General features: G+C 66.3%; 50 protein-coding genes and 1 tRNA gene (1 of these 51 running past the window's edge). 26 read left to right on the forward strand and 25 right to left on the reverse strand.

Annotated features, from left to right (window positions below):
• Positions 1-114: 114 nt before the first annotated feature.
• Genes ROR02_RS01745 through amrB form a run of 3 tightly spaced genes read right to left on the reverse strand, consistent with a single transcriptional unit; the run spans position 115 to position 2,034 of the window.
• Positions 115-528, reverse strand: coding sequence for a hypothetical protein (locus ROR02_RS01745; protein ID WP_147162286.1), 414 nt, complete (start codon positions 526-528; stop codon positions 115-117).
• A gap of 31 nt (positions 529-559) precedes the next feature.
• Positions 560-1,219 carry an AmmeMemoRadiSam system protein A gene (amrA, locus tag ROR02_RS01750; protein ID WP_147162287.1) on the reverse strand — a complete coding sequence of 220 codons (660 nt, stop codon included), beginning with the start codon at positions 1,217-1,219 and terminating at the stop codon, positions 560-562.
• Positions 1,216-2,034 (reverse strand): AmmeMemoRadiSam system protein B, encoded by an 819-nt coding sequence (gene amrB, locus ROR02_RS01755; RefSeq protein WP_147162288.1) that lies wholly within the window; start codon positions 2,032-2,034, stop codon positions 1,216-1,218. The genes amrA and amrB overlap by 4 nt, the downstream gene beginning before the upstream one ends.
• A gap of 272 nt (positions 2,035-2,306) precedes the next feature.
• On the opposite strand from amrB, the gene amrS reads away from it, so the two are divergent.
• From amrS to ROR02_RS01845, 18 genes are all read left to right on the forward strand, one after another.
• Complete coding sequence (gene amrS / locus ROR02_RS01760; RefSeq protein ID WP_147162289.1) at positions 2,307-3,404, forward strand: AmmeMemoRadiSam system radical SAM enzyme; 1,098 nt, start codon at positions 2,307-2,309, stop codon at positions 3,402-3,404.
• 147 nt (positions 3,405-3,551) lie between these two features.
• Positions 3,552-5,048 carry a leucyl aminopeptidase gene (locus ROR02_RS01765; RefSeq protein ID WP_147162290.1) on the forward strand — a complete coding sequence of 499 codons (1,497 nt, stop codon included), beginning with the start codon at positions 3,552-3,554 and terminating at the stop codon, positions 5,046-5,048.
• A 270-nt stretch (positions 5,049-5,318) separates the two neighbouring features.
• Positions 5,319-5,813, forward strand: a complete 495-nt coding sequence (locus tag ROR02_RS01770; RefSeq protein WP_147162291.1) for a MarR family winged helix-turn-helix transcriptional regulator — start codon at positions 5,319-5,321, stop codon at positions 5,811-5,813.
• Positions 5,814-5,968: 155 nt separating this feature from the next.
• Positions 5,969-7,069: a C4-dicarboxylate TRAP transporter substrate-binding protein gene (locus ROR02_RS01775; RefSeq protein ID WP_147162292.1), complete on the forward strand. Its 1,101-nt coding sequence runs from the start codon at positions 5,969-5,971 to the stop codon at positions 7,067-7,069.
• A 44-nt stretch (positions 7,070-7,113) separates the two neighbouring features.
• The gene (locus tag ROR02_RS01780) at positions 7,114-7,653 is read left to right on the forward strand and encodes a TRAP transporter small permease (protein WP_147162293.1); all 540 of its coding nucleotides are present in this window, start codon (positions 7,114-7,116) and stop codon (positions 7,651-7,653) included.
• A complete protein-coding gene (locus ROR02_RS01785) occupies positions 7,653-8,933 on the forward strand; it encodes a TRAP transporter large permease (RefSeq protein WP_147162294.1) in 1,281 nt (426 codons plus the stop codon). Before ROR02_RS01780 ends, ROR02_RS01785 begins: the two co-directional genes overlap by 1 nt.
• Before the next feature lie 106 nt (positions 8,934-9,039).
• Entirely contained in the window at positions 9,040-9,807 is a 768-nt protein-coding gene (locus tag ROR02_RS01790) for an SDR family NAD(P)-dependent oxidoreductase (RefSeq protein WP_147162295.1), read from the forward strand.
• A 13-nt stretch (positions 9,808-9,820) separates the two neighbouring features.
• Positions 9,821-10,591 carry a crotonase/enoyl-CoA hydratase family protein gene (locus ROR02_RS01795; RefSeq protein ID WP_147162296.1) on the forward strand — a complete coding sequence of 257 codons (771 nt, stop codon included), beginning with the start codon at positions 9,821-9,823 and terminating at the stop codon, positions 10,589-10,591.
• A 60-nt stretch (positions 10,592-10,651) separates the two neighbouring features.
• On the forward strand, positions 10,652-12,490 hold the full coding sequence (locus ROR02_RS01800) for a feruloyl-CoA synthase (RefSeq protein ID WP_218032745.1): 1,839 nt from the start codon (positions 10,652-10,654) through the stop codon (positions 12,488-12,490).
• 11 nt (positions 12,491-12,501) lie between these two features.
• Entirely contained in the window at positions 12,502-13,374 is an 873-nt protein-coding gene (locus ROR02_RS01805; protein WP_147162298.1) for an amidohydrolase family protein, read from the forward strand.
• Entirely contained in the window at positions 13,371-14,936 is a 1,566-nt protein-coding gene (locus tag ROR02_RS01810) for an acyl-CoA dehydrogenase family protein (protein WP_147162299.1), read from the forward strand. The genes ROR02_RS01805 and ROR02_RS01810 overlap by 4 nt, the downstream gene beginning before the upstream one ends.
• Before the next feature lie 312 nt (positions 14,937-15,248).
• The gene (rpmH, locus tag ROR02_RS01815) at positions 15,249-15,383 is read left to right on the forward strand and encodes a 50S ribosomal protein L34 (RefSeq protein WP_147162300.1); all 135 of its coding nucleotides are present in this window, start codon (positions 15,249-15,251) and stop codon (positions 15,381-15,383) included.
• 181 nt (positions 15,384-15,564) lie between these two features.
• Positions 15,565-15,918 carry a ribonuclease P protein component gene (locus ROR02_RS17035; RefSeq protein ID WP_246135355.1) on the forward strand — a complete coding sequence of 118 codons (354 nt, stop codon included), beginning with the start codon at positions 15,565-15,567 and terminating at the stop codon, positions 15,916-15,918.
• Complete coding sequence (yidD, locus tag ROR02_RS01825; protein ID WP_147162302.1) at positions 15,915-16,295, forward strand: membrane protein insertion efficiency factor YidD; 381 nt, start codon at positions 15,915-15,917, stop codon at positions 16,293-16,295. Before ROR02_RS17035 ends, yidD begins: the two co-directional genes overlap by 4 nt.
• 87 nt (positions 16,296-16,382) lie before the next feature.
• Positions 16,383-18,194: a membrane protein insertase YidC gene (yidC, locus tag ROR02_RS01830; protein ID WP_147162303.1), complete on the forward strand. Its 1,812-nt coding sequence runs from the start codon at positions 16,383-16,385 to the stop codon at positions 18,192-18,194.
• Between the two features lie 24 nt (positions 18,195-18,218).
• Positions 18,219-18,944 carry a ribosome biogenesis GTP-binding protein YihA/YsxC gene (yihA, locus tag ROR02_RS01835; RefSeq protein WP_147162304.1) on the forward strand — a complete coding sequence of 242 codons (726 nt, stop codon included), beginning with the start codon at positions 18,219-18,221 and terminating at the stop codon, positions 18,942-18,944.
• 102 nt (positions 18,945-19,046) lie between these two features.
• A complete protein-coding gene (gene argB / locus ROR02_RS01840) occupies positions 19,047-19,997 on the forward strand; it encodes an acetylglutamate kinase (RefSeq protein ID WP_147162305.1) in 951 nt (316 codons plus the stop codon).
• Positions 19,998-20,199: 202 nt separating this feature from the next.
• Positions 20,200-20,889: a pyrimidine 5'-nucleotidase gene (locus tag ROR02_RS01845; protein ID WP_147162306.1), complete on the forward strand. Its 690-nt coding sequence runs from the start codon at positions 20,200-20,202 to the stop codon at positions 20,887-20,889.
• 174 nt (positions 20,890-21,063) lie between these two features.
• Here ROR02_RS01845 and ROR02_RS01850 read toward each other — a convergent pair whose 3' ends face one another.
• The 7 genes from ROR02_RS01850 to secA all read right to left on the reverse strand — a co-directional run bounded on the left by ROR02_RS01850 (position 21,064) and on the right by secA (position 30,349).
• The gene (locus ROR02_RS01850) at positions 21,064-22,359 is read right to left on the reverse strand and encodes an ammonium transporter (protein WP_147162307.1); all 1,296 of its coding nucleotides are present in this window, start codon (positions 22,357-22,359) and stop codon (positions 21,064-21,066) included.
• Between the two features lie 150 nt (positions 22,360-22,509).
• Positions 22,510-22,848 (reverse strand): P-II family nitrogen regulator, encoded by a 339-nt coding sequence (locus tag ROR02_RS01855; protein WP_147162308.1) that lies wholly within the window; start codon positions 22,846-22,848, stop codon positions 22,510-22,512.
• 334 nt (positions 22,849-23,182) lie between these two features.
• Positions 23,183-23,971: a MetQ/NlpA family ABC transporter substrate-binding protein gene (locus tag ROR02_RS01860; protein ID WP_147162309.1), complete on the reverse strand. Its 789-nt coding sequence runs from the start codon at positions 23,969-23,971 to the stop codon at positions 23,183-23,185.
• A 44-nt stretch (positions 23,972-24,015) separates the two neighbouring features.
• The gene (locus ROR02_RS01865) at positions 24,016-25,398 is read right to left on the reverse strand and encodes a phenylacetate--CoA ligase family protein (RefSeq protein ID WP_147162310.1); all 1,383 of its coding nucleotides are present in this window, start codon (positions 25,396-25,398) and stop codon (positions 24,016-24,018) included.
• Positions 25,399-25,503: 105 nt separating this feature from the next.
• Complete coding sequence (locus ROR02_RS01870; protein WP_147162311.1) at positions 25,504-26,172, reverse strand: methionine ABC transporter permease; 669 nt, start codon at positions 26,170-26,172, stop codon at positions 25,504-25,506.
• Positions 26,141-27,202: a methionine ABC transporter ATP-binding protein gene (locus tag ROR02_RS01875; RefSeq protein ID WP_147162312.1), complete on the reverse strand. Its 1,062-nt coding sequence runs from the start codon at positions 27,200-27,202 to the stop codon at positions 26,141-26,143. Before ROR02_RS01875 ends, ROR02_RS01870 begins: the two co-directional genes overlap by 32 nt.
• Positions 27,203-27,700: 498 nt before the next feature.
• Positions 27,701-30,349: a preprotein translocase subunit SecA gene (gene secA, locus ROR02_RS01880; RefSeq protein ID WP_147162313.1), complete on the reverse strand. Its 2,649-nt coding sequence runs from the start codon at positions 30,347-30,349 to the stop codon at positions 27,701-27,703.
• A gap of 274 nt (positions 30,350-30,623) precedes the next feature.
• On the opposite strand from secA, the gene ROR02_RS01885 reads away from it, so the two are divergent.
• A complete protein-coding gene (locus tag ROR02_RS01885) occupies positions 30,624-33,284 on the forward strand; it encodes a DUF4175 domain-containing protein (RefSeq protein ID WP_147162314.1) in 2,661 nt (886 codons plus the stop codon).
• A gap of 224 nt (positions 33,285-33,508) precedes the next feature.
• Here ROR02_RS01885 and ROR02_RS01890 read toward each other — a convergent pair whose 3' ends face one another.
• The 6 genes from ROR02_RS01890 to carA all read right to left on the reverse strand — a co-directional run bounded on the left by ROR02_RS01890 (position 33,509) and on the right by carA (position 40,725).
• Positions 33,509-33,994 carry a hypothetical protein gene (locus ROR02_RS01890; protein WP_147162315.1) on the reverse strand — a complete coding sequence of 162 codons (486 nt, stop codon included), beginning with the start codon at positions 33,992-33,994 and terminating at the stop codon, positions 33,509-33,511.
• Positions 33,994-35,112 (reverse strand): AAA family ATPase, encoded by a 1,119-nt coding sequence (locus ROR02_RS01895; protein WP_147162316.1) that lies wholly within the window; start codon positions 35,110-35,112, stop codon positions 33,994-33,996. The genes ROR02_RS01890 and ROR02_RS01895 overlap by 1 nt, the downstream gene beginning before the upstream one ends.
• A 253-nt stretch (positions 35,113-35,365) precedes the next feature.
• Positions 35,366-35,441 (reverse strand) — tRNA-Glu (locus tag ROR02_RS01900).
• Positions 35,442-35,523: 82 nt separating this feature from the next.
• Positions 35,524-35,997, reverse strand: coding sequence for a transcription elongation factor GreA (gene greA, locus ROR02_RS01905; RefSeq protein ID WP_147162317.1), 474 nt, complete (start codon positions 35,995-35,997; stop codon positions 35,524-35,526).
• A 170-nt stretch (positions 35,998-36,167) separates the two neighbouring features.
• Positions 36,168-39,416, reverse strand: coding sequence for a carbamoyl-phosphate synthase large subunit (gene carB / locus ROR02_RS01910; RefSeq protein ID WP_147162318.1), 3,249 nt, complete (start codon positions 39,414-39,416; stop codon positions 36,168-36,170).
• 139 nt (positions 39,417-39,555) lie between these two features.
• Complete coding sequence (carA, locus tag ROR02_RS01915; RefSeq protein ID WP_147162344.1) at positions 39,556-40,725, reverse strand: glutamine-hydrolyzing carbamoyl-phosphate synthase small subunit; 1,170 nt, start codon at positions 40,723-40,725, stop codon at positions 39,556-39,558.
• 315 nt (positions 40,726-41,040) lie between these two features.
• Here carA and ROR02_RS01920 point away from each other — a divergent pair, with 315 nt between their 5' ends.
• The 3 genes from ROR02_RS01920 to rpoD all read left to right on the forward strand — a co-directional run bounded on the left by ROR02_RS01920 (position 41,041) and on the right by rpoD (position 45,760).
• The gene (locus tag ROR02_RS01920; RefSeq protein WP_147162319.1) at positions 41,041-41,496 is read left to right on the forward strand and encodes a GatB/YqeY domain-containing protein; all 456 of its coding nucleotides are present in this window, start codon (positions 41,041-41,043) and stop codon (positions 41,494-41,496) included.
• A 159-nt stretch (positions 41,497-41,655) separates the two neighbouring features.
• On the forward strand, positions 41,656-43,596 hold the full coding sequence (gene dnaG / locus ROR02_RS01925; protein ID WP_147162320.1) for a DNA primase: 1,941 nt from the start codon (positions 41,656-41,658) through the stop codon (positions 43,594-43,596).
• 55 nt (positions 43,597-43,651) lie between these two features.
• Entirely contained in the window at positions 43,652-45,760 is a 2,109-nt protein-coding gene (gene rpoD, locus ROR02_RS01930) for an RNA polymerase sigma factor RpoD (protein ID WP_147162321.1), read from the forward strand.
• Between the two features lie 167 nt (positions 45,761-45,927).
• On the opposite strand, the gene ROR02_RS01935 is transcribed toward rpoD, so the two are convergent.
• The 6 genes from ROR02_RS01935 to metC all read right to left on the reverse strand — a co-directional run bounded on the left by ROR02_RS01935 (position 45,928) and on the right by metC (position 52,210).
• Positions 45,928-47,367 carry a hypothetical protein gene (locus ROR02_RS01935; protein WP_147162322.1) on the reverse strand — a complete coding sequence of 480 codons (1,440 nt, stop codon included), beginning with the start codon at positions 47,365-47,367 and terminating at the stop codon, positions 45,928-45,930.
• Entirely contained in the window at positions 47,364-48,704 is a 1,341-nt protein-coding gene (locus ROR02_RS01940; RefSeq protein WP_147162323.1) for a KGGVGR-motif variant AAA ATPase, read from the reverse strand. The genes ROR02_RS01935 and ROR02_RS01940 overlap by 4 nt, the downstream gene beginning before the upstream one ends.
• Positions 48,704-48,985: a hypothetical protein gene (locus tag ROR02_RS01945; RefSeq protein ID WP_147162324.1), complete on the reverse strand. Its 282-nt coding sequence runs from the start codon at positions 48,983-48,985 to the stop codon at positions 48,704-48,706. The genes ROR02_RS01940 and ROR02_RS01945 overlap by 1 nt, the downstream gene beginning before the upstream one ends.
• Positions 48,986-49,413: 428 nt before the next feature.
• Positions 49,414-50,583 (reverse strand): CobW family GTP-binding protein, encoded by a 1,170-nt coding sequence (locus ROR02_RS01950; RefSeq protein ID WP_147162325.1) that lies wholly within the window; start codon positions 50,581-50,583, stop codon positions 49,414-49,416.
• Positions 50,580-51,017: a phosphoribosyl-AMP cyclohydrolase gene (gene hisI / locus ROR02_RS01955; protein ID WP_246135357.1), complete on the reverse strand. Its 438-nt coding sequence runs from the start codon at positions 51,015-51,017 to the stop codon at positions 50,580-50,582. Before hisI ends, ROR02_RS01950 begins: the two co-directional genes overlap by 4 nt.
• Positions 51,018-51,025: 8 nt before the next feature.
• Positions 51,026-52,210 carry a cystathionine beta-lyase gene (gene metC / locus ROR02_RS01960; protein ID WP_147162326.1) on the reverse strand — a complete coding sequence of 395 codons (1,185 nt, stop codon included), beginning with the start codon at positions 52,208-52,210 and terminating at the stop codon, positions 51,026-51,028.
• Positions 52,211-52,461: 251 nt separating this feature from the next.
• Here metC and ROR02_RS01965 point away from each other — a divergent pair, with 251 nt between their 5' ends.
• Together ROR02_RS01965 and ROR02_RS01970 are read left to right on the forward strand one after the other, a co-directional pair.
• Complete coding sequence (locus ROR02_RS01965; RefSeq protein ID WP_147162327.1) at positions 52,462-52,752, forward strand: hypothetical protein; 291 nt, start codon at positions 52,462-52,464, stop codon at positions 52,750-52,752.
• 284 nt (positions 52,753-53,036) lie between these two features.
• The gene (locus tag ROR02_RS01970; RefSeq protein ID WP_147162328.1) at positions 53,037-53,951 is read left to right on the forward strand and encodes a LysR family transcriptional regulator ArgP; all 915 of its coding nucleotides are present in this window, start codon (positions 53,037-53,039) and stop codon (positions 53,949-53,951) included.
• A gap of 21 nt (positions 53,952-53,972) precedes the next feature.
• Here the strand turns inward: ROR02_RS01970 and ROR02_RS01975 are convergent, their stop codons facing one another.
• The 3 genes from ROR02_RS01975 to ROR02_RS01985 all read right to left on the reverse strand — a co-directional run bounded on the left by ROR02_RS01975 (position 53,973) and on the right by ROR02_RS01985 (position 55,750).
• The gene (locus ROR02_RS01975) at positions 53,973-54,602 is read right to left on the reverse strand and encodes a LysE/ArgO family amino acid transporter (RefSeq protein WP_170244915.1); all 630 of its coding nucleotides are present in this window, start codon (positions 54,600-54,602) and stop codon (positions 53,973-53,975) included.
• Positions 54,603-54,907: 305 nt separating this feature from the next.
• Positions 54,908-55,273, reverse strand: a complete 366-nt coding sequence (locus ROR02_RS01980) for a DUF4870 family protein (RefSeq protein WP_147162330.1) — start codon at positions 55,271-55,273, stop codon at positions 54,908-54,910.
• A gap of 276 nt (positions 55,274-55,549) precedes the next feature.
• A complete protein-coding gene (locus ROR02_RS01985; RefSeq protein WP_147162331.1) occupies positions 55,550-55,750 on the reverse strand; it encodes a hypothetical protein in 201 nt (66 codons plus the stop codon).
• 362 nt (positions 55,751-56,112) lie between these two features.
• Between ROR02_RS01985 and otsB the strand changes: the two genes are divergently transcribed.
• Together otsB and ROR02_RS01995 are read left to right on the forward strand one after the other, a co-directional pair.
• Positions 56,113-56,910 (forward strand): trehalose-phosphatase, encoded by a 798-nt coding sequence (gene otsB, locus ROR02_RS01990; RefSeq protein WP_147162332.1) that lies wholly within the window; start codon positions 56,113-56,115, stop codon positions 56,908-56,910.
• Positions 56,907-56,966: the 5' end (the start) of a glycoside hydrolase family 15 protein gene (locus tag ROR02_RS01995; RefSeq protein ID WP_147162333.1), read on the forward strand. The gene runs 1,749 nt beyond the window's last position; 60 of the gene's 1,809 nt are visible here — the first part of the coding sequence; it begins with the start codon at positions 56,907-56,909; its stop codon lies beyond the right edge, outside the window. Before otsB ends, ROR02_RS01995 begins: the two co-directional genes overlap by 4 nt.

Here is a 56,966-nt window from a genome sequence, read left to right on the forward strand (position 1 = left end):
TTCAGTTTCAGTCTAGAACATCGTGCGTCAAGCCTGATGCAGGCACGATGCTTTACCTCTTTGTTTTTAAGTTCGACTTATCCAAAAAGCGCTATCCCCTTTTCGGGTCTCACCCTACCCCTGATCCTCGCAGCGGCGGTACAGGCGGTTTGAGTTGGTCATGATGTTGGTTTTGCGCAAGGTGTTGCCCGAGACATTGAGCACGGCGTCGTAGCCCTCGGTGGAAAACAGGCGGCGGACCTTGAACAGCACGCGGTAGGCCTGGCCGGGGCCATAGCTGAACTGGCCGCGCGCGAAGCCCCAACTGCCATCTTCCTTGCGCCAACGATAGCCACCCGAGGAAAAAATCAGCATTTCCGCCGTTTCCACGTCGCAGCGGCCATTGATCGCCCAGGAGCCGTTCAGGGACTCCGGCGGATCGTCGTACCAGGCATAGCCTTCCTGGTTCGACGCCTGGGCCCAGGCGGCCGGGACCTGGGGAAACGCCAGGGCCAGCAGGCTGGTCAGGATCAGGCCGGATACACGCATGACTCGGAGTCTCCTTGTCGTGGGGGCAGGGTCAGGGCCAGGGGTGGGGGTCCTTGACCGCGCAGGCCTCGAAGCGCTCGATGGTCAGGGTTCCCGACCAGTGATCGGCCGGCAGGCCCGCCTTGCGCTTGAGGTGGGTGATGAAATCGGCCGGCCGGGGCAGGCTTTCCCACACCTGGGGCAAGAACAGGCCGCGCTGGCCGCGATCGCTCAGGATCAGGCCGTCGATCCCGGGGCGCACCCGGGCCACCAGGTCGGCCTCGTCGGCCACGGGGAAGGACTCGGGCGTGGTCAGCACCGAGACCGACAAGGAAAGATCCGCCAGTTCGTCGGGGCCGACCGGGGAAAAGCGGGGGTCGCGCCGGGCCGCCGCCCAGGCGTTGGCCACCACGTCCAGGGCCAGGGGCCGGTGCGCGACCACCGATCCGATGCAGCCGCGCAAGGCACCCGCCCGCCGGGTCAAGGTGACGAAGGCCGCGCCCGGCTCGGCCAGGGCCGCCGGTTCGCTGGCCAGCGCGGGCACGGCGGGCGCGCCTCCGTCCAGGCCCTGGACAATGGCATTGGCGGCGAGGGCCAGCAGGCGCGGCCCGTGGTCGCGGGTGGCGCGCCGGGCCAGATCCTCGGGGGCGGGGGCGGGGGCGGGGGAGGTGGCCACCGGCGAGGGCGGCGGGGCATCGGGCCGGGCGGTCATGAAACAGGTCCTCGCACGGGTTCGTCCACGCGCCAGGCGCCATAGCCCACCACCCGGTCGCGGGCGCCGGCCGTGTCGCCCGACGACCGCAGGTCGAGGCGTTGCACCGAAAGGTCGAAGTCCTGGGCCAGGGTCAACAGGCCGTTCAACGGAACATGGCCGCAGGCCTCGCGCGGGCCGATGGCGGTGGGATCGCGCCGCTCGACGGCCTGGGCGGTGGTGGCATCGATCGCGCGGCCGTCGTCGTAGGGCAGGTAGTGGCTGAGGTCGGTGGAAATCACGATCAGGGTTTCCGGCCCGCCCCACAGGGCCGAGAGCGCGTCGGCCATCTGGCGCGCCGACACCGCCCCGCAGACCAGGGGCACCAGGGTGATGTCCCCCAGCACCCGGGCCAGGAAGGGCAGGTGGACTTCCAGGGCATGCTCGGGGGCGTGGGCGTCCTCCAGGCGGCCGCACCAGCGCAATCCCGCGAGCCGCTGGCTCCAGGCGTGATCAAGGGGAACGGGGCCCAGCGGCGAGGCGTAGGCCTCGGCCTCGGTGAGCGCGATCCCGCGAAACGGCACCCGGTGCGACGGCCCGGCCAGCACCACCCGGGAAATCCGCCCGGCGAAGGGGCGCAGGCAGGCATGGCCGGCGGCGGCGATCGCGCCCGAATAGACATAGCCGGCGTGGGGCACGATCAACGCCTTGGGGCAGGGCGCGCCCGGCTCGGGCCGGGGGGCGGCGTCCAGCAGTGCCTCGACGGTGGCGGCCAGCTGGGTCGGCTGGTCGGGATAGAAAATGCCGGCGACGGCAGTGGGCCGAAGGGGAGTCATGGGCGGATCTCTCGCGGCGACCCCGGGGGAAAACGCTCCGGGGAAGGGGGCCCGCCTGGGATCACGCCCGTGGTCGCAAGGCGCGTTCTTGTCGTGGCCCTGGGGTGTTTCATGGGAGTTTAGCACGATCCCAGACGACTGGGCCATGACAGTCGACGCGCACGGCGCTACCATGCCGCCCGCGCGCGCTCGGCGCTACCATGCCCCCCGCGCGCGCTCGGCGCACGACCGGCGCACGACCGGCGCAAGGCAGGAAGAAAGGCACGGGCGTCATGTCCCAGGCATCCGGGAATCCGGGAGGGGATCGGCCGGTTGTGGCCCGCCACTGGCACGCCACCGAGGACGGCCGGCATGTGGTGTGCGATGCCTGCCCGCGCGCGTGTCGCCTGGGTCCCGAGCGGCGCGGGCTGTGCTTCGTGCGCATGAACCAAGGCGGCGCCCTGGTTCTGACCACCTGGGGGCGCTCGTCGGGGTTTTGCATTGATCCGATCGAGAAGAAGCCCCTTTATCATTTCCTGCCCGGCACCCCGGTGCTGTCGTTTGGCTCGGCGGGCTGCAACCTGACCTGCGCCTTCTGCCAGAACTGGGACCTGTCGCGCGCGCGGGAAATCGAACGCCTGAACAGCCCGGCCACGCCCGGGCGCATCGCGACCTTGGCGCGAGAGCAGGGGTGCCGGTCGGTGGCGTTCACCTACAACGATCCCATTCCCATGCTGGAATACGCCGTGGACGTGGCCCACGCCTGCCACGATCAGGCGGTGCGCACCGTCGCGGTCACGGCCGGGTATGTGTCGCCCGGCGCGCGCGAGGATTTCTTCGCGCCGATGGACGCGGCGAACGTGGATCTCAAGGCATTCAACGATGGCTTCTATCGCAAGATGGCCTCGGCGCGGCTGGCCCCGGTGCTGGACACCCTCACTTGGCTTGCGCGCGAAAGCACGGTGTGGGTGGAAATCACCACCTTGTTGATCCCGGGGGTGAACGACGCCGACGACGAGATCAAGGCCCTGGCCGCGTGGATCGCCGCGACCATGGGCCCGCATGTGCCCTTGCACCTGTCGGCCTTCCACCCGGCGCACCGGATGAACGCCGTGCCGCCCACCCCGCACGCCACCTTGCGCCGCGCCCGCGCCCTGGCCCGGGCCGAGGGCCTGGAGCACGTGTACCTGGGCAATGTCCACGACCCCGAGGCGGACAGCACCTGGTGCCCCGGGTGCGGCGCCCGGCTGATCGAACGCGACTGGTACACCCTGGGGGCGTGGGGGCTCGACGATGCTGGGGCATGCGGGTCCTGCGGGCGGGCGCTGGCGGGCGTGTTCGACGGGCCGCCGGGGACCTGGGGGCGCCAGCGCCGGCCGGTGCGTCCTTGACGCGAAAAGGGGGTTTTAAAAAGGGGGGAAGCCTTCCCAAATAGGATTCACCCGGTATCATCCGGGCCTGCCGCGCCGGCCGTTTGGGGGCCGGTGCATTTTCTGCCCTGCCGTTGGGGCGTGCCGACAGCCGGAGGTTGTTGCCTGATGGAACTCTCGTTTGTCCGATCCGAATTGCCCGTGTCCGGTGCCTTGGTGCTGGGCGTGTTCAAGGGAGGGACCCTGACCCCGCTGGGGGAGCAGGTTGATCAGGCGAGCGGTGGTCTGGTGCGCCGCGCGCTCGCGGCCAACGACCGCTTTACGGGCAAGGCGGGTCAGACCCTTTCCCTGCCGGTGCCGGCCGGGCTGTCGCTGAGCGCCGTCATCCTGCTGGGCCTGGGCAAGGCCGAGGGCATGAGCGCCAGCACCCTGGAGACGTTTGGGGGCCAGGCCCAGGCGGCGCTGGTGGCCTCGGGTGCCACCGAGGGCGCGGTGGGCGCCGAGCCTGCCCTGGCGCCCGCGCTGGAGGGTGCCGAGGTGGCGGCCCGCGTGGCCCTGGGGGCGCGCCTGCGCGCCTACCGTTTTGACCGCTACCGCACCCGCGAAAAGGCCGAGGACAAGCCGCGCCTGGCCCGGGTGGCGGTGCTGAGCGCCGATCCGGCCGCCGCCGAGGCCGCGTTCGCGCCCCTGGACGGCGTCGCGCAAGGGGTGCTGTTCGCCCGCGACCTGCAAAGCGAACCCGCCAACGTGATTTATCCCGAATCCTTCGCCCAGGCCTGCCAGGATCTGGCCGCGCTCGGGGTGGGGGTCGAGGTCCTGGGCGAACCCGAAATGCGCGCTCTCGGCATGGGGGCGCTGCTGGGCGTGGCCCAGGGCAGCGCCCGCGAGCCCAAGCTGGTGATCTTGTCTTGGAACGGTGGTCCCGCCGAGCAGGCGCCCAGCGCCATCGTTGGCAAGGGCGTGTGCTTTGACTCGGGCGGTATTTCGATCAAGCCCGCCGGCGGCATGGAAGACATGAAGTGGGACATGGCCGGCGCGGCCGTGGTGGCCGGCCTGATGAAGGCCCTGGCCCTGCGCAAGGCCCCGGTCAACGTGGTGGGCCTGTGTGGCCTGGTCGAGAACATGCCAAGCGGCACGGCCCAGCGTCCGGGCGACGTGGTGACCTCGATGAGCGGCCAGACGATCGAGGTCATCAACACCGACGCCGAGGGCCGCCTGGTCCTGGCCGACGTGCTGCACTACGCCAACGATCGCTTCAAGCCCGCGCGCATGATCGATCTCGCCACCCTGACCGGGGCCATCATCATTGCCCTGGGCAACGAATACGCGGGCCTGTTCAGCAACGACGACGCCCTGGCCGACTCCCTGACCGCCGCCGGCAAGACGGTGGGCGAAGCCCTGTGGCGGATGCCCCTGGGCGAGGCCTACGACAAGCAGATTGATTCGGATATCGCCGACATCAAGAACACCGGCGGCCGCGAAGGCGGCGCGATCACCGCCGCCCAGTTCCTTCAGCGCTTTGTCGACAAGACCCCCTGGGCCCACCTGGACATCGCCGCCGTGACCTGGGCCAAGAAGGATGGCGCCGTGACCCCCAAGGGCTGCACGGGGTACGGGGTGCGCCTGCTGGACGCCTATCTGCGCACGCTGGAAGGCGCGGCCTGACCCGGATCCCGCGGGGCTTCGCAAGAGGCCCCGCCCGTCCCCTCCCGGGGGCCGGACCATCCCGCGCGGGGATGGGGCGGCCCCCTTTTTTTATGCGAATTTTTAACGCAAAACCCTCCAGGCGGCCCAGGCCCGGGGATCGCGCGGGACCCGCGCGGGGGAGGCGTTTTGTCGGGGGGCTTTTCTGCATTGCACACATAATGATTTTCCATAATAGTTATTGCGGATAACAAAAGCCGGTGTATGATCTGTTCGTAAGGGAGAACCGCGATGCCGTCCGTGAAGCCGACCCAGCCCAAAAAAGTCCTTGAGGCCCTTTCCGCCCCCGACACCGCCTTCGAAGGCGCCATCCGGGGGATGGTGGGGTACAACCTCAAGCGAGCGTACATGGTCTTGCACACGGCGGTTCAAGCGGCGGCGGCTCCGTTCGATTTGCGTGTTTCAACGATCAGCTGCCTCTCGGTGATCGTGCGCAATCCAGGGATCACGCCTTCCGTCCTGGCCGAGCGCCTGAAGATCGAGCGCTCGAACCTTGTCGTGATCCTTGATGACCTCGAAACCCGCGATCTGATCTGTCGCAAGCAGATGAAAACGGACCGGCGGCGCTACGAGCTGACGGTCACGGTGCGCGGCCGGCGGCTGCACGACCTGGCGGCGGCGGCCATTCGCGAGGCGGAGGCGGAGCGCTTGCGGGGGCTGAGTGCCGAGGAACAAACGCTGCTGATCGATCTCCTCAACAAGATCGAAACCTCGGCGGTGGAGTAGCCACCAGGACCATCGACCCGCGGCGTGGAGGGGTGTCGCCTTAAAAAAGAGATCCATCAAAAACAAAGAGGGCACGCGGGCGGATGATGTCTGGCGCGTGACCTGAAAAAAGCAGCCGCCGGATAAAAAACAAGGCGGCACAATGGGAGGGACACATGATTGGAAAGTTGGCGGCGCTGGCGATGGCCGGCACGATGGGGCTTGCCGTGCCCGTGGCCCACGCGGACACCATTCGGGCCACGAGCGGCTTTGGCCCGTCTCATGTCCTGGCCACGGACATTTATCCCGAGATCAACGCCCGCTTGCGCGCGTTCACCAAGGGGGCGTGGGGCCTGCACGACACCCCCTCGGGGCTCGTGGCGCCCAACGAGATCAGCGCGGCCCTGCGCAACGGCGTGACCGAAATGGGCACCCTTCTGATGCCCTATTTCCCCGCCGAATTTCCCGATGCGGCGCTGCCGTCCGAGCTGTCGATCCTCGGATCAACCAACCTCGCGGTTTCGTGCGCCGTGACCGAGTACGTGGCCACCTGTCCCGAATGCCAGGCTGAATTCACCCAAAATGGGCAAATCTACCTGGGCACCGACGCCACCCCGCCCTACAACCTGTTGACCACCAGGCCGGTCCGCTCGGTCGGCGACGTGCAGGGCATGCGCATTCGCACCGGGGCGCCGCTTTACGCGGGGCTTGTCGCCGACATGGGCGGGGAACCCACGCAAATCCCGTCGTCCGAGCTGTTCGAGGCGCTCAGCCAGGGCGTGGTCGCCGGAACCTTCAGCGGCAACCACGAGATCGTCGCCAATCGCCTGGGCGACGTGATCACGTCCGTGACCGAGATGGAGGAGGGCGTGTTCAACGGGGCGGCGGTGGCGGCCAGTCACCTGCTTTGGATCCGCCTGTCGCCCGACGAGCGCGCCGCCCTGATCCGCGCCGCCCAACATGGCATCGTCAAGGGGCTTTTCGGGTACCTCGACGACGCCAACGCCGCGCGCGAGATCAAGGGCATTACCTTCCTCAAGATGGACGAGACCCTGGCCGCCGCCCGGGCTGCCTACAACGAAAAGCGCCTTGCGTCCGTGGCATCCATTCTCGCGGGGCGCGGCGTCAAGGATCCGCAAGCCAAGATCGACCGCTACAAGGCCCTGGTCGCCAAGTGGGAAGGTCTGATCACCCCGGCCATGACCCCCGAGGCGCTGGCCGAGCTTCGCTACACCGAGATCTTCGCCAGGCTCGACATGAACGCCTACGGCCAGTGATCGCCCCGCCCCCGCGTGGGGGCTGCCTGGGGACGGGAGGGGGAATGGAACATCTTGAGAAATGGATCGGCCGGATCAGCGCGGTTTTCGCCTCGCTCGTCCTCCTGGCCATGATGGGACAGATCGTTGTCGATGTCGTCCTTCGTGGCACCTGGGGCGCGGGCTTCCCGGCCACCGCCGAGCTTGTCAGCCGGTATTACATGGTCGCGATCAGCTTCCTGCCGCTGGCGCTGACCGAAATCAAACGCCGCCATATCGAGGCAACGATTTTCACCGACCGCCTGCAAGGCCGGGCCCGCCAGACGATCACGTTCCTGGGCTTCGCGGTTGCCTTGGTGGTTTTCGCCCTCATGGCCTGGGGGTCGGTGGGCGAGGCGATGCGCCAGACCGCGCGCCGCGCTTACGTCGAGGTGGGGACCGGCGTTTTTCCCACCTGGCCCAGTTACTGGATCGTGTCCGTGTCGTTCGGACTGATGGGGCTGGTCGTGGTCTTGCGGCTGATCGAGCTGCTCTTGGGCCGCTTTCACGACAGCGCGCACGATCCCCTGGAGGAAATCGACTCCACAAGCGGGGAGGGACACTGATGGAACCCGTGACCTTTGGCGTTCTTGCCCTGGGCGGCCTGCTGGGCCTCATCGCCCTGCGCGTGCCGATCGGTGTCAGCCTGATTTTCGTGTCCTTCCTGGGTATCTGGGGCATCGCCGGGCCGCGTGCCGCCATGAGCATGCTGTCAACCATCCCGTATTCCTCTTCGGCGAGTTGGACGCTCAGCTCGATCCCGATGTTCCTGCTCATGGGGTACGTGGCCTATCACGCCGGCCTGACGCGCGGGTTGTTCGAGTCCGCGCGGGTGTGGCTGGGGTGGCTGCCGGGGGGGCTGGCGATTGCGTCGTTGACCGGGGCGAGCGCCTTCGCGGCGGTTTCGGGATCCTCGGTCGCCTGTTCGGCGGCGATCGGGCGCATCGCCATCCCCGAGATGCAGCGCCATGCCTACGACCTGCGCGTCGCCACCGGATCGGTCGCGGCCGGGGGCACGATCGGGGCGCTCATTCCCCCCTCGATCATCCTGATCTTGTTCGGGATCCAGTCGAACACCTCGATCAACGCGCTGTTCGCCGGCGGTCTGGTCATCGGGCTTGCGTCCTTGGTCTTCTATATCGGCGCCGTCCTGGTGGTCTGGCGGGTCGATCCCAAGAGCCTGCCCAGCACCGAGAGCTACACCATGGGCGAGCGCTGGGCCAAGACGCTGGAGATCTGGCCGGTCTTGCTGCTGATCATCGCGGTTTTGGGCGGGTTGTTCGCCGGATTGTTCACCGCGACCGAAGCCGGCGCCTTCGGGGCCTTCATGGCGATTGCCCTTGGCCTTGCCCGGCGCTCGCTGAGCTGGGCCGGACTGCGCGAAAGCCTGGTCGATACCGTGCTGTCCTCGGGGGCCTTGTTCATCATCGCCACCGGGGCCGGGCTTTTCACGCGGCTGGTCGCGATGTCCGGGCTTTCCCAGGAAATCGGCCAGCTGGTCGAGGGCATCGGCCTGGGCACCACCGGTCTGCTGCTGGCGATCAGCCTGATTTACCTTGCGCTCGGCATGTTCCTGGAACCCATCGGCGCCCTTTTGCTGACCTTGCCGCTGTTCTTGCCCCTGGTCCATGCCCATGGCGTGGATACGATCTGGTTTGGTCTGCTGGTCGCGAAGCTCCTGGAAATCGGCATGATCACGCCGCCGGTCGGGCTGAACGTCTTCGTCATCCATTCGGTGGCGAGGGACTACGCAAGGCTGGAACAGATCTTCGCCGGCATTGTTCCGTTCCTGGTCGCCGATCTTGTTCTTGTCGTCGGAATGCTTCTTGCCCGGGGTTGGTTCTAGATTTTCTCCGGCTCCGACCGGCGGATGTGCCCGCTTCTTGCAGGGAACCGCGTTTTCCACCCCGACAGGGTTTTGCGCGACCCAAAATACGCTAAGGAGATCCTGAATGGATATTACCAACCAGATTGCCCTGGTGACGGGCGGAGGAAGCGGCCTGGGCGCGGCGACGGCGCGTCGGCTGGCCCGGCACGGGGCGCGCGTCGCGGTCTTGGATCTGAGCGAGGCGGCGGCCGCCGGCGTGGCGGCCGGGATGGACGGGCTGGCCGTGGCCGCCGATGTCAGTCAGGCGGCGGAGGTCGAGGCGGCCTTTGCCCGCGTCGCCCAGGCGTGGGGCGGCCCTCCGCGAATCGTCGTGAACTGCGCGGGCATCGGCACCGCCGCGCGCATCCTGCCGCGCGACGGCAGTCTGACGACCGACCTCTTCGACCGCACGATCCGCGTGAACCTGATCGGCACCTACACGGTTCTGAGCGTGGCCGCGCGGGCCATGAGCGGGCTTGATCCGGTCGATTCCGATGGCGCCCGGGGGGTGATCGTCAACACCGCCTCGATCGCCTTCCAGGACGGACAGATCGGACAGGCGGCCTACGCGGCCTCGAAGGGGGGCGTTGCCTCCCTGACCTTGCCGGCCGCGCGCGAGCTGGCGCGGTTCGGGATCCGTGTCATGGCCATCGCCCCCGGTCTTTTTGAAACAGCCATGAGCGCCGGCCTGGGCCCGGAGGTGCGCGCGGCCCTTGAAGCCGGGTTGCCCTTTCCCTCGCGCATGGGCCAGCCCGAGGAATTCGCCATGCTGGTTCAGCATATCGTCGAAAACCCCTTGTTGAACGGAGAAGTCATTCGCATCGACAGCGCCGTTCGTCTGGCACCGAAATAAGGAAATCCATCGCATGCCGAAAGGAATTTACACCGACTCTTCCTACGATGGAAAGTGCGCGGAACTCGCCTTGATCCGCGAGGACAAGCGTAATGCCATGTCCGACGGTCTCCTGGCTGAAATAGAAAGGTTTTACACGACCTTGCCCTCCGAGGTCCGCGTTGTGGTCTTGCATGGGCGGGGCGGGCATTACTGCTCGGGTCTTGATCTGGCCGAGCACGTTTCGCGGAGCGCCGAGGAGGGAGTCCACCACTCCCGCAACTGGCACCGGGTCATGGACCTGATTCAGTTCGGTGGCGTGGTGACGGTCAGCGCCATGACCGGGGCTGTCATCGGCGGCGGCCTGGAACTGGCGACGGCCACCCATGTCCGCATCGCCGAACCCTCGGTCATGTTCCAGCTTCCCGAAGGGCGGCGCGGCATTTTCGTGGGGGGCGGCGCGACGGTCCGCGTGAGCCGGATTCTCGGCGCCGATCGCATGGTCGAAATGATGCTGACCGGGCGCAAGTACACCGCCGAGGAAGGAGTGCGGCTTGGCCTCGCCCATTACGCCGTCGGCGAGGGCGAGGCGCTGCCCCTGGCCCGGGATCTGGCTCTGAGAATCGCGTCAAACGCGCCGATGTCGAACTACTTCATGATCAACGCGCTGACGCGGATCAACGACATGTCGCGCGCCGACGGGCTGTTCACCGAAAGCCTGGCCGCCGCGCTCGTTCAAACCACGCCCGATGCCGAAGAAGGACTCAAGGCTTTCCTGGAGAAACGGTCTCCCACGTTCCGCTGACACAAAAACACAGGGAGGTAAAAAATGACGGCACAACCAAAAGAAAAAGCGCCGGCTGGAGTGACTGAACGCGCCGAATGGGCGCGTCAGCATACCTTGACGCGCTACGTGCCCCACAAGGTCAACCGCGAGGTCCGCCCCGATGGCACGATCTTGTTGCGCTCCGGCTACGACCTGCCCCCTCACGCCCCCAATACCGGGGCCTGGCTGCACGAATGGGCGGAAAAGGCGCCTTATCGGGTGGCGGTTTCCGAACGCCCCGTCGAGGGGGTGGGCTGGCGGAACGTCACCTACGCCGAGTTGCTTGATCAGGTGCGCGCGATCGCCTCATCCCTTCTGGCGCGAGGGCTGGGGCCAAACGATCCCATCGTCATCATGTCGGGCAACGGGCTTGATCACCTGTTGCTGTCCCTGGCCGCGCAATACATCGGCGTGCCGGTGGTGCCGCTGGCCGAACAGTATTCGCTGATCACCGAAGCCCACGGGCGGCTGGTCTTCGTCCTGGACCTGGTGCATCCCAAGATGGCCTTCGTGGACGACGCCACCCGCTATGCCGAGGCCCTGGCCCTGCCGCAGCTTGACGGGGTGGAGATCGTCGCCTCCCGGGGCTGGACCTCGCGTCCCGTCACCTTGATGGCCGAGCTGTTGAAGGGGGATGCCCGCGTCGACCTGGAAGCCGCCCATGCCGCCGTCGGGCCGGACACGCTGGCGAAGATCCTGTTCACCTCCGGCTCCAGCGCCATGCCCAAGGGGGTTTTGACCACGCACCGCATGATGTGCGTGAACCAGGCGCAGATTGCGGTGGTCTTGCCGTTCCTCGACGACCATGCGCCGCGCATCACCGACTGGCTGCCCTGGAACCATGTCTTTGGCGGCAGTCACAACGTCAACATGATGCTGGCCCACGGCGGCACGCTGACCATCGACAGCGGCAAGCCGACCGGAAAGGACTTCGCCACCACCTTGAAAAACCGCACGGACCGGCCGGGGACCCTGGCCTTCAACGTGCCGGTGGGCTGGGTGATGATGACCGAGGCCCTGAAGGACAATCCGGCCTTGCAGCGTCACATCTTCAAGGACCAGCAGCTTTTGTTCTACGCCGGCGCGTCCTTGCCGCAAAACGTGTGGGACGCCCTTGAGAGTTTTTGCTTCGAAGCCCGGGGCGGGTTGCCGCTGATGATTTCAAGCTGGGGTCTGACCGAAACGGCGCCCGCCTGCCTGATGGTGCATGAACCGATCGGGCGTTCGGGCGTGATCGGCGTGCCGTTGCCCGGGGTCACGGTGAAGCTCATCCCCGACGCCGACATGCGCTGCGAAATCCGGGTCAAGGGGCCCAACGTGATGGAGGGGTATTACAACGCCCCCGACAAGACGGCGGCGGCCTTTGACGAGGAAGGGTTTTTCATCACCGGCGATGCCGTGCGCTTCGTCGATGTGACCGACCCCGACCGGGGCCTGGTGTTCGACGGCCGCGTCTCCGAGGACTTCAAGCTGGAAACCGGGACCTGGGTCCAGGCCGGAAGCCTGCGCATGACCGTGCTCACGGAGCTTAAGGGGCTGGCGCAGGACGTGGTGATCTGCGGACACGACCGGGGCGAGGTCGGATTGTTCATCTTCCCGGTTCCCGGCCTTGCCGAGGACGGCGAGGTCACCCGGGGCGCGATCACGGATGCGCACCTGATGGCACGGGTCGAGGCCGCCTTGCGGACGATGAACACCCATGTCACCGGCTCGGCCAAGCGCATCACGCGCGCCCTCATCCTGGCCGAGCCGCCCTCGCTCAAGAACCACGAAATCACCGACAAGGGATCTCTCAATATCAAGAAGATCCTCACCCACCGGGCCGACCTGCTCGAACGGCTCTACGACAACGAAGATCCGGCGCTGATCCGCGTCTGAGGGAGGATTCCATGGTTGATTTCTCGTCGGTCCGCGCGATCGACATGCACATTCATGCCGAGGAGCCGTGCGGCTGCCATGCCGACGACGGGTACGACGACCTGCAACGGAGCATGGCCGAATACTTCGGCGCTCCCTGGCGTCATCCGCCGACCATTCCCGAAACGGCGGCCCACTACCGCGCGCACAACATTGCGGCGGTGATTTTTCCCGTCGACGCGGAGCGGGAGACCGGGTACCGGCGCTACGATAACTACGAGGTGGCCGACCTGGTGGCGGCCCATTCCGATATCCTGATCCCCTTCGCGTCCATTGATCCGGCCAAGGGCAAGCTGGGCGCCCGCGAAGCCCGCGACCTGGTGGAAAACCACAATGTCCAGGGGTTCAAGTTCCATCCCACCATGCAGGGGTTTTTCCCCAACGACCGCATGGCCTGGCCGCTTTACGAGGCCATCGCCGAAACGGGCAAGCCCGCGCTTTTTCACACCGGGCAAACCGGCGTGGGCTCGGGCATGCGGGGCGGCAACGGGATGCGGCTCAAGTATTCCAACCCCTTGTATCTCGACGACGTGGCGGTGGATTTCCCCGACATGCCGATCATTCTCGCCCACCCCTCGTTCCCCTGGCAAGAAGAGGCGCTCGCCGTCGCCCAGCACAAGCCCAATGTGTACATCGACCTGTCGGGGTGGTCGCCGAAGTACTTTCCGCCCCTTCTCGTGCGCTACGCCAACACGCTTTTGAAGGACAAGATGCTGTTCGGCTCGGACTGGCCGATGATCGCGCCCGAGAAATGGCTTGATGCGTTCGACAAGGCCGAGTTCCGCGACGAGGTCCGGCCTTTGATCTTGAAGGAAAACGCCATGCGGCTGCTGGGGGTGTCATGAGCACGTTCCACGCTCCGACCGACGATATCCTTTTCACGCTGCGCCACGTGGCCGGGGCCGAGCGTCTGCCCGACTGGGACGACGCGCTGGTCACCGACATCGTGGGCCATTTCGCCGCCTTCGCCGAAGGACGGATCGCGCCGCTTGACGCGACCGGAGACGCGCAAGGCTGCCGCCTGGTTGACGGACGGGTCCGCATGCCCGCCGGCTTCCCCGAGCTGTACCGCGAACTGGCCGAACAGGGCTGGCAGGGCCTGGCGGCACCGGAGCGTTTCGGGGGGCAGGGCCTCGGAGGCCCCACCCTGGCCGCCGTGAGCGAGATCTTCACCGGCGCCAATCACGCCTTGCAAATGGTCACGTCGCTGGCCCATGGCGCCATTGCCCTGCTTACGCGGTTTGGCAGCGAGGCCCAGCAGGCGGCGTTCATTCCGCCGCTTGCCGAGGGGCGCTGGCTTTCCACCATGGCCCTGACCGAACCGGGGGCGGGCTCGGACCTTTCCGCGATTCGCACCCGCGCCAGCCGCGACGGGGAGGGCTGGCGGATCGATGGCGAGAAGATTTTCATTTCCGGTGGCGACCAGGACATGAGCGAGGAGATTCTTCACCTCGTGCTGGCCCGCACCGGGACCCTGGCCGACGGCGTGCGCGGGCTGAGTTTGTTCGCCTGCCGCTCTCACCGGCCCGACGGGCAGCGCAACGCCATCACCGTGGCCCGGATCGAGGAAAAGCTGGGCCTGCATGCCTCCCCGACCTGTCACCTGATCTTCGACGGGGCGCTGGGGGAACTGGTGGGCGAGGAGGGGGGCGGTCTCCAGGCCATGTTCGCGATGATGAACCACGCCCGCCTTGACGTGGCGTTGCAAGGCGTGGCGCATGCCGCGCGTGCCGCCGACCTCGCGCGCCACTATGCCCGCGAGCGCCAGCAAGGACGCGACGCGGCCGGGCAGCGGGTCACCATCGACCAGCACGCGGACGTCGCGCGCATGATCGACACCTGCGACGCCCTGGCTCTGGGCGGGCGGGCGCTGTGCCTGATCACCCTGGTGGCCCACGAGCTGGGCACGGAGCCCGATTTCGTGGCCTTCATGACCCCGGTGTGCAAGTACTTCTGCACCGAGGCCGGCAACCGGGCGGCGGACCTGGCCATCCAGGTCATGGGCGGCTACGGCTACCTGCGCGAATACGGGGCCGAGCAGAATTGGCGCGACTGCCGGATTTGCGCCATCTACGAAGGCACCAACGGCATCCACGCGCGCACCACGGCCACGCGGTCCGTGGCGGTGAACGACGGTGCCGGCGCCCGGGCGTTCGCGGCCTTCCTGCGCCAAAGCGCCCCGTTCCTGGATGGTCCCGCGAGCGCCTGGGAAGCCGAGGCCCACCGCGTGGCCGCCAGCAACGATCCGGCGGCGCAGGCTCACGCCTTCATGGAAGCAACCTGTGACCTGGCCTACCGCGCGGCCTGGGCCCGACTCGCCGCCGTGGCCGACCGGGCCGTTGACCCGGCGCGCCTGCTGCGCCTGGCCGCGCGGGAGCTGCCCTCGGACAGGCGGATCGCGTGCTGACACGGGCGGGGCGCGCGGCGTGAGCCGTCCGTGCCTTCCCAAGGCCCCCCGGCCCGGGCGGGGACGGGGGGCGGGAGACCCGATTCGCGGCGGGCCTCGCGGGGGGCGGGGCTTGCCTGGCCTTCCTGACGGCGCGCGGGGGCCCGCGCCCGGGATCCCCAGGCCGGGGATTAGGTTTTTTCGTGCAACCTGGGGACTGTTCCCGTGTATCCTGGGATAAGATCCGGCGTTGACCCCGGGCGGGGGGAAGGGTATAGACAGCCGCTCGACCAGGACCCGGCGCGGGCCGCGCCGTATTCGGAGTATTGACCGGTGAAACGTACTTACCAACCGTCTCGACTGGTGCGCAAGCGCCGCCATGGCTTCCGCAGCCGCAGCGCTACCGTGGGGGGGCGTCGTGTCCTCGCTGCCCGTCGGGCCAAGGGCCGCAAGCGTTTGTCCGCCTAGGGCAAGGCCTCGTGCCTTGCCTCCCCCGGACGTCCCGGCCGTGGACCGGGCCGTGAGCGCCCCCGATTCGGCGGGCGTTGTCGCGGCACCCGGTTCCGAGCCCTCTCCTGTTCCCCGAGCCGTGGTCGGCCGCTTGAAGCAGCGCGCCGACTTTTTGCGTGTGGCGGGTCGTCGCAGCAAAATGGCGACACCGGGGTTGGTGTTGCAGGTGGCACCCCAGCCCAAGGCCCGAGACCCCAAGGGGCGAGACCCAAAGGCCCAAGACCCCAAGGGTCGAGACCCCAAGGGACATGACGGGGGGGCGCTCCCGGCCTTGCGCGTGGGTTTCACCACCAGCCGCAAGGTGGGCGGCGCGGTGGAGCGCAACCGGGCCCGACGCCGGTTGCGGGCCGTGGTCGACATGGTGCTGCCCACCGAGGCGCGCCTGGGCCACGATTACGTGGTGATCGGGCGCGCGGCCACCGTGACCCGGCCTTTTGACCTCCTGGTGGCCGATCTGCGGCAGGCCCTGGGGCGTTTGGGCATGAGGCGATGAAAATCTTCAAGGCACTCTCGACCGCGCTGTCGTGGCCCCTGATCGGGTTGATTCGCCTGTATCGCCTGGTTCTGTCGCCCCTGGTCGGGCAGCAGTGCCGGTTTGATCCCACCTGCAGCCGCTACACCGAGGAAGCGATTCGCCGCCATGGCCCCTTGTGGGGAATCTGGCTGGGGGCGCTGCGGATTTCGCGTTGCCATCCGTGGGGGGGCATGGGATACGATCCCGTCCCCGACGATCCCCGGCCCCGGTGGGGCCGCCGGCGCAAGGAGGCTCCCGCGCCCCTTCCAGGGGACCGAGGCGGCTGGCCCCCGGCGCCCGATCAGGACGCGGCGGGGACGGACGGGTCCGGGGCTCCCCCGCCGACCGTCACCTGACCTTTCCCGGACCCATGGCGTTGGGGCCGGAACGCTCCCTGGTCCCCGGCCGGGACGCAACCCCGTTGACGTGGAAAGACGGAACACATGCCGGAACAGCGTAACCTCATCGTCGCCATTGTGCTGTCCATGGCGGTGCTATTCGGGTACGAGTACTTCTTCGCTCCGCCCAAGCCGGTGCCCGGCACCGAAACCAGCCAGCAGGTGGCCCCGGCGCCCGTGAGCGCGCCCGGCGAGGCCCCCGGCACGCAGGCCCCGCCCCGGCCGTCCGAGGTCGCGTCTGGCGCGCCCGCGTCCGCTCCGGCGCCCGCGCCCGCCGTTGACCCTAATGCTCCCATTGATCTGGGGGCGGTGATCAAGGCGCGCCAGGCCGCCATCGCGACGTCCCCGGCCCGGGTTGTCATCGACACGCCGACGCTTTCGGGGTCGGTGCGCCTGCAAGGGGCGCGTTTCGACGATCTGACCTTGCGCGGGTACCGGATCACGGATGATCCCGACAGCCCCGAAATCAACCTGCTTTCCCCCACCGGCGCGCCGGCCCCCTACTACGCCGAGTTCGGCTGGTCGCCGGCCGAGCCGGGCGTTGCCGTGCCCGGGCCCGAAAGCGTGTGGCAGGCCGACCACGATACCTTGCGGATCGATCAGCCGGTGACCCTGACCTGGGACAACGGCCAGGGCCTGCGCTTCGTGCGTCAGATCGCGATCGACGACCAGTACATGTTCACGCTGACCCAGCGCGTCGAGAACACGGGCGAGCAGGCGGTGACCTTGTTCCCCTATGGCCTGATCTCGCGCACGGGCACGCCCCATACCCTGGGCTATTACATCTTGCACGAAGGCCCCCTGGGCGTGCTGGACGGCACGCTCAAGGAGATCAAGTACAAGAAGCTGAAGGAAGACGAGCACACCATCAGCGAACCGACCACCGGCGGCTGGATCGGCATCACCGACAAGTATTGGCTGTCGGCCCTGGTCATGGACCAGTCGAAGCAGTTCACCACCCGTTTCCTGTTCCAGCCGCATGGGCCCTACGACGGCTATCAGGTGGACTACATGGGGGGAGCCCAGACCGTGGCCCCGGGCGCCAGCACGCAGGTGGAAAACCGCCTGTTCGCCGGCGTGAAGAAGGTGGACGCGCTCGATCACTATGAATCGGATCTGGGGATCGATAACTTCGACCTCGCGATTGATTTTGGCTGGTTCTACTTCCTGACCAAGCCGTTCTTCCTGGCGCTGCAGTTCCTGCACGGCTACCTGGGCAACATGGGCCTGGCCATCCTGGCCTTTACCGTGTGCTTGAAGGTGCTTTTGTTCCCGCTGGCCAACAAGTCCTACGTCTCGATGTCCAAGATGAAACTTCTGGCGCCCGAGATGAAGAAGCTGCAAGAGCGCTTCCAGGATGACCGGCCGCGGTTGAACCAGGAAATCATGTCCCTCTACCAGAAGGAGAAGGTCAACCCGCTGTCGGGCTGCCTGCCGATCTTCATCCAGATTCCTGTGTTCTTCTCGCTCTACAAGGTGCTTTTCGTCTCGATCGAGATGCGCCACGCGCCGTTCTATGGCTGGATCAAGGACCTTTCGGCTCCCGACCCGACCAGCTTGTTCAACCTCTTCGGCCTGATCGACTGGACGCCGCCGAATGCGCTGATGATTGGCGCGTGGCCGTGCATCATGGGCCTGACCATGTACCTGCAGCAGAAGCTGAACCCGACGCCGACCGATCCGACCCAGGCCAAGGTGATGATGCTGCTGCCGTTCATCTTCACCTACATGCTGGGCCACTTCGCCGCCGGGCTGGTGCTGTACTGGACGTGCAACAACGCCCTGTCGGTGTTGCAGCAGTGGGTGATCATGAAGCGCATGAGCCGCAAGCAGGCCCGGGCGGCCAAGGCGGCCTGACCCGTGGTCGCGAACGAGGAAACGATGGGGGAGGAGGCAACCGCCTCCTCCCTCGACGAGGCTCTTCCGGCATCGGCGGCCTTCGCCGACGCCGGGGCCTGGGCCCAGGCCCTGGAACAGGGGCGCTGGCTGTTCGCCCAGCCCTGCACCTTCGTGATGGGGTGCGTGGGCATGGATCGCCTGCCGCAGCACCCCTTGGTCGAGGTGGCCTTCGCCGGGCGCTCCAACGTGGGCAAGTCGTCGCTGGTCAACGCGCTGACCGGGCGCAAGACCCTGGCGCGCGCGTCCAACACCCCCGGGCGGACCCAGGAGCTTAATTTCTTCCGGCTGGGCCCGCAGGCCGACGAGACGGCGGGCCTGATGATGGTGGACCTGCCGGGCTATGGCTTCGCCCGCGCGCCCAGGGATCAGGTGGCGCGCTGGAACCGCCTGGTCATGGCTTACCTGCAAGGGCGTTCGCCCTTGCGTCGGGTGTGCCTGCTGATCGATTCCCGCCATGGGCTGAAAGCCAACGACCGCGAGGTCATGACCATGCTGGATACGGCGGCGGTCAATTATCAGGTGATTCTGACCAAGGCCGACAAGCTGGGCCCCACCCAGGCCCGTGCGACGCACGCGGCCGTGGCGGCCGAGGTGTCCCGCCGGGTCGCCGCCCACCCCGACGTGCTGCTGACCAGCGCCGACAAGGGGCTGGGGGTCCCCGAGCTGCGCGCCCAGCTGGCCGCCCTGGCCGGCCTTCGCGTCGCTTGAGCCGGCGGCTTCGGCCGGCCCCGTCCTTTCCCGACCGCGCTGGCCGTTCCGACCGCCGACCTGACCGCCGACTGACCGCCGACTGACCAAGGAGTGTCTTTCATGACTGCTTGCGGTCCTTCCTCCTCCGAATCCGATGCGGCCGATTTGCCCGACGACCTGTCGTGGCCGCAAAAGGCCCGGGTCCTGGCCGAGGCGTTGCCCTACATGCACCGCTTCGCCGGCAAGACCATTGTCATCAAATACGGCGGTCATGCCATGGGCGATCCGGCCCTGGCCCGTGGCTTCGCCCGCGACGTGGTGCTGCTGAAACAGGTGGGCATGAACCCGGTGGTCGTCCACGGCGGCGGGCCCCAGATCGGGCGCATGCTGGACACGCTGCGCATCCAGAGCACCTTCATTGATGGCCTGCGGGTGACCGACTCCGCGACCGTCGACGTGGTCGAGATGGTTCTGGCCGGGTCGATCAACAAGGCGATCGTGACCGCGATCAACCAGGCGGGCGGGTTCGCCGTGGGCCTGTCGGGCAAGGATGGCCGCCTGATTCAGGCGCGCAAGCTGACCCGCACCGTGCGCGATCCGGATTCCAACATCGAGCGCGAGCTGGATCTGGGCTTCGTGGGCGAACCGTGCGGGATCAACCCCCATGTGCTTGATCAGTTCCGCCAGTCCGACATCATTCCGGTGATCGCGCCGATCGGCATTGGCAGCCACGGCGAGACCTTCAACATCAACGCCGACACGGCGGCCGGCGCCGTCGCGGCCGAGGTCAAGGCCTCGCACCTGTTGATGCTGACCGACATCACCGGGGTGCTGGACAGCACCAAGACCCTGATCGAGGAGCTTTCCGTGGAACGCGCCCGCCTGCTGATGGCGGACGGCACCATCAAGGGAGGCATGATTCCCAAGGTGCAAACCTGCATCTCGGCGGTGGAAGCCGGGGTGGACGCGGCGGTGATCGTCGATGGCCGGGTGCCGCACGCGGTGCTGCTGGAAATCTTCACGCCGAAGGGCGCCGGGACCTTGATCCGGGCCGGTGTCGCCGAGCGCTGAAGCCGGACACGGGGGAGGGGGGCGTTGCAACGCGGGGCTGCCCTCCCGGTCCCCGCCCGGAGGCTTCGCCTCCGGACCTCCCCCTTTTTTCGTGAATCATAAAAAAAGAAAAAGAAAGTGAGGCGTTGCCCGGATGGGCGGGGGGCCTGATTCCTGGTAGCGTGACGGCCCATCCAGAGCCCATCCACCAAGGAGGGAGGCCATGAGCGCTTCAGTGTTCGAGACCTGGGTTTTCGATCTCGACAACACCTTGTATCCGGCCACGGTGGACCTGTTTTCCCAGATCGACCGGCGAATGAAGGCGTTTATCTCCCGGACCCTGGGCCTGCCGCCCGACGAAGCCTTCCGGTTGCAAAAGAAATACTATCACGAATACGGCACGTCGTTGCGCGGCCTGATGCAGGAACATGGGGTGGACCCCGCCGCCTTCCTGGCCGATGTGCACGACATCGACCATTCGGTGCTCAGCCCCGACCCGGTGCTGGCGGCGGCGCTGGGGCGGATTTCGGCGCGCAAGATCGTGTTCACCAATGGCAGCACCGACCATGCCACGCGGGTGCTGGAGCACCTGGGGCTGGCCGGACAGTTCGACGCCATCCAGGACATCGTGGCCTCGGACTACGTGCCCAAGCCCCAGATCGCGCCCTACGAACGGCTTCTGGCCACCCACGGCATCGACCCGACCCGCGCCGTGATGGTCGAGGACATCGAAAAGAACCTGGTGCCGGCGGCCGCCCTGGGCATGACCACGGTTCTGGTGCGCAATGACGTGCACTGGTCGGCGCGCGAGGGCCAGGCCGCCGAGGCGGACGGGCTGGGACACTGCCACCATGTCACCGACTGCCTGCCCCAATGGCTGACCGCCTGGCTCGATGGGGCCGGGGTGCCCTGAGCGAAAGCGGATCTCGCTCCAGGCGTCGGTTCAGGTTTTCGTGAAAGATGCAGCGGCCTCCTGGGGCCGCTTTTTTCATGCGCGGGAGGCCTGCGCCCGGCAGGGCGGAGGCATGAAAAAACCGGGGGCCCCTGGGGGCCCCCGGCCGGGAAAGTGAACAGGTCAGGAGGAAACTTACTGCATGCGCTCGCCGTGCAGGGCGATGTCGAGGCCGTCCGATTCCTGCTCGGTGGTCACGCGCAGGCCCACGGTCATGTCGAGGACACGCAAGATCACGTAGGTGGCAACGGCCGACCAGGCAATGGTGGCGAGGCAGCCCACGATCTGGGTGACGACCTGGCCAATGTTGCCTTCCAGGGCGCCCGGGGTGCCGCCAACGGCTTCAACCGCGAAGACACCGGTCAGGATGGCGCCGACCAGGCCGCCCACGCCGTGCACGCCAAAGGCGTCGAGGCTGTCGTCATAACCCAAGGTGTGCTTGAGCCAGGTGGCGGACCAGAAGCAGATGACGCCAGCGGCCAGGCCGATGACCAGGGCACCGAAGGGCAGGACGAAGCCCGAGGCGGGGGTGACGGCAACCAGACCGGCGACGGCGCCCGAGATCGCGCCCAGCACCGAGGGCTTGCCACGGACCACCCACTCGGCGCCCATCCAGGCCAGGGCGGCGCCGGCGGTGGCGACCTGGGTCACCAGCATGGCCATGCCCGCGCGGCCATCGGAGGCCACGGCCGACCCGGCGTTGAAGCCGAACCAGCCCACCCACAGCATGGAAGCACCGATCACGGCCAGGGCGAGGTTGAACGGCGCCATGTTTTCGGAACCGAAGCCAACGCGCCGGCCCAGCACAAGGGCGCACACCAGACCGGCGACACCGGCGTTGATGTGAACCACGGTGCCGCCCGCGAAGTCGAGCACGCCGTCCGAACCCAGGAAGCCGCCGCCCCAAACCCAGTGGCAGATCGGCGAGTAGACGAGCAGCGACCACAGGCCCATGAACCACAGCATGGCCGAGAACTTCATGCGCTCGGCGAAGGCGCCGGCGATCAGGGCCGGGGTGATGATGGCGAAGGTCATCTGGAAGGTCAGGAAGACCGATTCCGGAATGGTGGCGGCGGCGGGGAAGACGCTGTCTTTTCCGACGCTGAACAGCATGACCTTGGACAGGTCGCCGATGATGGCATTGCCTGTTCCGAAGGCCAGCGAGTAGCCGGCGACCATCCAGATCACGGTGACCAGGGCGCAGATGGCGAAGCTCTGCATCATGGTGGCGAGCACGTTCTTCTTGCGCACCATGCCGGCATAGAACAGGGCAACGCCGGGGATGGTCATCAGCAGCACCAGCGCGGTGGAAGTCATCATCCACGCGGTGTCACCGGAATTGAGCTCCGGGGCGGCATCCTGGGCGAAGGCGGCCACCGGCGCCAGGGCGGCGACCAGAGCCGTGGTGGTCAGTCCGAGTTTTTTGATCATGGTCCCTTGTCTCTTGAAAGCGGGCCGATCCGTCGGGTGAAGGGGCAAGGCGGGAGACGGTTCCCGACACCGGGAGGGTCTGCCCATGAGAAAGGCGGAATACTGAAGATTTGCCTAAACCACGGTCAGTCCCGGCCTCCCGCGGGAAGCTCAGAGCGCCTCGTCGCCACGCTCGCCGGTGCGGATGCGCACGGTTTCGTTCAGGTTGAAGACGAAGATCTTGCCGTCGCCGATCTTGCCCGTCTGGGCGGCGGCCTGAATGGCCTCCACCACCTGCGCCACCAGGGCATCGGGCACGGCCAGTTCGATCTTCACTTTGGGCAGGAAGTTCACCACGTATTCAGCACCGCGATAAACCTCGGTCTGCCCTTTCTGGCGGCCGAATCCCTTGACCTCCGTCACCGTCATGCCCTGGATGCCCAGGGTGCCGAGGGCTTCGCGGACCTCGTCCAGCTTGAAGGGCTTTATGATCGCCATAACGAATTTCATGGTCACTCCTTAAGTGCAAGGGCCTCCAGGGAGTACCGGGCGGAGGCTCGCGGTGTTGGTCCGACCGGCGAGAAAAACCGGCAGGGTTACCCATGCCTGATGAGTATACAAAACTCGTGCCAACCCTTGAACGCGGGAAAAGCCCCGGGAAAGAGCGGGTCTTGGGGCGGGGGTGAAACCCCTGGCGCCCAAAGAGTAGGCAACCGCCCAAGGCCGCGCCCTTTCGGCCGGGAGCTGGCGGCCCGGGGGGCGCGCACCGGGTGCTCATGCAACGCCCCCGCCGGCACAAGGCAGGCGGGGGCGCGTGGGGGACGTCGGTGAAAGGAAAAAGTGCTTACCAGGTGGGCAGGATCGAGCCTTCGAAGCGGGTCAGGATGAAGTCGCGCACCGGGGCGCTGCGATAGAGCGCGATGAACTTGCGGATGCGCGGCTCCTCGCGGTCGGCGGTGCGGGTGACGAACCACAGGCCCCAGGGCGAATCCGCTCCCTCCCGGACCAGGGCGCTCTTGGGATCGAGCTTCGCGGCGAGGGCGTAGTTGAGCGGCACGGCGGCGAGGGGCACGTCGTCGAGGGCGCGGGGCAACTGGGCGGCGTCGATCTCGCGGATCTTGAGGTCGCGCGGATTGCCGGTGATGTCGGCCACGCTCACGTCCACGCCCCGGCCCGGATCAAGGCTCAGGAGCCCGGCTTGCTGGAGCAAGAGAAGGGCGCGCGCGCCGTTCGACGGGTCGTTGGGAATGGCGACCTGGGCGCCCTGAGGCAGGTCCTCCAGGCGCGTCAGCCCCTTGGAATAAAGGCCGAGCGGCACCACGATGCTGGGCTCGACCGCGCTGAGATCGTAGCCCCGGGCGCGGATCTGGTTTTCCAGATAGGGCTTGTGCTGGAAGTTGTTGAAATCGATGTCGCCCTGGGCCAGGGCGGCGTTGGGCAAGGTGTAGTCGGCGAACTCGACCACCTTCACCGGGATGCCTTCTTGCTGTTCGTACAGGTGGCCCACGTATTCCAGGATTTCGGCGTAGGGGCCGGCCGAAACGCCCACGGTGAGGGGCTGGGCGGCGTGGGCCCCGAGGGAGGGCAGGGCGAGGCCGAGCGCGACCACGGCGGTTTTGATCAGGGTTTTCATGACGGCAAGGTCCAGTCCGGTTCGGGAGCGGGGAAGGGTGGGGCTCAGGCGGTCCACACGGCGCCCCGGCGGTCGTCGATGCGCTTGGCCTTGTGGGTGGCGCGCGGCAAGGTGTCGGGCGGCAGCACCACGACCCGGGCACCGACCCCGGTGGTGGCCTTGAGCGTGCCCTTCAGGCGTCCGGCCAGGGTGTCGATCGATTCGCGGGCGTCCGGGCGGTGCTCGACCTCGATGGTCAGGGCATCCAGGTGGTTCTCGCGCTCGATCACCAGGCGGTATTCGCCGGTCAGGCCGGGGTCCTTGCGCACCAGGGCCTCGACATCGCTGGGGAACAGGTTAACGCCCCGGATGATGATCATGTCGTCGACCCGGCCGTGAACGCCCAAAAGCCGCTTCGAGGTCCGGCCGCACGCGCAGCGCTCTGTGGTGAACGACACGATGTCGCCGGTGCGAAAGCGGATCAGCGGGCGGGCCTGCTTGCGCAGCGTGGTCAGCACCATTTCGCCGCGCTCGCCCTCGGCCACCGGCTGGCCGGTGTGGGGATCGAGCACCTCGACATGGATATGGTCCTCGGCCCAGTGCAGGCCGTGGCGCTCCTCGCACATCCCGGCGCAGGCCCCGAAGATGTCCGACAGGCCGTAGTAGTCGTAGACCTTTGCTCCCCACAGGTCCTCGATCCGCTGGCGGGTTTCGGGGATCGACCCGCCCGGCTCCCCGGCCACGAACAGGCGCTTCACGGCAAGGTCGCGGCGCGGATCGATCCCGGCCTTCTCGGCGGTTTCGCCCAGGTACCAGGCATACGACGGCGTGGTCCACAAGGCGGTGGCCTGGAACTGGCGCAAGATCGCCAACAACCGCTCGGAAGGCACGGTGCCGGCGTGGATCGACAAGGCGCCGAGCTTCTGGGCCCCCAGCACGCACGGCCCCCCCACGAACAACGAGAAGTTCAGGGAGTGGGCATAGCGGTCGCTGGGACGCAGCCCCGAGGACCAGAACAGCCGCGCCTCGAAGTCAATCCATTCGTCGAAATCGCGGGCGGTGAACGGCGAGAGGGTAGGCACCCCTGTCGATCCCGACGAGGCCGACACATACACCACGTCGTCCTCGGGCACGGCGGCAAGATCGCCCAGCAAGGGCACCGCCAGCTGGCGCTCGCGCAGGATGCTCTTGTTCACGGTGGGAAAGGCGCGCAGGTCCTCAAGGGTGCGCAGGTCCTCGGGCCGCACCCCGGCGGCGTCGAAGGTCCGCCGGTAATAGGGGGCGTTGTCGTAGGCGTGGCGCAGGTGGGCCTGCAACAGGGCCAGGGTGTGGGCGTCCCACTGCTCGCGAGGGCGGGTTTCCAGCGCCTCGTCCCAGTAGGGCGAGCTTGCATCGGGACGCTTGGGGGCGGTCGTGGCGGACCGCGAGAGGGGGCTCAGGGCGTTCATGGCGGGCGGACTCCAGGCAAGGGGAGGGCGTCGGCTCACCAGCACGGGAGCCGGGACGCGCGAACAGGGAAGGGAAAGGGGGAGAAGGGAGAGGCCGGGGCGCGCTCAAGCCGGGGGGCGGGCCCGGTGGTCGAGGCGGCGCACCAGGCGGTCGCCGGCGGCCTGAACCAGGGAGACCAGGGCGATCAGGACCACCACGACGCCGCCCATGACCTCGGCCTGGAAGCGCTGGTAGCCGTAGCGGATGCCCAGGTCGCCCAGGCCGCCGCCGCCGACCGCGCCCGCCATCGCCGAGTAGCCGATCAGGCTGACCACGGTCAGGGTCAGGCCGGCGGCGATGCCGGGCAGGGCTTCGGGCAGCAGGCCCTTGACCACGATCTGGAACGGGGTCGCGCCCATGGCCTGGGCCGCCTCGACAATGCCGGGATCAACCTCGCGCAGCGCCGCTTCCACCAGACGGGCCACGAACGGGATGGAGACGACGATCAGCGGCACGGTGGCGGCGGCCGTGCCGATCGAGGTTCCCACCACCAGGCGGGTGAAGGGGATCAGGGCGACCATCAGAATGATGAACGGCGTCGAGCGGGTGGCGTTGACCAGGGCGCCCAGAACCCGGTTGAGCAGCGGGCGGGCCAGGATCTGGTGGCGGTCGGTGAGGCGCAGCACGATGCCAAGCGGAATGCCGAGGAGCGCCGAGGCCCCGGCCGACACGCCAACCATGACCAGGGTTTCGCCAAGGGCCTCAGGCAGCAGCGTGAGCAGGGGCGATGACATGGCCCAGAACCTCCGTGGACAGATTTTTGTGCGACAAGGCCGCGAGGGCGGCGGCGCGGGCGGCGGGCGGACCGTCGGCCTCGACCACCAGCTGGCCGAACGGCTTGTCCTGAATGGTTTCGATGCGCCCGTGCAAGATGTTGAGCGAAAGGCCGAACCGCTGGACCAGCTCGCTCATCACGGGCGTGTTGGCGGCCGGGCCGGTGAAGGTGATGTGCCAGACCTCGGGGCCGGTGTTGCCCTCGGATCCCGCCGGGCGCAGGCGCGCGCGCAGGTCGGGGGGCAGATCGTGTTCCAGCCCTTCGTTCACGAACGAGCGGGTGAGCGCGGTCCGGGGGCGGGTGAACACCTCGAACGTCCGCCCCTCCTCGATCACCGATCCCTGATCAAGCACCGACACCCGGTCGGCCAGGGTCCGCACCACCGCCATTTCGTGGGTGATGAGGACCATGGTCAGCTTGAAGGTCCGGTTGATGGTGCGCAGCAGTTCCAAGATGGCCTGGGTGGTTTCGGGATCCAGGGCCGAGGTCGCCTCGTCGCACAGCAACACCGAGGGGCGGGTGGCCAGGGCCCGGGCAATGCCCACGCGCTGCTTTTGTCCCCCCGACAGCGCCGAGGGATAGGCGTTGGCCTTGTCGGCCAGCCCGACCAGATCCAGCAGTTCGGCCACCCGACGGCGCCGTTCGGGGCGCGCCCAGCCGGAGAGCTCCAGCGGCAGGGCGATGTTGTCGGCCACGGTGCGCGAGGACCACAGATTGAAGTGCTGGAAAATCATTCCGATCCGATGACGGGCCGCGCGCAAGCCGGCCGGATCAAGGGCGGTCAGCTCCTCGTCGCCGACCCACACCTGCCCGCTGGTCGGGCGCTCCAGAAGATTGAGGCAGCGCACCAGGGTGCTTTTGCCCGCCCCCGACCGGCCAATGATTCCGTGAATCGCGCCGGCGTCGATCGACAGCGAAACCCCCTTGAGCACCTCAAGCGGCCTGGAAGCGACGGTGAAGGTTTTGGTCAGGGCCTGGGTTCTGATCACGGCGGGCACTCCTGTCGGCAACCCGGCTCGGGGGCCGGACAAGAGGGAGCCTAGGAGCAGGTCGGAGAGGCGGTCAAGAACGAAAAATTATCAACCTATCGAATAACTAGAGTGATAGGGGCCGGGCGTCGGCTATGAGGCTGAAATCCCTTGCATTGCAAAAATCCCCCATCTTTTTCCATGAGAATTATTCATGCGCAAAAACGGCAAGAGCGCTCTGCGGGGCCGTGGTTATCCAAGATGGCCAGGGCCCGCCGCACGCCGTCGGGACGAGGATCACCGGCCACGGGCGCATCGAGCCGTCCCAGGTCGGGGAGCCTGTCCGAAGGACGGCAAAGGCCTTGAAGGGAGGCCTGTCAGGGAGAACCGGACCCGCTGGTCGGGCGAATCACGCATAAAAAAAGAGCGCATTCGCTGATCCAGTGGATCGGAATGCGCTCCGGAAGGTGATCCGTGAAGAGAGGGCGTTTTCCGGCCCTCTCCCGTCACGGGGTTTGCTCAGCGCAAGGCGCCGTGGCAGTGCTTGTATTTCTTGCCCGAACCGCACGGGCACGGATCGTTGCGCGAAACCTTGCCCCAGGCTTCCGGTCCCCCCGCCGGGGACGGCGCGGGCGGCGGCGGAGCGGGCTCGGAGGCAATCGGGGCTTCCTCGCCTTCCATGGGGGGCTCGACGCGCAGCTGAATGTGCGACATGACCGCCGTCACCCGCTCGCGCAGGTCGGAAAGCATGGTCTGGAAGAGGGTGAACGCTTCGGACTTGTATTCATTGAGCGGGTCGCGCTGACCGTAGGCACGCAGCGAAATGCCCTGGCGCAGGTGCTCCAGGTGAAGCAGATGCTCCTTCCAAAGGGCATCGAGGATTTGCAAGAGCAGGCTCTTTTCGATCGAGCGCATGACCTCGGGGCCATAGTCGGCCGCGCGTTCCGCGAGGTGAATGGAGGACGCGCGCACCAGGCGATCGAGCACCTCTTCGTTGGCGATGCCTTCCTCGGCCGCCCATTCGGCGAGCGGCAGGTCCAGGCCCAGAACGGCCTTGACCTGCTCGGTCAGGCCCTCGGTATCCCAGGCCTCGGGCATCGCCTTGGGCGGCATGTGCGCATGCACCATGTCCTCGATCACTTCGTGGCGCATGGCGGCCAGGGTCTCGGACACGTCCGTGGCCATCATCAGTTCGCGGCGCTGCTCGTACACGACCTTGCGCTGGTCGTTCATCACGTCGTCGAACTTCAGCAGGTTCTTGCGGATCTCGAAGTTGCGGGCCTCGACCTTCTGCTGGGCTTTTTCCAGGGCCTTGTTGACCCACGGATGGACGATGGCCTCGCCATCCTTCAAACCCAACTTGCGCAGCATGCCTTCCATGCGGTCGGTGCCGAAAATGCGCATCAGGTCGTCGTCCAGGGACAGGAAGAACAGCGACGCCCCCGGGTCGCCCTGGCGCCCCGAGCGGCCGCGCAGCTGGTTGTCGATGCGCCGGCTTTCGTGGCGTTCGGTGCCGATCACGTACAGGCCGCCGGCCTTCAGGGCCTCTTCCTTGCGGGCCTCGATATCCAGGCGAATCGCCTCGATGCGCGAGGCGCGCTCGGCCTCGGGGAGATCCTCGGGCACCTCGGCGGCCACGCGCATGTCGAGATTGCCGCCCAACTGGATATCGGTGCCGCGCCCGGCCATGTTGGTGGCAATGGTCACCGCGCCCGGCACGCCGGCCTGGGCCACGATGTAGGCTTCCTGCTCGTGATAGCGCGCGTTCAGGACCTGGGGCTTGATCTTGGTCTTCTTGCGCAGCAGGTCGGCCAGGTATTCCGACTTTTCGATCGAGGTCGTGCCCACCAGAACCGGCTGGCCGCGCCCGTGGCATTCCCCGATCAAGGTCACGATGGCGTCGAATTTCTCGGTCGCGGTGCGGTAGACCTCGTCGTCGTGGTCCTGGCGCTGCATCGGGCGGTTGGTCGGGATATCGACCACCTGAAGCCCGTAGATTTCCTGGAACTCGCCGGCCTCGGTCAAGGCCGTGCCGGTCATGCCGGCCAGGCGCGGATACATGCGGAAATAGTTCTGGAAGGTGATCGAGGCCAGGGTCTGGTTCTCGGGGCGGATTTCCACCCCTTCCTTGGCTTCCAGGGCCTGGTGCAGGCCATCCGAGAAGCGGCGGCCTTCCATGGCACGGCCGGTGAACTCGTCGATGATCACCACCTTGCCGGCGCGCACCATGTAATGCACGTCGCGATCAAACAAGGTGTGGGCGCGCAGGGCCTGGGTGGCGTGGTGCAAGGCGGTGACGTTGCGCGCCTCGTACAAGCTGCCCTCGGCCAGCAGGCCCGACTGGCGCAACAGCTCCTCGATATGCTCCGAGCCCTCGTCGGTGAAGGTCACCGAGCGGGCCTTTTCGTCGCGCTCGTAATCCTCGGGCACCAGGTGGGGGATCAGTTCGTTGACCGCCCGGTACAGCGCCGAGCTGTCCTCGGCCAGCCCCGAGATGATCAGGGGCGTGCGCGCCTCGTCGATCAGGATCGAGTCGACTTCGTCGACGATGGCATAATGGAACGGCCGCTGGACCATGTCCTCCAGCCGGTGCTTCATGTTGTCGCGCAGGTAGTCGAAGCCCAGTTCGTTGTTGGTGCCGTAGGTCACGTCGCAGGCATAGGCGGCCTGGCGCTCGGCGTCGGTCAGTTCGTTGACGATCACGCCCACGCTCAGGCCCAGGAAGCGGTAGACCTGCCCCATCCAGGTGGCATCACGCTTGGCCAGGTAGTCGTTGACCGTGACCACGTGCACGCCCTTGCCGGTGAGCGCGTTCAGGTACACGGGCAAGGTCGCGACCAGGGTCTTGCCTTCGCCGGTGCGCATCTCGGCGATGCGGCCCTGGTGCAAGACGATGCCGCCCATCAGCTGGACATCGAACGGGCGTTGCCCCAGCGCGCGCCGGGCGCCCTCGCGCACGGTGGCGAAGGCCTCGACCAGCAGGTCGTCGAGGGTTTCGCCGTCGGCCAGGCGCTGCTTGAACCAGTCGGTGCGCGCGCGCAAGGCCTCGTCGGTCAGGGCCTCCAGCTCGGGCTCCAGGGCGTTGATGGCGGCAACGGACTTGTGAAGACCCTTGAGGATCCGGTCGTTCGCGGTTCCGAAAAGCCGCCGGGCGATGGCGCCGAACATGAAATGCCTCGGGAAATGGTCAGAAGGGATCGGGGCGGACAGCAACGCGGCCGACCGGCAGGCCGGCACCGTGGAGCGAAGAGATAAGACGGGGCGCTTGTCGTGTCAACGCGCGCCCCAAGGGCCAGTGGGCCAATCGTCCCCCCGGTTACCCCAAAAGGGACGGGGCCGCGCCGACAAGCCCGTTCCGCAAACGGCCCGGAAACGGCTATAGTGGCGGGCGGCCCTGGGCCCCTTGCGCCAGTTTCCGCCCCTTCGGCGAAAAGGAATCCCGATGGTGCCTCGTTTGCCGCCCTTTCGGGCCCCCCTTCCGGTCGCGCGCCGCTGGCTGATCCTCAGCTGGCTGGCCCTGGCGTGGGAACGGCTGGTGCTGGCGTTCTGGCCCGCCGCCAGCCTGGTCCTGGGCGGCCTCGCGCTCGGGCTTTCGGGGCTTACCCTGGCGCTCCCCGCCTGGATCCAGGTGGGGGTGCTGGTCTTGCTGGGGCTCGCCCTGGGGCTCGCCCTGCGCCTGGGCCTGCGCCGCTTCAGCGTGCCGCGGGCCGCCGACGCCGGCCGCCGTCTGGAGCAAGGCGGCGCGCTGGGCCGCCACCGGGTGCTCACGGCCGCCGCCGACCGCCTGGCCCTGGGGCGCGACGATCCCCTGAGCCGCGCGTTGTGGCGCCAGCACCGCCTGCAGGCCCGCGCCGCCGCGCGCACCTTGCGGCCCCGTCCCCCCGACCCGCTGCTGGCCGAGCGCGATCCCCGGGCCGTGCGCGCGGTGCCGGTGCTGGCGCTGGTGGTGGCGATCGCCGCCAGCGGCGGGGAAGGGCCCGCGCGCCTGCTGGCCTTCCTCACGCCCCGGCTGGGTGCCCCCGGGGATGCCCTGGTCGCGCGGGTGTGGCTGACGCCCCCCGAGTACACCGGCCTGCCGCCGCTTTCGCTCGACAGCGCCCGTCCGGCCCCGACCGATGATCCGTCGGCCCCCGTGCGCGTGCCCCAGGGGACCACGGTCCTGGCCTTGCTGCATGGCGCGGCCGACACCGCCCGCCTGGAAGCCGGTGGCCAGGAAACCGCCCTTTCTCCCCTTGATCCGCGCACCTTGCGCGGCACCCTCGTGATCGGGGAAGGCGGCCAGCTGAGCGTGAAAGCCAACGGCCACCGAATCCTGGACCGGGTGCTGGTGGTCGATCCCGATCACCCGCCGGGGGTGGTGTTCACCCGTCCCCCCGCGCCGGAAGGACGCGGGCGTCTCGCGTTCAGCGTGTCGGTGAGCGACGACCACGGCGTGGTCGCGGCCGGTGTTTCCCTTCAGCCGGTGGTGCCGCGCCACAGCGATCCCCGCGCGCCGTTCACGGTCGACCTGCCCCTTCCCGGCCCGGCGCCCCGCGCCGCGACGGTGCGTGCCCAGCCCGACCTGACCGCCCACCGGTGGGCCGGACGCGAGGTCCAGGCCACGCCCTGGGCCGAGGATGCCCTGGGCCAGCGCACCACCGGCCCGGCCGAGACCGTGACCTTGCCCCGGCGCGCCTTCTCCCATCCCGTGGCCCGCGCCCTGATCGCCGAGCGCGACCGCCTGACCGAGGATCCCGGCACCTTGCCCCGGGTGGTGGCAAGCCTGGATGCCCTGAGCACCCGCCCCGAAGCCTTCGATAACCTTACCGTGATCTTCCTGGCCGTGCGCGCGGCCCGGGCTCACCTCGCCAACTGGGGCCGGGACGCCGACATCGAACGGGTGCGCGCCTTGCTATGGGAAGCCGCCGTGCGCCTGGAAGACGGCGACAGTGCCCGCCTCAACGCCGATCTCGACAGCGTGCGCGACCGCCTGCGCGAGGCCCAGGGCGAATCCCTGTCGCAAGAGGACGTGGACCAGCTGGTGCGCGACATGCAAGCGGTGCTGGCCCGGACCTTGGATACCCTGGCCCGGACCCTGGCCGAAATCGACCCCGATGGCAGCCTGCGCCGCGCGCTGGGCGCCAGCCAGGACGCTACCGACCTGGGGCGGATGCTGGAGGAACTGCGGACCTTGAACCGCCTGGGGGCCCGCGAGGCGGTGCGCGATCTGCTGGCCCGCCTGGACCGGATGATGGAAGGCCTGTCGGGCACCCCTCCCTCGGCCGAGGCGCTCCAGGCCCTGCGCGACAAGGCCGCCGAGGCCCGCGCCCTGGAAGCCCTGCGCCGCGATCAGGAAGCGGTGCTGGACGATACCTTCCGCCATGCCCAGGCCAGCGGCGGCCCGGTGCCGCCGCCGGGGACCCAAACCCTGGACACGCTGCCCGGCCTGGGCCTGCCCGACTCCTTTGGTGGCTGGCCGCCCGAGACCCTGACCGTGCCGCCCTGGCGTCCCTCGGATCCCGAGCCGAACGAGGAGCCCCGGGCCGAGCGTCCTTCTTCCCCTCCGGCGCCCTCTTCGGAGCACGGGAGCCGTGGCGGACAACACCGGGGCAACGCGCCTCAATCCGCGCAGGAGCCCCCCAAGGCGCCTCAGGCCACCCGGGCGACCCTGACCGGACGCCAGGAAGAGCTGGCGCGCCGGGCCGAAGGGCTTCTGGGAACGCTCGCGGAACAATCGGGGGTCCTGCCCCGTTCCCTGGGCGAGGCGGCGCTGGCCATGGACGATGCCGCCGGAGCGCTGAAGGCGGACGCCCTGGACGAAGCGATGCACGCTCAGCGCAAGGCCCTGGACCGTCTGACCCAGGACCACGCCGCCGCCCTGGCGGCGCTGTCGCGCATGCTGGGCCCGGCCCTGCCGACGGGCATGGGGGCCGGTCTGCCCGGCCCGATTCCTCGGGGTGGCCAAGGCAGCGGCCTGGGCCCGGGCCAGGATGTGAACGTGCCCGACGCTTCCGCCACCCAGCGCGCGCGCGAAATCCTCGACGAACTGCACCGCCGCGCCAACGATCCCGCCCGTCCGGCTCCCGACAAGGCCTACATCGAACGCCTGATTCCCCGGTTCTGAGCGAAAGGCTGGAGGCGACAACGATCTGTGGCGCCGTTCTCATCAGGGATGAGCGCGTTGCAGCGCCTTACCTTGCCCTCTCAATGCATTAAAAATTTTAGAGCGCATTCTGATCAGGCTGGATCAATGAATGCGCTTTAACTTATTGAACTATCGCATTTTCGAACCGCCGAAACGGTACCCATTTCGGCTGAAAATGCTTTGGAAAACAAAAAATACTACGACTATCCAAATAAAATTCTTCTTGCGGCGGGGCAAAATCTATCCAGCTCTTTTGCGTTGTGAGCGATTTCTGGATGATTCCACACGCTCCTGGTTCCATCTCGACAGTCGCGAGCCAGTTTCCGTCCAATATTTTCCAGGGATTCAGAGCTCAAGGCCCTTTTTAATTGTTGAGGGTCCTTGCGAGGCCCGATAATAAAAGTTCGATCCCTGACCTCTTCCGAAACCTCGTCCCAAACAGCATTGTAGCGATCGTCACCCTGTTCATCAAAATCGATGAGAATAACCACATGCCTCCCTTGGTATTTTTTCATCTTTTCTTCTTCCTTACCCTTGAAATCCTCTCGGGCACGGGACCATCCCTCAGAAATAGGTAAAATCATAATTTGCCGACTGTCTATTTCAAGTGCGAAGCCGTTGGCGAGTTGACGATCCGCATCGTCTTCCGGAAGAACAACCAGATGAGGTTTTTCCTTGTTGACGGCCATCAGAACACATCTCCTCGCACCAGGGCGTCAATGAAATTGCCCTGGATCTCCCCTGATTCCCTGTATTCCTCCAGCATGCGCACCCTGGTCGGATCGCGATGGCTGCGACGACTGAGGACCACGGTGTTGTCGTCGGAAAAATGCCTGATCACTTCGGGGTTATGGGAAGCGACGAGAAGTTGGCCTTTGTCACGAAAAGCCTGACGGAGCGCCATGATGGAGGGGCCGATTTCCCAAGACGCAAGATGCGTATCGGGTTCGTCCCAATAACAGAACAGAGGCCCATTGGCGCGATTGGACGCAATGACCATGGCAAAAAATAAAAAACACTTTTCTCCATCAGAGAGTTCTTCAAAAGAAAAATTTGCGTTACCCTCATAAGAGGAAAAATCCACCCTGATTTCTCGTCCCGTCCGATCAATTCCTTTGTTTCTTATCGCTTGGAAATCCAGCATGACTTCTTTGAGATAAGAATCCATATGTCCATAGCTCGAAGGCGCGGATAGCAAGAGTCCTGAGAACCATTCTCCGAAATTTTTCAATTCCGGGTCTGGGTGAAGTGTTTCGCTGTTGGAAATTCCTTTTGCAAGTTGGGGAATGGGACGAAGAATCAAGGCATTGGCAAGCCACTCCTTGAAAATTGAAATGTGATCCTTGCTTCCCCTGTATTGAATGATGGGGAGCGCCACCATATGCCAGTCAATACCAAAAGCTGATTCTTCGCTTGCCCCCCCCTTGGAAACCTTTACCTGCGCAAGGACCCGAGTAAAAAAATCTCGCCCGCCCACCGAAAGTTTTTCTTCGGCGATACGAAGTTCCCGAAACCCATTCGGGTATTCAAAGGCAACCGCGTAGAGGTAGGTCTCCGAATCAATTTCAGCTTCGATCTCAAGCCGAAGGAAATCTGATTCATGTCCACGAGGGAGATCGTCGGGCGAGAGGATATCCCCGACCCGATTGGTCCCCCGAGCGATTTTCTGGAAAATTTCCAGCGCCCTTCCAACGGTCGTTTTGCCCGCGCCGTTCGGCCCGATCAACAGCGCGGAAGATTTCCCTCCGAGATTGAGCTCGAAGTTTTGAAAACATTTGAAGTTATGAATATACAGCCGCTTTATCATGGATCAGGTATACCGTCCGGCTCGATGCCAACCAAGGTTGATTTTAGCCACGGTCCGAACCGATGGAAGCCCGGCCCCTCGGGCGGTCTTTTTCCGTCGTGATGCAAACGCGAAAAAACGACCCGAAGCCATGACAGCATCAGATCGGAACCGTATGGAATGAAGAGTGTCAGTCCGCCGCCATCAAGGCAACACCCAAGGCATGGGGTGTTTCTGGCGTGGTGTCTGCCCGACCTGAGCGGGCAGAAGGCACTGGCGTCCCCAAGGGGAATCGAACCCCTGTTTTCAGCGTGAGAGGCTGACGTCCTGGACCGCTAGACGATGGGGACAGCGGTGCGGCGGAGGACGGGTTTATACGCACTCCGCCGGGCCCGTGCAAGCCCTTTTTTTCAGAAAAAAGGGCGGGGGGGATCAGCCGAACTTGACCGCCACCACTTCATAGAACTTCGAGCCACCCGGCGCCTTCACCTCGATGGAATCGCCCAGGTTCTTGCCGATCAGGGCCTTGGCGATCGGCGAGTGCACGCTGATGCGGCCTTCCTTCAGGTTGGCCTCGTGGGCGCCCACGATCTGGTAGGTCATTTCCTCGTCGGTGTCGTCGTCGGCCACGGTCACGGTCGCGCCAAAGCGCACCGTCTTGCCGCTCATCTTGGTGATGTCGATCACCTCGGCCCGGCTGACGATATCTTCAAGTTCCTTGATGCGCCCCTCGATGAAACTCTGGCGCTCGCGCGCCGCGTGGTATTCCGCATTCTCGGACAGATCGCCATGCTCGCGAGCCTCGCTGATGGCCGCGATCACCGCCGGCCGCTCCACCAGCTTCAGGTTCCGCAATTCCTCTTCCAGGCGGGCCAGTCCGACCGGGGTCATGGGGATTTTTTCCATGGATGTGCAACCCTCGCCTTCACCAGAATGTCGCCAGACCGACCCCTCGGGGCCGCGCCGGTCGCCGGACAGCCCAACGCCGACGGTTCCGCCCCCAGCCGGGGGGCGGTGTCCGCCGACGTCTGCCCCACCGGGGGCGCTGCCAATTTTCCGTACCGGGTCGAAACCGGTTACGGGCTCCCAAAATATTCCTGCAACGGCGCCACTTCAAGGTGCCCCTGACGAATGGCGGTCATGGCCTTGACCGCCGCCTCGGCACCCGCCACCGTCGTGTAGTGGGGAATGTTGCGCATCAACGCGGTGCGGCGGATGTCGAAGCTGTCCTTTTGCGACTGGATCCCCTCGGTGGTGTTCACCACCAGGTGGATTTCGCCGCTCAGCATCACATCCACGCAGCTGGGGCGTCCTTCCAGCACCTTTTTCACGGTGCTGACCTCCATGCCCTGGCTTTCGAGGAACGCCGCCGTGCCCTTGGTCGCGACCAGGGCAAAGCCCAGGCCGGCCAGATCGCGGGCGATGGGCAAAATGGCCGCCTTGTCGGCATCGCGCACGCTGAGGAAGGCGGTCCCCTTCTGGGGCAGGGCGACGCCGGCGCCCAGCTGCGACTTGGCGTAGGCCCGGGCAAAGGTGGTGTCGATGCCCATGACCTCGCCCGTGGATTTCATCTCGGGGCCGAGCACGATGTCCACGTTGGGGAAGCGCGCGAACGGGAACACGGCTTCCTTCACCGCCACGTGGGCCAGCACCGGCGGCTTCAGGCCAAAGTCGGCCAGACGGGCCCCGGCCATGACCCGGGCCGCGATCTTGGCCACCGGCACCCCCGTGGCCTTGGCCACGAACGGCACGGTGCGCGAGGCCCGCGGGTTGACCTCCAGCAGGTAGATGGTCCGGCCCTGGATGGCGTACTGCACGTTCATCAGGCCGCGCACCGACAGCGCCCGGGCCAGCAGCTCGGTCTGGCGGGTCAGCTCGGCCACCATCTCCTCGTCCAGCGAATAGGGCGGCAGCGAGCACGCGGAATCACCCGAGTGGATGCCCGCTTCCTCGATGTGCTGCATGATGCCGGCGACATAGATGGTTTCGCCGTCGGCGATGGCATCCACGTCCACCTCGATCGCGCCGGCCAGGTAGCCGTCGATCAGCACCGGCTGGGTGCCCGACACCTTGACCGCGTCGACCATGAAGGTGTTGAGCTGCTCTTCGTCGTGGACGATCTGCATGGCGCGCCCGCCCAGCACGTTGGACGGGCGGATGACCACCGGATACCCGATGGTGGCCGCCACGGCGCGGGCCTGTTCCACCGAAAGGGCCACGCCGTTGCGCGGTTGCAGCAGGCCCAGCTGGACCAGCAGCTTCTGGAAGCGCTCGCGGTCCTCGGCCAGGTCGATGGCATCGGGCGAGGTGCCCAGCACCGGCAGGCCGGCGGCCTCCAGGTGGCGGGCCAGCTTCAGGGGGGTCTGGCCGCCGTACTGGACGATGCAGCCCAGCAGGCGGCCCTTTTCCTGCTCCTTGCGCGCCAGTTCAATGACGTCCTCGGGAGTCAGCGGCTCGAAGTACAGGCGATCCGAGGTGTCGTAGTCGGTCGAGACCGTTTCCGGGTTGCAGTTGACCATGATGGTCTCGAACCCGGCTTCCGACAGCGCGTAGGCGGCATGCACGCAACAATAATCGAACTCGATGCCCTGGCCGATGCGGTTGGGACCACCGCCCAGGATGATCACCTTGTCGCGGTCCGACACGTCGGCCTCGCACTCGGCCGGGCTCACGCCGTCGCCCTCGTAGCACGAGTACAGATAAGGCGTGTGCGAGGCGAACTCGGCCGCGCAGGTGTCGATGCGCTTGTACACCGGGCGCACGTTCAGCACCTGGCGGCGGAACGACACCTCGGTCAGGCTCTTGCCGGTCAGCGCCGACAGGCGGGCATCCGAGAAGCCCATCTTCTTGACCCGCAGCATGCCGACGGCGTCGGTGGGCAGGCCGTCCTTGCGCAGGCGCTCTTCCTCGTCGACGATTTCCTTGAGGCGGGCCAGGAACCACGGGTCATAGTGGCAAATGGCCTGCACTTCCTCGATGGTGAAGCCCTGGCGGAAGGCCTGGCCGATCAGCAGCAGGCGGTCGGGGCGGGCCTTGGACAGGGCGGCGCGGATCGCGTCCTTGCCATCGGTGCCGGCCGCGCCCGGAATCTCGACTTCGTCCAGGCCATTCAGCCCGATGTCAAGCGAGCGCAGGCCCTTTTGCAGGCTTTCGGCGAAGGTGCGGCCGATCGCCATCGCCTCGCCCACCGATTTCATCGACGAGCTGAGCAGCGGTTCGGTGTCGGGGAATTTCTCGAACGTGAAGCGCGGCAGCTTGGTGACCACGTAATCAATGGTCGGCTCGAAGCTGGCCGGGGTCACGCCGGTGATGTCGTTCGCCAGTTCATCAAGCGTGTAGCCGACGGCCAGCTTGGCCGCGACCTTGGCAATGGGGAAGCCGGTGGCCTTCGACGCCAGCGCCGACGAGCGCGACACCCGGGGGTTCATTTCAATGACCACCAGGCGCCCGTCTTCCGGGTTGACCGCGAACTGCACGTTCGAGCCGCCCGTCTCCACCCCGATCTCGCGCAGGCACGCGATCGAGGCATCGCGCATGATCTGGTATTCCTTGTCGGTCAGGGTCAGCGCCGGCGCCACGGTAATGGAGTCGCCGGTGTGCACGCCCATGGGATCGACGTTTTCAATGGAACACACGATGATGCAGTTGTCCGCGCGGTCGCGGACCACCTCCATCTCGTATTCCTTCCAGCCCAGCACGCTTTCCTCGACCAGCACCTGGCGGATGGGCGAGGCGGCCAGGCCGCTCGCGATGATGCGGTCGTACTCGGCGCGGTTGAAGGCGATGCCCCCCCCCTGGCCGCCCAGGGTGAAGCTGGGGCGGATGATCACCGGCAGGCCGATTTCCTCCAGCGCCGCCTGCGCCTCGTCCACCGAGTGGACCAGGGCACTGCGCGGGCTTTCCAGGCCAATGCGGGTCATCGCCTCGCGAAACAGCAAGCGGTCCTCGGCCTTGGCGATCACGTCCTGGCGGGCCGCGATCATCTCGACGCCGAAGCGTTCCAAAACGCCCCGGTCGGCCAGGGTCATGGCGGTGTTGAGCGCGGTCTGGCCGCCCATGGTCGGCAGCAGGGCATCGGGGCGTTCGCGTTCGATGATCGCCTCGACCATCTCCGGGGTAATCGGCTCGATGTAGGTGGCGTCGGCCGTGTCCGGATCGGTCATGATCGTGGCCGGATTGGAATTGACCAGGATCACCCGATATCCCTCGGCTCGCAGCGCCTTGCACGCCTGGGCCCCGGAATAGTCGAACTCGCACGCCTGCCCGATCACGATGGGGCCGGCGCCAATAATCAGGATGCTATGGATATCGGTGCGTCTGGGCATCACTATTTCCCTCGGGTCGCGCCCGCCGCCGGGGACGGACGGTGCCGTGGCGTGGAGCCGGCCCGAGGACCGGCTGGGGGAAGAACAAGACAGGACAAGGAACCGGGCCCGGCTGGCGCCACCCCCGGTTCTTCATCCGTCAGCCGCGTTGGGCGGCCATCAGGTCGACGAAGCGCTGGAACAGATAGTGGCTGTCCTGCGGGCCGGGCGAGGCCTCGGGATGGTACTGCACGGAGAACACCGGACGGCCCTCCACCGCCAGCCCTTCCAGCACGCCGTCGAACAGGCTGGTGTGGGTTTCGGTGACGCCGGCGGGCAAGGTGGCCCGGTCCACGGCGAAGCCATGGTTCATCGAGGTGATTTCCACCTTGCCGGTGGTGTGGTCCTTGACCGGGTGGTTGGCGCCCCGGTGGCCGGTGTCCATCTTGAAGGTGCGCGCGCCCAACGCCAGGGCCAGCATCTGGTGGCCCAGGCAGATCCCGAACAGGGGCTTGCCCGACTCGACCAGGGTCTTGATCACCGGCACCGCGTACTCCCCGGTCGCCGCCGGATCGCCGGGGCCGTTCGACAGGAAGATGCCATCGGGCTGGTGGCGCAGCACATCCTCGGCGCTGGTCGTGGCCGGCACCACCGTGACCTTGCAGCCGAGCGCGGCCAGATTGCGCAAGATGTTGCGCTTGGCCCCGAAGTCGAGCGCCACCACGTGATAGCGCGGCGCGTCGAGCTGCCCGTAGCCCCCTTTGAGCGCCCAGTTGGTTTCGCTCCAGGTGTAGGTCTGGGTGCACGAAACCTCGCGCGCCAGGTCCATGCCCTTGAGCCCGGGCCAAGCGGCCGCCTTGGCAACCAGGGCTTCAAGGTCGAACTGGCCGTCGGGCGCGTGCGCGAGCACGCCCGAGGGCGCGCCCAGCGAGCGGATGCGCCGGGTCAGCCGCCGGGTGTCGATCCCGGTCAGGGCCACGAGACCGCGTGCCTTCAGCCATTCGTCGAGAGACTGGCCGGAACGCCAGTTGGAAGGATCGGTGATCTCGGCGCGCAGGATGCAGCCGCGCGCCGCCGGCACCGTGCCCTCGATATCCTCGGTGTTGGTGCCGACGTTGCCAATGTGGGGAAAGCAGAACGTGATGATCTGGCCGGCGTAGGAAGGATCGGTCAACACTTCCTGGTAGCCGGTCATGGCGGTGTTGAAGCAGACTTCACCAACCACGTCGCCCACGGCGCCGGCGCCTTGTCCCCAGTATAGGGAGCCGTCGGCCAGGGCCAGAACGGCGGTCGCGCCATGGGGGCGGGGCGTGGGCAGGGTGGTGCTCATCATCTCTCTTCCCGGAACAGTATGGGCGCACCCCCACCCTTTTCGCGCGACGCCATGGCATCGCGCCGCCCGGGACTTTAAACCCCAGGAAGCGAGTGGGCTCCCGTGCTTCCGAAAGTCGGGCGCCATCGGGCCATCCACTGCGCCGAACGTGTGGACCGGGGCGGGTTCTACGCGAACAATATGGAGAAGTCAAGGCCGGCGTGAAATAGAAAAACGTTGTTTTTCAAAAGACTATAGGAAACCAGGGGGCTTTCCCTCGACAAGGCTTTTGGAGTAACGTGGCCGCTTCCCGTTACCTTGGAAGAGGACACCATGTTGCGAGCCACCCTCAACGAGGCCATGAAGGACGCCATGCGCCAGAAGGACCAGCGGGCCCTTTCGACGGTGCGTCTGATTCTGGCCGCCCTCAAGGACCGCGACATCAGCGCACGGGGCAACGGCAATCCGGCCGGGATCGGCGATGACGAGATTCTGGCCATGCTTCAGGCCATGGTCAAGCAGCGTCGTGAAAGCATTGCCTTGTACGAGCAAGGCGGCCGCCTGGAACTGGCCCAGCAGGAGCAAGAAGAGATCGAGGTGATCGAACGCTTCCTGCCCGCCCAGATGACCGAAGCCGAGATCGAACAGGCGGTTTCGGCGACCATGGCCGAGATCGGCGCCCAGAACCTCAAGGACATGGGCCGTTTGATGGCCGCCTTGAAGGAACGCTACGCCGGGCGCATGGATCTGGCGCGCGCCGGCGCCCTGGCCAAGAAGCACCTGGCCTAAGAGTCCGCCCGGGAAAAGGGAGCACCACTTTTCCCGAAAAGACAAACTCAGACAAAGGGATCCACGGTCTGTCCGCGTCAATCCGAAGCTGACGGACTCCAGGGCGGTTCGCGCCGCCCGTCCCCCCCCGCTGCTCCCCCGCGTGCCGAAGGCACCCCCATGGCCCTGCCGGAAAGCTTTCTCGATGAACTCCGCGCCCGCCTGACCTTGTCGTCGGTGATCGGCGCGCGGGTCAAGCTGACCCGCAAGGGGCGCGAGCACCATGGTCTATGTCCGTTCCACAACGAAAAGACTCCGTCGTTCACGGTCAACGACGACAAGGGGTTCTTTCATTGCTTCGGCTGCGGGGCCCATGGCGACGTCATCACCTTCGAGATGCGCGCGGCCAACCTGCCGTTTCGCGAGGCGGTCGATCGCCTGGCCAGCCTGGCCGGGCTGGAGATCCCCCGCGACTCGGGCCACGATGCCGACGACTCGCGCGACGCCGGCAGGCGCAAGGCGGCCCGGCGCGAGCTGATGGCCCGGGCCGCCTCGTTTTTCGAACAGGCCCTGCGTCGTCCCGAGGGGCAGCAGGCCGCCCGCTACCTGGAGCGGCGCGGCGTGTCCCCCGATCTTGCCGGGCTGTTTCGCCTGGGCTACGCGCCCGGAGGCAACGCCCTGCGCGCCGCCTTGCTGCGCGAGGACACCGACGAGGCCGCCCTGATCGACCTCGGCCTGCTCACCCGGCCCAGCGACGGCCGGGCCGCCTACGATACCTTTCGCGACCGCGTGATCTTCCCGATCACCGATGCCGGCGGGCGCATCGTGGCCTTTGGCGGGCGCCTGCTGGGCGACGGGCAGCCCAAGTACCTGAACTCGCCCGATACGGCTTTGTTCCACAAGGGAAAAACCCTCTACAACCTGCCCCGGGCCCGCGAGGCGGCGCGCACGGCGGGCACCCTTGTGGTCGCCGAGGGCTACATGGACGTGATCGCCCTGACCCGGGTCGGGCTGGGCCACGCGGTGGCCCCCCTGGGCACGGCACTGACGGAAGCGCAGATGGAACTGCTCTGGCAGACCACGCCCGAGCCCGTGCTGTGCTTCGATGGCGACGGGGCCGGTCAGCGCGCCGCCGCCCGCGCCCTGGAACGCGCCCTTCCGTTGCTCAAGCCCGGGCGGGGCCTGCGCTTCGCCCTGCTGCCCCCGGGCCGCGATCCCGACGACCTGGCGCGCGAGGGGGGGCAGGCCGCGCTGGCGCGGGTGCTGGACGCGGCCCAGCCGCTTTCGGAAATGGCGTGGTCGCTGCTGCACGCGGCCCATCCCCTGGACGGCACCCCCGAGCGCCGCGCCGCCCTCGACGGCGCCATCGATGCCTTTGTCGGGCGCCTGGCCGACCCCACCGTGCAAAACCATTTCAAGGGCGCGCTGCGCAATCGGTTCTGGTCCCTGGTGCGGGAAACGCCGCGCGCCTCCCCGTCGCGGGCCGCCGGCCCGGGGCGGTGGAACGAGCGCGAGGGATCGGGCGGCTTCCGGGGCCGCGCGCCGGCCGGACCGCGTTCCCTGCCGCCCGTCGCCACGCCCTTGCCCGCTCTGCCGCGCCCCGAGCGGGTACGCGAAATGGTTCTGCTGGGCGCCGTGCTGCAACACCCGTGGCTGTTCGACCACGTGGGCGAGCGCCTGGGCGCGATGGCATTCGCCGAGCCTGCTCTTGACAGGTTGCGCCAGGAAGTCGTAATGACGCTGGCATCGGAAAAAGCCCTTGACAGGCAGGGGTTGCAAGATCGCCTGACAGCCGGAGGCTTCGCCGCGGAACTCGCGACGGTGCTCCGGCCTGTGCTGTTCGTGCACGCCGGCTTTGCGCGGGAGACAACCGATCCGGCCTTGGTGCGGGCCGGTTGGGACCATACATATGGGATCCACCGCCGCGCCGACCTCCAAGAGGAGTCCCGCCGCGCCGGGGAACGGCTGAAGGATCAGACGACCCAGGATCGCCTGGATCTGTTCCTGGCCGTCAAGCAGCAGGATATCTGGACCGACGGGACATCGTCCACCGGCCTCGCGCCGGAGGAAGACCCGGTCAGGTCGGGAACGGCGTCTCTCCCGGGCGGCGAAACCGGGTAGGCGTTACAGGAGGCGGCCCAGGGCCGTCACACACGGGCGAAGGATGGATAACCGTATGGCGAGCAAGGCAGGCAGCACGGCGGAAGCGACCACTCCTCAGGACGAGGGAGGCGATGGTCCGCTGCTGGATTCCATGAATGCCGCGGTCAAGAAGCTGGTCTCCCGCGGCAAGGACCGCGGCTACATCACGTATGACGAGCTGAATGGCGCCTTGCCTCCGGACGATGTGTCCTCGGAACAGATCGAGGACACCATGGCCATGCTGTCGGACATGGGGATCAACCTGGTGGAGGACGACGAGGAAGGCGAGGCTTCGGCCGTTGCCACCACCGACGAGGACGAGGGCGGGCGCGACGTCGCCGCCTCGGGCAACATCAGCGAAGACGACATCGGCCGCACCGACGACCCGGTGCGCATGTACCTGCGCGAGATGGGCTCGGTGGAACTGCTGTCGCGCGAAGGCGAAATCGCCATCGCCAAGCGCATCGAGGCCGGCCGCGAGATGATGATCGGCGGCATCTGCGAAAGCCCGCTGACCATCCGCGCCGTGCTGCAATGGCACGACGCCCTGGTCGAAGGCCGGATGCTGCTGCGCGATATCATCGACCTGGACGCCACCTACGGCCACGGCGAGGCCGGCCAGCCCGACCTGGAAGAGGGCGAGGAGGAGGCCGACGGCGCCGGAGCCGATACCCCGGACGACACCGGGGAACTCCCGATGCCCCCCGGCCTCGCGCCACGACGCCCCGCGGCGCCCGGCGCCACGACCAGCCCCGCCACCACCGCCCCCGCCAAGCCGGCCACCCCCGGCGACGAGGACGAGGAAGCCACGGGCGAGGAAAACGGCGCCAACGGCGAGGGCGACCTGGAAGGGGGCGAGGAGGACGGCGAAACCAACGTTTCGCTGGCCGCCATGGAACAGGAGCTGATGCCCCGGGTCCTGGAAACCTTCGAGCGTCTGGCCGCCACCTACGCCAAGCTCAAGAAGGTGCAAGACCAGCGCCTGGCCGCGCTCCACAAGGGCGAGGAACCGCCCCTGGCCGTCGAGCGCCGCTACGAAAAGATGAAGGTCGAGCTGATCGCGCTGATGGAGGAAATCCACCTCAACAACGCGCGCATCGAACAGCTTGTTGAACAGCTCAACGCGCTCAACAAGCAGCTCATGGCCCAGGAAGGCCGGCTGTTGCGCCTGGCCGAGCGCGCGCGCATCAAGCGCCCCGAGTTCCTGGAACGCTACATGGGTCGGGAAATGGATCCCACCTGGCTCGACGACGTGGCCCGCCTGCCGGGCAAGGGGTGGAAGGAGTTCACCACCCGCTACGCCGCCGATGCCCTGGAAATCCGCGCCTCGATCGCCGAGGTTTCCGAGCACGCCTCGCTGCCCATCCCCGAATTCCGGCGCATCGTCTCCACCGTCCAGAAGGGCGAACGCGAGGCCAGCCGCGCCAAGAAGGAAATGATCGAGGCCAACTTGCGCCTGGTGATCTCGATCGCCAAGAAGTACACCAATCGCGGATTGCAGTTCCTGGACCTGATCCAGGAAGGCAACATCGGCCTGATGAAGGCGGTGGACAAGTTCGAATACCGGCGCGGCTACAAGTTCTCGACCTATGCCACGTGGTGGATCCGCCAGGCGATCACCCGCTCGATCGCCGACCAGGCCCGCACCATCCGCATTCCCGTGCACATGATCGAAACGATCAACAAGCTGGTGCGCACCTCGCGCCAGATGCTGCACGAAATCGGCCGCGAGCCGACGCCCGAGGAACTGGCGGAAAAGCTCCAGATGCCGCTGGAAAAGGTGCGCAAGGTCCTGAAGATCGCCAAGGAACCGATCAGCCTGGAAACCCCGATCGGCGACGAGGAAGACAGCCACCTGGGCGACTTCATCGAGGACAAGAACGCGATCCAGCCCCTCGACGCCGCCATCAACGCCAACCTGCGCGAAACCTGCACCCGCGTTCTGGCCAGCCTGACCCCGCGCGAGGAACGCGTCTTGCGCATGCGTTTTGGCATCGGCATGAACACCGACCACACCTTGGAAGAAGTCGGCCAGCAGTTCAGCGTGACCCGCGAACGTATCCGCCAGATCGAAGCCAAGGCGCTGCGCAAGCTCAAGCACCCGTCGCGCTCGCGCAAGCTCCGCAGCTTTTTGGATAACTGAGCGGGGCTCGGGCGGGGCCTTTTCCGGCCCCGTCGCTCCGCTGTTTCGGGGCTTGCGTCCCGTTGTCCTGTTCGGGGCTTGCGCCCCGGGGGGCTCCCGCCCCCCAACCCCCGGCCCGGGAAGGCTTCGCCTCCCCGGGACCCCTCGGGGAATAAAAATACCCCCCCTTAACCGGCGCGCTTGGGAACGGCCACGCCTCCCTTGCGCAGAATCTTGGCTTCGACCCGGAAAATGTCGGGGACGTTGATCTTGCCGTTGGCGCGCTCTTCCATCACCCCAACGTCGCGCATGGCCGACAACAGAGCCACCAGTTTGTCCTCGCCCGCGAACTGGACTGGTGTATATCGAGGTCCGGATGAGGCCTGGGCTTCGATCTGCACAATCGTATTTTGATCGGACCAAAAGTTGAAAAGCTGCGCGCGTTCCATCGGAACAAGCTGTCTGCGCAGCGCGTCAAGCGCCGGTTCAATCCAGGGATAGTCTTCCTTGAGCTCGGCCAACCGGCTTTCCGAGGCAAAACGCACGCCTTCCATCAGCCCCAGGTGATCGACGGCCTGATCCTTCGGGGCAGGATTGTGCTCGGCGGCCGTCTTCCAGGCGGCCAGAAAGCTGCGGGGTGAACAGGTACCGGCGGCATCGCTCAGGTGCAGGGGAACCCAGGTGTAGACCCTTCCGCGCTTTTTACTCTTCCCCATGAATTCGCCGGCGAGGACATTGATAAGCCGGGTTTGGCAGTGCTCGGTCGTCCATCCTTCGGGACGGGCAGGGGGGAGAAGCTCGGCGCGGGCGATGCCATCCAACTGGAGGCGCGACGCCTCGGTGCGGCGAAGCTCGAACAGCAACAGCCCATAGAGCTCGCTCGGCCGCCACATCAGAGTGACGCGATCATTTCGGATCTTGGAGCTGTCTGGAAAGCGAAAAAGGCTTTGGTTGGAAAACTGATCGACCCGCATGAAAATTTTCGCGCGGATCGAACGGAAGGACTGAAGCCGGACAGCCAGGGCCAGCAAAGCCCGAGTCAACGAAAGGATACCTTCCCAATCAGGGGCGGTGTGTTCCAACGCATCGAACACGACCAGGAGAGTTTCGCCGTTGCGGGCCAGTGCATCATCCGCCCGAGACAGCTCGGTTGGATACAAGGTTGGATCCGCGCCCACGGCGTCGATTGTCTCGCTGAGGGAACCGGGCGCTTGAGGTTGAAGATAAACACGAGCGATGCGAACAAGAACCGCCTGCCAGAGACGCTCCGGGTCCACGCCCTGGTTCATAAAAGCCGACATTTCGTTGATCGTCGGCGCCGTCGGATTGATCTTTTCGGACCCATTGAAGCCGACAACAACGTGGGTTTTCGCCAGCAGGGGAAGACCATAAGAGTCCGCCAGGCGTGTGCGGACCTCCGGGTTGAGCAACGCATGGGTCCAGAAGCTTTTTCCCATGCCCCGGTTGCCCACCACCAACTGCCGCCGAAGGTCAAGCACGCCGCGATGGCCTTCGGGCAGGAAGGCCTGGTCAACAGAAATCGCGGCGTTGGGCGAAACCCTCGGCGACGGGTCGAACGAGGCCATGGCGGCACGCACCACGGCGAAATCGGGCTGGAAGGGGGTCATGCCTCCGGTTCCTTCGGTGCTCCCTCCGCGCCCATCGCCGCGTCAAGGCCGGACAGGAAGGATCGATAGGTTTGCTCGTAGAAGGGCTGCAACAGCTGCCCTTCCGTCCGGCACGGATCAAAGTCGATGAAACTCTGGTTAAACGGAATCACCAACGGCCAATGGGGGGCTTCGGGGTCGTCCCGGGCGAATCGCAAAGGGTCCGAATCCGCCGCGCTGTCTTCCTCGGAGTCGTAGAGGTATTCCGAATAAAGCTCGTACAGATCGTCGGTGAATCGCTCGGCGACACGGTTGTCCAGGCCGGCCTTGGCGTAGACCGGCCGCAGCCTTGTCCGCCACTCGGCGCCACGCCCCTGATCCTTGTCGCGCTGCGCCAGGAGTCTCAAGGCCGCGAAAAGGGCCCGATAGCCTTCAAGGGTCTGCTGCTGGGCCGTGCCGAACAACAGCACCGTCGCCCCCAATCCCAAAACGGCCGGAGCCGCCAGTTCCGCGAGGCCCGCGCGGCTGTCGATGAAAACCGCGTCGTACTGCTCTCGCCGCGTGATCCGCGTGATCATGGCCGAGATCTGCTCGGCCACCGAGTGCGTGCCGCCGTCCCCCACATCCTCCAGCATGGCCCGGGAGAGTTTGGGGAGAACATTTTCAGGGTGATCAAAGGAGCGTTGTCCCAGGGCGGGCAGGACATCAACGCGCCCGCCCCCTGCGGACGTCAGAAGACTTGACGCGATGAAATCAGGCAAAAGGGCATCCGGCACGCCCCCAAGGCCGTCTTCGACCAGATAATCAAGGACACCGTACCGGGGGGGCTCCTCCGGACCCAGCAAAAGGTGCCCCAGACCGGGCGCCTCCAGATCAAGGTCAATGATCAGAATATTGCGATTGCGCCGCGCCAGATCCGCCGCCGCGACGGCAAGGGCGGTGGAGCGCCCGACGCCGCCTTTCAAACTGGCAAAGACAACCCGGGGAGGAAAAACCGCCTCGTCAAGCGGCGTGTCAAGCCAGCCGGACCCGACGATCCGGCGATCGACCAGCCGGCAGAACCCCTCTGCGAGCTGGATCGGCAGCCGGTCCGGGGACTCAAGAACAGGGTCGGCACCCCCATCACCCTTGAAGCTGATCGGACGATCGGCACGGGCGTAGGGGCCCAGAGCGGCGATCAGCGCGTCCCCAAGGCTCTGGCGTTCGCTTTCGTCCCGGGCCGGGCGGTTGGCCACGAAAGTCAGGCGCCCGGACGCATCGCGCAGGACAACCCCTTCCTCCACGAAAGCGCGATCAATCCGCTCGCTCAAGGTTTCGACAAGACGGACCAGCGCGTCGTCGAAAAAAAACGGCGCCATCAGAGTGCGTCCATTTGAGAAAGCAGCTCCTCGGCGCTGTTTTTCCAGGCCTTCACCCAACGCGCTTCGATCTCCACCGTCGGGGCATAACGCATGTCGGTATCCCAGTTTTGAAACAGGGAGGCCGTCTCGGCGATCTGGCGCAGCGCGCCTGCCCTGCGTCCGCTGACGGTATCGAGAAGAAGCGATTTAAGGGTGGGGAAATGGGCGTAGTACGGATCGTCGCGGCGATCTTGCGACGGCAATGGCCTCATGCCGCTCTCTCGCATCATCGCCTTCACGGCCAACTCTCCACACATCCCATAAAGATATCCCGCGACCGCCCCGCACCCGGGTTGGGAGCCTGCCGACGACGCCGTGAAAAGCTCGTTGGCCGCCCGCAGGTGTCGGCGTGCCGCGCCCGCCAAATCTTGTGTGTAACAAGACATCGCTCTTCGCTGGCCCCTCTGGCAGTCGCAACGGTTCCCTCGGGGAAATATCATACCCCATCAACCATCACCACCGCTCCTTCCAGGCGGATCACATCGGACAATTTTCCAGGAGATCAACGCGGTGAGCGCGCTGGTGGACCACGTAACGGGACACGGCCACTTTCGAACAACGCGACAGCAGCGCGTCCGGCGCCTTTGCCGGCGCGGGCAGGGCTTCGAAGCGCCGTGCGGGAACAACGGCCCGGGCACGGCGCTCGCTCTTTATCCAGGGGCTTTTTTTACCGCAGGACGTCGTCGTCCTCGGTCAAGACGGCATCAAGCAGGGACTCCACGGTTTCGCGTTCGATGCCCCGGGTGATGAACACCAGGTGCGAGCGGCGCGGTTGGCCCACGGGCCAGGCGGGGAGCGGCGTGGGGGGGTGGAAAATGTGCTGCACGCCGTGCACCGCGATCGGCTGGTCGCGTCCCGCCACGTCGAGAATCCCCTTGAAGCGCAGCAGGTCGTCGCCCCGGCTGGCAATCAGCATGTCGAGCGCCATCACCACCGCGTCCCAGGCCAGCGGCGCGTCGAACGACAGGGCATAGGCGCGGATGTGGTCGTCGTGGCGCGACAGGGCATGGTCGCCTCCATCCCCATCCCCATGATGGTGGTGCCCATGGCCATGCCCATGGTGAGGGTGCCCGTGATCAGGATCGTGCCCATGTCCATGGTTATGCCCATGCCCATGCCCATGCCCATGCCCATCATGCCCATGATCGTGGGCGTGGGAAGTGTCGGCGTAGGCCTCGGCGTTGAGCCAGCGGGCAACGTCGGGGGCCTTGCCGGTCACGCTGAACAGGCCGCAGTCCAGCACCAGGGCGGGATCCAGAACCCCATGGGTGGCGACAAGCTGGGGCGCCGCCGGGTTGAGGGCGCGCAGGCGGGTCTTTAGCGCGTCCAGGGCCTGGGGATCCGGGCTCAGGTCGGTTTTGGTGAGCACCAGCCGGTCGGCCACCGCTGCTTGCTTGACCGCCTCGGGATGGCGGTCGAGCTGGCCCATGGCATGCACGGCGTCGATCACCGTCACCACCCCGTCCAGCCGGTAACGGGCCGAGATCAGCGGATCGGTCATGAGGGTGTGCAAAAGGGGGGCCGGGTCGGCGAGCCCGGTGGTTTCAATGACCACCCGGCGGAACTCGGGGATCTGGTCGCGGACCATGCGCGCGTACAAGTCGCCCAGGGCGCGCACCAGATCGCCGCGCAGCGTGCAGCACAGGCACCCGGCGTTGAGCACCACCACATCCTCGGATGAGGTTTCCACCAGAAGGTGGTCGAGACCCACGTCGCCCAGCTCGTTGACGATCACGGCGGTGTCGGCAAGGCCGGGGTGGTGCAGCAAGGCGTTCAGCGCGGTGCTTTTGCCCGCGCCCAGGAACCCGGTCAGCACCGTGACGGGAATCAGGCTCACGGGTGACCTCCGCCGGGCCCGTACAGCACCTCGGGGTCCACCAGGGGCTCGGTCAGGGTCGCGAGCGTGCCGCTGGCGTCGGCGGCGCGGTAAAAGCAGGTGCGCCGGCCGGTGTGGCAGGCGGCGCCGTCCTGATCGACCAGCAGCAAAAGGGTATCGCCGTCGCAGTCCAGCCGCACGTCGAGCACCCGCTGGCGCTGGCCCGAGGTTTCGCCCTTGCGCCAGGGCTTGCCCCGCGAGCGCGACCAGTAGCACGCCTGGCCGGTGGTCAGGGTCTCGGCCAGGGTTTCGCGGGTCATCCACGCCATCATCAGCACCTCGCCGGTGTCGTGCTGCTGGGCGATGGCGGGGACCAGCCCCTCGGCCGTGAAGCGGACCGCCTCCCATACGGGAACATCGGCCTGCGCGAGCGCGACGGCGGGGGCGGGGAACAGGCTTTCATTCACAAGGTGGATCCTTCCGGGGTCGAGGCCAGGCGGTCCAGCCCGGCGCGCAGATCGGCGATCAGGTCGGCCGGGTCTTCCAGGCCAACATGCAAGCGCAGGCTGGGGCCGGTGTGGGGCCAGGGGCACGCGGTGCGCGGAATCGAACCCGTGGTGGGCAGGATCAGGCTTTCATAGCCGCCCCAGGAAAAGCCCATGGCGAAGTGGGTCATGCCGTCGAGCATGGCGGGAACCCCCTCGGCCGTGCCCGGATGCAGCAGCACCCCGAACAGGCCCGAGGCCCCGGTGAAATCGCGCGCCCACAGGGCATGGCCGGGATCGGAGGGCAGGGCCGGGTGCAACACCCGGGCGACCTCGGGCTGCTCGGCCAGCCAGGTGGCGACGGCCAGGGCATTGCGCTGATGGCGTTCCAGGCGCACGGACAAGGTGCGCAGGCCCCGCAGGCCCAGGTAGGCCTCTTCCGAGCCGGTGGAATAGCCGTACATCACCAAGGTATCCTTCAGGCGTTCGTACAACGCCCGCTCGTTGGTGGTGATGGTGCCCAGCATGGCGTCGGAATGCCCGACAATGTACTTGGTCGCCGCCTGGATCGACAGGTCCACGCCCTTGGTGAAGGGGGCGAAGAACAAGGGCGAGGCCCAGGTGTTATCCAGGGCCACCAGGGCGCCGGCCTTGTGGGCCGCGGCCGCGATCGCCGGGATATCCTGAACCTCGAAGGTCAGCGATCCCGGCGACTCGCAGAAGACCAGACGGGTGGCCGGCGTGATCAGATCGGCGATGGCGCCCCCGACCAGGGGATCGTAATAGGTGGTGGTGATCCCCATGCGCGAAAGGGCCGAGTCGCAGAACTTGCGGGTAGGCGCGTAGACCGAATCGACCATCAGCAGGTGATCGCCCGGGGCCAGCACAGCCAGCAAGGTCGCGGCAATCGCCCCCATGCCCGACGCCGTGGCAACGCCAAACGCCGCGCCCTCGGCGGCGGCCACCGCTTCTTCCAGGGCGTTGGTGGTCGGCGTGCCGTAGCGACCATAGTACGGGGTGTCGAACCGGTGCGCGAATCGTCGGCCCATTTCGCCCACGGTGGGGAAGGTGACCGTCGACGCCCGGTAGACCGGCGTGTTGACCACGCCGTCGTATTTGTCGGGATGGCGGCCGGCGTGGGTGAGGCGGGTATCAGGTTTCATGGGGCCTCGGCGCGAGAAAATTGGACGACCCAACCGCATGGGTCATCTGAGTGAAACAGGACTAGCCCTTACAGGGGGAAGGGATTAAAAAAGCATTTCGTTGTGTGAAATCCCATGGTCAGAACGGCAGGACTGGGGTATTTTGCACTGCAATATCGGTCTCGGGCGGTTTCCCGCCGGGAAGAGGCCGGGTGCGAGAGGAAGCGTCCGGAGGTCTGGTCCCCGGGTTCCGACACGAGGAGATGCCAGTCATGCCGATTATGCCCACATCGTATCACGCCCTCAACCTGTTCACGCTGACCATGGAAACCCGTTTTGGCAGTACATGGCAGGCGGACATGGAGCCGTCGGCGGTAGCGGCGCTGGCCGAGGAGGTCGCGCGCGGCTTCGGCGGCCGGCGCATCGCCCAGCCCCAGGATGGTTCGTCGTCCACCGTCTGGTGTTTTCCGGATGATTCGATCGTGCGCACCAGTCCGCACGGTCTGGAGATGGAAACCCCGGCCGACGCGCTGGCCTTGCACGTGCGCGTCGCCGCTTCTTGAGGCTTCCTGCCGGATGCCCGTGGCCCGGGCGTTCCAGGGGGCTTCCCCACCACCGGGCCTTCGGGAAGAGTTTCTTCCCGAAGGCTTTGTGATTCAAGGAAAAACCCCATGACCCGCGCGGCGCGCCCTCTGAATGGGGTTTTTAGGGTTTGGCGGGGGAAGGCGAAAACCGCCTTTCGGATAAGCCAGGCGTGAAAACAAAGGCTTGGACCATGGCACCCGGAGCCGGTCCAAGGCGCGGCGCGCCAAGCATCCGGGGCACGGCGACCAAGGGAGCCGGGGGCATGTTCGAATATCCGGCTCTTTTCGCGGTGGCCGCCGTCGTGCGCGAAGGAAGTTTCGAGCGCGCGGCGCATGTCCTGAACATCACCCCGTCGGCGGTTTCCCAACGGATCCGCCTGCTTGAGGAGCGGATCGGCGCCGTCCTCATCGTTCGGGGGCAGCCGTGCACCCCGACCGAGGAAGGCCGGAAGATCTGCCGCCACGTCGAGCGGGTGGCGATGCTGGAACAAGAGCTGCGCGCGGTGATGCCCAGCCTGGGGGGCGAGGAGGCCCTTGAGTCCCGGATCACCCTGCCCATCGCGACCAATGCCGACAGCCTCGCCACATGGTTCCTGGACGCGGCCATGGGCGCCGCGAAACGGCAGGGGTTTCTTCTCGATCTTTCGGTGGAGGATCAGGACCACACCGCCACCGGGTTGCGGCGCGGCGAGGTCCTGGCGGCGGTGACCACCCTGGAAAAACCGATTCCCGGCTGTGACAGCACGCCCCTGGGCTCGCTGCGCTATCGCGCCACCGCGAGCCCGGAATTTCTTGAGCGGTATTTCGCCGACGGGGTGAATGCGCGCACCCTGGCCCAGGCGCCCGGGATCGTGTTCGGCAAGAAGGATACGCTGCAATACCAGTGGGTACGGCGGGCGGTGGGGCACGACGTGGCCTTCCCCACCCACTGGCTGCCGTCCACCCACGGCTACGTCGAGGTGTCCCTGGGGGGAATGGGCTGGGGGATGAATCCCGCTCTCCTGGTCGGGAGCCTGCTGGAAAAGGGGGCCCTGGTCGAGTTGATCCCGGGGCTGTGCGTCGATGTTCCGCTGTTCTGGCAGGCCAGGCGCCTGTCCTCGGCCTTGCTTGACGAACTGAGCGGGGCGGTGGTCAAGGCAGCCCGGGCCAGCTTGTTGTGGACCGGGGCGGGGCGCTGAGCCGCGCGCGGACGGCGCGTCCTATTTTTCCCACACGCCCATCAGGAGGTGTCCGGCCAGCACCAGGACAATCGTTCCGATGGCCCCGTCAAGGAGGCGGCCGGATCGCTCCGATTGCAAGACCGGGGCGAGTCTCCTGGAGAGAAGGCCGGTTCCCATGAACCAGACGAACGAGGCAAGGGAGGCGCCAAGCCAGAAAAGGACACGCTCCATGCCCTCTCGCGCCGCGCCCATGCCCCCCAGCACGACAAATGTATCGAGATAAACGTGCGGGTTGACGAGCGCGAACGCGAAGGCCAGCCCGATTGTTCTTTTCCGGCTGCCAGGAACCTGCCCTTGCGCCGCTTCGGCCTGGGCCCAGCCCACGGGGGCTTTGCGAAGCGCGTTGAAGAAGGCGTTCCCCGCGTAATACAGCAAAAAACACACGGCCCCGATCCGCAGGACGTCGTCGAACCATTCGATCCGTTGGGAAATCCGGGAGACGAGCACAATCCCGGTCGCGATGAGCAGGCAATCGCACAAGGCGGAAATCAGGCCCGCGCTATACACGTATCCGCCTCGCAGCCCTTCCCGGATAATGAAAACATTTTGCGCTCCGATGGCGACAATCAAGGAAAGCCCAATGATGAAGGCATGAAGAACCGTTGTCATTTCTGTTCTCTGCATGACACTGATCTGTTGATTTATTCTGGATCGTGAACGGAATAACGTGCGTTATCGTTCGTGTCCCTGGAACAGGATTTGTCATGATGGTGCTTCTGGTCAAATGTATAAAATTAATCCCCGGTTATTTTTCCTAAGTTGACAGGCGCTCCCCACGCGCGAGCGGGCCCCGTGCCGAAGGGCAAGGGGCCTCGCTTGGAGCGCATTCCGATCAATCAGCGAATGCGCTCTAACTTATTGAAATATCGCATTTTCGAACCGCCGAAACGGTACCCATTTCGGCTGAAAATGTTCTAGCCAAGCAGCAGGCTGTTCGGGTCGGCGATCGGCTTGTTTTCATTCAAGAGCAGCAGGCCCTTCACGCAGCGCAAGAGTGTCCAGACCAGCCACGCGAAGAGGATGGCGTATCCAACGATGACAATGGAAAGCATGGCGCCGACCGCAAGCATCAGCAGGCCATACCAGAACGTTCTGATCTGAAATTGAAAATGAGATTTTTCGAGGGGAGAGGACGTTCTGTCTTGGAGATGAGCGATGAAAACGCCAACGATCGCGGTCAATCCATTGCTAAATCCAATGATGTATAGAACGTAGACAATGAGGCAGATGCCCTTGCGGCTCACGATGGCGGTGTCTTCGTTGTTGGGGGTGGGTTCCATTTTTACGCTCCATCTTCAAACGATCCGCGCCTGATCAAGGGCGGGGGGAGGGGGAAAGGGGGAAAGGGGGAAAGGGGGAAAGGGAGAAAGGGAGAAAGGGAGAAAGGGAGAAAGGGTGAGGGGCGAAGGGGCCCGGATCAAGGCGGTCAAGATAATGCGGATCCACCGCCCGGGAGTCGGGCCCGATTTCGTTCTGCGGCCCCCTGTTTTTGAGAAGCCCTCCCGCTGGACGAGCCTGCTTTTCGGGGCAGGCAAAGGATATTTTTCTCGCAACAATCAATTTATGATTGATGAAACGGAGCCCGGCCCGTTGTGTTTCGCGGGGGGAATGCGCTCTTTTGATAATTTTTCGATTTCTGTTTTTTCTTGCGGGCGGTTTTTCCCGCCTCGCTTTTTGGCTGTCTTTTCTTTCGGCAGTCCTTCCCGTGGTGGCTTCAAAATGGGGCACTCATGCTTTTGTGGGGTGTCATCGGTCATGGAGGCCTGATTTTCCGCTATAAGAATATTTTTTAATATCCAAATGTAATTTTCATTGCCTATGTATAAGTTGGGTGCGTTGGTTTGTATTTGTACCGGTATACTTTAATTTTTTCGTGGCGCGATGGAAAGGAGAGGTGGAATTTTTTATTTCTGGAGAAGGGGTGTCGTGCAGGCCCGGCCCGGATGCCTTCCTGTTGCTGAAGGAAGGCGGGTGAATGTTTTTGCTTGATTGTGAGAGCGTCCCGCCCCATCGTATCTGAATGCGCCGGGGTCCCCTGGGACCCCCTGACCGGAGTTTTCACCCCGACACCATGAACGGGACTCGGGGGGGCCTTTTGCTCCCGGGTCCGGACAGAGGCATGACCGGCACACAAACGTCTTCGCCCTTCAGGGGGACCCCCAAGCCCCCCCTATCCGCCCCGCCCCCCCTGGTTTTCGGGGGGCATTCCCTGTTTCTTGATTTCGATGGCACCCTGGTCGAGTTCGCGCCCCGCCCCGACGCGGTGGAGGTTGAACCGGCCCTGCTGGCCCTGCTCGCGGTGCTGAACGAAAAACTGGAGGAACGCCTGGCGTTCCTCAGCGGGCGCCCCCTGGCCGATCTCAACCGTTTCCTGGGACCCGTCGCCCGCCACGCCGGCGGCCTGCATGGCGCCGAGCGTCAGGGGCTGGCCCAGGGACAGGCGTCCCCCGTCGTGGGGCCCGATGCCAGGGCCGCCCTTGATCACCTGCGCGCCCGTCTGAGCGCCGAGGCCGGCGCCTTGCTGGTTGAGGACAAGGGGCTGGCGATCGCCTTGCACTTTCGCCACGATCCCGGCTTGCGCCCGCGCGCCGAAGCCCTGGCGGCCGGTGCCCTGGCCGCCGCCCGGGGCGCCCTGGTCTTGCAACCCGGTCATTCGGTGATCGAGGTCCGTCCCGCCGGCACCGACAAGGGGGAGGCGTTGCGCGCTTTCATGGCCGCGTCCCCCTTCGCCGGAACCCGCCCCGTGTTCCTGGGCGACGACCTGACCGACGAACCCGCCCTCGCCGCCGCCGCCGAGCTGGGAGGTTTTGGCATCCTCGTTGGAGCCCCCCGGCCGACGGCGGCTTGTTTCCTCTTGCCCGACGTGGCCGGCGCGCGTGCGTGGCTTGCCGCCGGCGCTGAAAGGAGTCGTCCATGAACACGGCTGCCTGGGGAACCCTGGACCTGTCGCCGATCGGGAACTGTTCCGTCAAC

Origin of the sequence: Pararhodospirillum oryzae (genome assembly GCF_007992075.1) — a bacterium.
Lineage (GTDB): Bacteria > Pseudomonadota > Alphaproteobacteria > Rhodospirillales > Rhodospirillaceae > Pararhodospirillum > Pararhodospirillum oryzae.

Bases quoted from the DNA above. Each gene is read 5' to 3' on its own strand.
- yihA (WP_147162304.1), top strand. From the start codon at position 18,219: ATGGGGGAGGAGGCAACCGCCTCCTCCCTCGACGAGGCTCTTCCGGCA.
- ROR02_RS01920 (WP_147162319.1), top strand. From the start codon at position 41,041: ATGTTGCGAGCCACCCTCAACGAGGCCATGAAGGACGCCATGCGCCAG.
- ROR02_RS01805 (WP_147162298.1), top strand. From the start codon at position 12,502: ATGGTTGATTTCTCGTCGGTCCGCGCGATCGACATGCACATTCATGCC.
- ROR02_RS01770 (WP_147162291.1), top strand. From the start codon at position 5,319: ATGCCGTCCGTGAAGCCGACCCAGCCCAAAAAAGTCCTTGAGGCCCTT.
- ROR02_RS01980 (WP_147162330.1), bottom strand. From the start codon at position 55,273: ATGGAACCCACCCCCAACAACGAAGACACCGCCATCGTGAGCCGCAAG.
- secA (WP_147162313.1), bottom strand. From the start codon at position 30,349: ATGTTCGGCGCCATCGCCCGGCGGCTTTTCGGAACCGCGAACGACCGG.
- dnaG (WP_147162320.1), top strand. From the start codon at position 41,656: ATGGCCCTGCCGGAAAGCTTTCTCGATGAACTCCGCGCCCGCCTGACC.
- ROR02_RS01885 (WP_147162314.1), top strand. From the start codon at position 30,624: ATGGTGCCTCGTTTGCCGCCCTTTCGGGCCCCCCTTCCGGTCGCGCGC.
- ROR02_RS01965 (WP_147162327.1), top strand. From the start codon at position 52,462: ATGCCGATTATGCCCACATCGTATCACGCCCTCAACCTGTTCACGCTG.
- ROR02_RS01935 (WP_147162322.1), bottom strand. From the start codon at position 47,367: ATGACCCCCTTCCAGCCCGATTTCGCCGTGGTGCGTGCCGCCATGGCC.
- ROR02_RS01775 (WP_147162292.1), top strand. From the start codon at position 5,969: ATGATTGGAAAGTTGGCGGCGCTGGCGATGGCCGGCACGATGGGGCTT.
- ROR02_RS01975 (WP_170244915.1), bottom strand. From the start codon at position 54,602: ATGACAACGGTTCTTCATGCCTTCATCATTGGGCTTTCCTTGATTGTC.
- ROR02_RS17035 (WP_246135355.1), top strand. From the start codon at position 15,565: ATGGCGACACCGGGGTTGGTGTTGCAGGTGGCACCCCAGCCCAAGGCC.
- argB (WP_147162305.1), top strand. From the start codon at position 19,047: ATGACTGCTTGCGGTCCTTCCTCCTCCGAATCCGATGCGGCCGATTTG.
- ROR02_RS01895 (WP_147162316.1), bottom strand. From the start codon at position 35,112: ATGATAAAGCGGCTGTATATTCATAACTTCAAATGTTTTCAAAACTTC.
- ROR02_RS01785 (WP_147162294.1), top strand. From the start codon at position 7,653: ATGGAACCCGTGACCTTTGGCGTTCTTGCCCTGGGCGGCCTGCTGGGC.
- ROR02_RS01795 (WP_147162296.1), top strand. From the start codon at position 9,821: ATGCCGAAAGGAATTTACACCGACTCTTCCTACGATGGAAAGTGCGCG.
- ROR02_RS01850 (WP_147162307.1), bottom strand. From the start codon at position 22,359: ATGATCAAAAAACTCGGACTGACCACCACGGCTCTGGTCGCCGCCCTG.
- ROR02_RS01940 (WP_147162323.1), bottom strand. From the start codon at position 48,704: ATGGCGCCGTTTTTTTTCGACGACGCGCTGGTCCGTCTTGTCGAAACC.
- otsB (WP_147162332.1), top strand. From the start codon at position 56,113: ATGACCGGCACACAAACGTCTTCGCCCTTCAGGGGGACCCCCAAGCCC.
- ROR02_RS01810 (WP_147162299.1), top strand. From the start codon at position 13,371: ATGAGCACGTTCCACGCTCCGACCGACGATATCCTTTTCACGCTGCGC.
- ROR02_RS01845 (WP_147162306.1), top strand. From the start codon at position 20,200: ATGAGCGCTTCAGTGTTCGAGACCTGGGTTTTCGATCTCGACAACACC.
- yidC (WP_147162303.1), top strand. From the start codon at position 16,383: ATGCCGGAACAGCGTAACCTCATCGTCGCCATTGTGCTGTCCATGGCG.
- ROR02_RS01870 (WP_147162311.1), bottom strand. From the start codon at position 26,172: ATGTCATCGCCCCTGCTCACGCTGCTGCCTGAGGCCCTTGGCGAAACC.
- ROR02_RS01790 (WP_147162295.1), top strand. From the start codon at position 9,040: ATGGATATTACCAACCAGATTGCCCTGGTGACGGGCGGAGGAAGCGGC.
- amrA (WP_147162287.1), bottom strand. From the start codon at position 1,219: ATGACCGCCCGGCCCGATGCCCCGCCGCCCTCGCCGGTGGCCACCTCC.
- metC (WP_147162326.1), bottom strand. From the start codon at position 52,210: ATGAAACCTGATACCCGCCTCACCCACGCCGGCCGCCATCCCGACAAA.
- rpoD (WP_147162321.1), top strand. From the start codon at position 43,652: ATGGCGAGCAAGGCAGGCAGCACGGCGGAAGCGACCACTCCTCAGGAC.
- yidD (WP_147162302.1), top strand. From the start codon at position 15,915: ATGAAAATCTTCAAGGCACTCTCGACCGCGCTGTCGTGGCCCCTGATC.
- ROR02_RS01860 (WP_147162309.1), bottom strand. From the start codon at position 23,971: ATGAAAACCCTGATCAAAACCGCCGTGGTCGCGCTCGGCCTCGCCCTG.
- carB (WP_147162318.1), bottom strand. From the start codon at position 39,416: ATGCCCAGACGCACCGATATCCATAGCATCCTGATTATTGGCGCCGGC.
- ROR02_RS01970 (WP_147162328.1), top strand. From the start codon at position 53,037: ATGTTCGAATATCCGGCTCTTTTCGCGGTGGCCGCCGTCGTGCGCGAA.
- ROR02_RS01745 (WP_147162286.1), bottom strand. From the start codon at position 528: ATGCGTGTATCCGGCCTGATCCTGACCAGCCTGCTGGCCCTGGCGTTT.
- ROR02_RS01855 (WP_147162308.1), bottom strand. From the start codon at position 22,848: ATGAAATTCGTTATGGCGATCATAAAGCCCTTCAAGCTGGACGAGGTC.
- amrS (WP_147162289.1), top strand. From the start codon at position 2,307: ATGTCCCAGGCATCCGGGAATCCGGGAGGGGATCGGCCGGTTGTGGCC.
- ROR02_RS01780 (WP_147162293.1), top strand. From the start codon at position 7,114: ATGGAACATCTTGAGAAATGGATCGGCCGGATCAGCGCGGTTTTCGCC.
- ROR02_RS01985 (WP_147162331.1), bottom strand. From the start codon at position 55,750: ATGACCGATGACACCCCACAAAAGCATGAGTGCCCCATTTTGAAGCCA.
- ROR02_RS01765 (WP_147162290.1), top strand. From the start codon at position 3,552: ATGGAACTCTCGTTTGTCCGATCCGAATTGCCCGTGTCCGGTGCCTTG.
- amrB (WP_147162288.1), bottom strand. From the start codon at position 2,034: ATGACTCCCCTTCGGCCCACTGCCGTCGCCGGCATTTTCTATCCCGAC.
- ROR02_RS01890 (WP_147162315.1), bottom strand. From the start codon at position 33,994: ATGGCCGTCAACAAGGAAAAACCTCATCTGGTTGTTCTTCCGGAAGAC.
- greA (WP_147162317.1), bottom strand. From the start codon at position 35,997: ATGGAAAAAATCCCCATGACCCCGGTCGGACTGGCCCGCCTGGAAGAG.
- ROR02_RS01865 (WP_147162310.1), bottom strand. From the start codon at position 25,398: ATGAACGCCCTGAGCCCCCTCTCGCGGTCCGCCACGACCGCCCCCAAG.
- carA (WP_147162344.1), bottom strand. From the start codon at position 40,725: ATGAGCACCACCCTGCCCACGCCCCGCCCCCATGGCGCGACCGCCGTT.